The following is a 57,671-nucleotide window of genomic DNA, read 5'->3' as shown; positions in this document are numbered from 1 at the left end:
TGAGGCTTGTGTAACTTCGGCTGTTCATTCATCAGTGTAGCTCCTATCTCTATGTATGATGGGCAGCATAACACTGCCCTCAAATCAGATCTAACTTATGGTATAGCACAACTATTATTTAATCGGAATCATTGTCATGATCGTTATCATCATCTTCAATCTCAGGAACAGGATAAATACGTACACGCATAATGCGCAGACGTTCTGCTTCAGCCACTTCGAATGTGACGCCATCCAGTTCTACTTTACCGCCTGTTTCCGGTACACCTTCAAGCTCTTTAAACATCCAACCACCGATTGAATCGACTTCATCATCATCGATCTCAACACCACTTAACTCATTGACATCTTCGATCAACATCCGTCCATCGACTGAAATGGTATCGCCATCTCGTTCCAAATCAGGTCGTTCATCTTCAAATTCATCATACAATTCGCCTACGATTTCTTCCAAAATCTCTTCTGCGGTTAAAATCCCTGCGGTTCCACCATATTCATCGACAACCAATGTCAATTGAGAATGATTCTTCTGCATCATCTGTAAAACATGACTAATTTCCATTGATTCAGGCACATTCAAAATAGGTCGTGCCAGCGCCACTAAATCATACGGTTGGTTTACAGGAGATAATAATACATCTGTAATATGCACAAAACCGATAATTCGGTCTTTATCTTCTACGGCTACAGGGTAACGTGAATGTTTGGTTTCATTGATAATCGCCAAATTTTCTTCTTTGGACAAATTCGTATACAAACAAGTCATATCGGTACGTGGCAACATGACTTCACGAGCAAGTAAATCAGAGAACTCAAAAATATTGTTCATCAGTTCCATTTCGCCTTCATCAATCACACCGCTTTTGGCACTTTGATTCATCAAAATCCGGATTTCTTCTTCCGAATGAGCAGCTTCAGCTTCATTAGCAGGTTCAATACCTACTGTACGCAATACAGCGTTAGCAGCTGCATTTAATACCCAGATAAACGGGAAAAATACACGGTAAAAGAATAATAATGGTGCTGAAAGCAATAACGACACGCCTTCTGTACGCTGAATCGCTAATGATTTTGGAGCCAATTCCCCTATAACGATATGTAGAAATGTAATTACAGCAAAACCAATAATAACGGAAATCGTCGTAACTAATGGAGATTCACCGAATCCTAACTTATACATAATTGGTTCGACAAGTAATTCCGAGATCGCAGGCTCACCAATCCAACCGAGTCCAAGAGATGCCAGCGTAATCCCAAATTGGGTAGCTGATAAGTAAGCATCCAGCTTCTTGTTGACCTTAAGCGCGTATCCTGCAAGCTTGTTGCCTTCACTCTCTAATTGAGTCAAGCGAGAATGGCGTACTTTCACAAGTGAAAATTCAGCAGCTACAAAAAAGCCATTTAAAAATACGAGCAGTAAAACCAAAGCCAAATTCAATACTAAAGTTCCTATCTCAAACTCCGAATGGCCCAACCAGAACGCCCCATTTCTTCCATAGTTAATCAGCATTCTGCGTTATTCTGTTGTTGTCTCTATTTTACTTCAGTGGATAACGCAAAATGCTTATTGAATTACAAAATAGCTTGTCTTGATTTAAAATCTGTATCTTTGTAATACATATCTGCAACTAATAGATTCGGTCCACAGCAAGATGCAATATCACAATGGCAATTGACAGTCTGATTTAACGGATGATTGTTACTCCATTCGCTAAATACATCGTCAAGCTGACTATGAGACACATTCCCAAACGCTGGAATCGCTGCAAAATCGGTTACAAATACATCACCTGTAAACATATTCACATTGACCCGATTACGTCCATCTGGATCATTACGGACGGTAACATTAGGTTCACGACGCAGACGCTGAATCAATTGACGATCTTCCACTTCTGAATTACAAGCAAAAAACGGCAATGTTCCAAATAACATCCACATGTCTTGATCCCGATGATCCAACAGATCATGAATCGCTGTGCGGAATTCAGCCAGTGAAACTACAGGTAGATTAGCTGCAAAGTCAGCCGCATACATTGGGTGAACTTCATGACGACGACAACCCATTTCTTTGATCAATCGATGAATCTCAGGCAACTTGTGATGAGTACGATAATTGATCATCGTCTCTGCCGAAATAAACATACCGGCTTTGCTTAATATTTGAGAATTTTCAATCATTTTATCATACATTTTGACAGCGACTTCACGAGGAACAGGATGTCCGCTATTCGCAAAACCCACCTCATGAAAATCATCTACCGATGTATAGTTAAATGAAATATGCATCACATCTAAGTACGGCAATAATTTCTCATACCGACCAATATCCAATGTTAAATTAGAATTGATCTGTGAACGAATACCACGCTCACGCGCATATTTAAGCAAAGGCACGATGACTTCATCCACCGTTTTTTTGCGGAAAGTCGGTTCACCACCTGTAATACTGATCGTCTGAAGATGTTCTACTTCATCTAATCGTTTGAGCATCAAAGGCAAAGGAATCATATCAGGTTCACGCATGACCAGTGAATCTCCAACCGCACAATGTTCACAACGCATATTGCACAGATTCGTCACCGTCATCTCGACACTGGTTAACGTATTACGTCCAAACTTGCGAAGTGATAGCAACGGGTCCCACGGATCATAACTTGGGGATAACTCTTTGAGTGGCCATTCACTTCTTTGTATTACTGTCATTTGCTTTCACCTTATTTCATGTATTAACCTTAAATCATGTATTGCATAACGTTCTTTGACTCATTAAATATGCAAAATATGACGCAAGATCTCATTTATCATACCATAAACCATCGTTTTTCGGCAGACGCTAACGCTGCTCCTGGTGTCTGTAACTGCATCCGTAATAGATCGCGGATAAATTCAGGCAATATATATTTGACCTCGTTACTTTCACTAAGCGACATATATCCAATCCCAAATGTAAACATATCCAGACAACCTACACTGTATTCTTTCTCAGCTTCGAGTGGTTGATCCCCTAACTGAATATGAGTAATACGATCATAAGCTGGTCGTGATAGATCATACGAGATATCAATGCCATCTACACAGAGACAACCTAATACTTTACCTCGAAAACCAAATCCCATAATCGTTTTGTGTGTAAATTCAGGCAACAATGATTGCTCTAACGCTAATTTGATATTTTTCCCTTGAAGCAAGGTTACACATGGATTAACAGGCGATGGACACAGACGATGTAGCAGACCTTCTGTCACTTCTCCTGCGGGCAGATCAGCCAGTAGTTGACCTGCATTCACGATCGACAACTCTGCCCCTGTAAATTGACGTACAGCCTGTGCAAGCAAATTACCAAATGGAGACTCTGTTTCGTAATTAATTTCAATAGGCGCTTCTAACATGGCGACTGTACGATTCATACGTTCTTCTGCACGTTGTCGATGAAGAACAATCGCATTTTCAATAGAGACATCTCGTTCCATATTTTCGGTGATTGGAATTAATCCACCATCCAGTAGATGAGCACGAGCGCCTTGTGTATCTTTTTTCCAGACCATTTCTCCGATATACTGACCGAATTTGCCTGCGGCTCCAAGTACCGTTGTCCCGATCCATAGCGGACGATCTAGCACATGGTGACTATGTCCTCCCAAAATCACATCGATCTCAGGTAACTGCTCAGCAAGCTTCTGATCGGTCGGTAATCCCAAATGAGACAACACAACCAATAAATCTACCTCGCCCCGTAGCTTGGCTACCCATGGCGCTAGACTAGATATAGGATCACTAACATTCCAACCTAAGAGTTCATAATAATCGCTATATTGCGCTGTTGCTCCGATAAGACCTATTTTCCATGTTCCTTTGTGAATAATCCGATGTGTCTCCATCCATACAGGCGGAACACCACTCTCTATCTCTTCTACATTACTACAAATAATCGGGCAGCTAATACCCGCATACGCTTGATTCAATAATTCTGGTGTATACGTCAGACCTTCGTTATTACCGATCGTTATCGCATCATAACCGGTCATATTGATAATATCGATATTGGCTCCACCTGACGATCCTTCTGTCTCGATAGACATCCGATCCATATGATCTCCAATATCCAGTACCAATAGTTGATCTTCACCACATTTTTGCTTACGATCGGCTACTATCGCTGCAATCGCACCCATATTTTCAAAATGACTATGGATATCATTCGTGTGTAATAGTGTTAATGTATCTTCAACTTCATTCATGTCCATCATTTGTATATCCTCCTGCATCCGATCCCTTGAATTAGGGTTATAATAGCTATATGAACTTATGATATATTAAAGAGATCCAAAAAGCACATGGAGGCGTTTAATACTATGCAACAATATACTATCCGATTATTTGCAGGTCTTGCTGAACGTGTTGGCAAATCGCAAGTTATTATAGAAATTCCGCAATCTCAGGACATATCAGTCGCCCAAATGAAAGAACTTTTGTCTAGGCAATATCCTGAAGCAAAAATAATGATTCAAGGAGCCTTCGCAGCTGTTAATCAAGAGTATGCTTTAGCCGATAATATCATTAAGCCTGTGGATGAAATTGCTTTGATTCCTCCTGTATCCGGTGGCTCAGGAATAGAACCTAGCACTTCACAGACACCGGACGGTTTATACCTCATTACCAGTGAGCCCTTACAAGCTGAAGAAGTGATCGCTAAAGTGATTGATCCCAATCACGGGGCAACACTCACGTTTATCGGAACCACTCGTGAAATGACAGGTGCTATGCAAACTGTTCATTTAGAATATGAAGCTTATATACCTATGGCACTTCATCAGTTACAGAAGATTGGAGATCATATTGCATCCACATGGACAGGAACACGTTGTGCGATCAGTCATCGTATAGGAACTGTTGGCATAGCGGAGACCAGCGTGATTATTGCTGTCTCTTCTGCTCACCGCAATGATGCGTATGAAGCCAGTCGATTTGCTATAGAACGTCTCAAAGAAACCGTACCAATTTGGAAAAAAGAGATCTGGGCAGATGGTTCAGAGTGGAAAGGGGTTCAAACAGGTCCTTGGAACCCTACTCAGCCAAAATCTTGAGCTATAGGAACTGATTTTAACCATTGATCCTGCTTTTTTTTCCTGATATGATACATTTACAATTTGTTTAATAAACGGGGTGCCCACTATTGAGAGTGCATGTTACCGATTTGAAGCCGGGAGATACGCTTCTTAGAGATACATTCAATACATTCGGCATTCATATTATGCAAAAGGGCCATACTCTTCAGCGGGAAGATATTGCCAAGCTGCTACAGCATGGTGTGGATGATGTCGACATTGAAGAAGTTTTCTCAGAACCTGCCGATATTAGCCAATCTTTATCTAGCCATCCCCTTCAAGATGCTAAAGTTCAATTTAATAGCGCTTTAGAAGGATTTGAAGATTTATTTTTGAATGCTGCGGCGCGCGGAGAATTCGATGGCAGTCAGGTAGATGACAAGCTAGAACCTTTACTTACAGAATTACAAGAACAAAAAGATGTCGTATCTGTTTTACTTTTTCTCAACGATGATAATAATTATACCTATACTCATTCTCTTCAAGTAGGGATGTTATCTTATTATTTAGCGACATGGATGGGATATACAGAACAAGAAGCATATCAAGCAGGCAAAGCCGGTTATCTACACGATGTAGGTAAATCCAAAATACCGAGTCATATTTTAAATAAACCCGGTCGGCTAACTACAGAAGAATTCGAAGAAATGAAGCGTCATACGATTTATGGTCATGATATCATTATGCAATCTACAGGAGATAAGATCAGTGCAATGGTTGCTTTGCAACATCATGAACGTATGGATGGCAAAGGATACCCTCACGGACTTAGCCTTGATGAAATACACCCTTTATCACGTATTACAGCTGTAGCGGATGTATACAGCGCTATGACGACAGCACGAGTGTATCAGACCAAACAAGAATTGTTACGTGTATTGAAAGAACTGCACAAAATGAGCTTTGGTCAATTGCACGCCGAAACCGCGCAAACGTTTATCCGAAATATGTTGCCCAATTTTATAGGCAAACAAGTATTGCTCAGTTCTGGAGAAGTTGGTCAGATTATTATGACTAACCCATCTGACTTCTTCCGTCCATTGATCAAAACGGATAAAGGATTCACAGACTTGGCGATGCAATCGAATTTGGATATTGAAGAAATTTTTATGTAAAGATATGACCGCAAGAACAGGAATAAGCTGAGAACGATGTTTGCGTTCTCAGCTATTTTTTGTCTACACCATAGAATAGATAGGAGCTTAAAATAGTATGGATTTTGTTACTGTTGACTTTGAAACTGCCAATTCCAGTCGATCTAGCGCCTGCTCGATTGGAATCGTAGAAGTAGCCCAAGGCAAAATTGTATTTGAACAAGAATGGTTGATCAATCCAGATCAACATTTTGATCCGATGAATATTAGTATTCATAAGATTACCCCTCATATGGTGAAAGGACAACCGACTTTTCAAGAGTTATGGCCAACCCTATTGCCTTTTTTTGAAAATAAATCGATTGTGGCGCACAATGCTTCATTCGATATGAGTGTGTTACGTTATTGTCTGGATCGTGCATCACTGAACTATCCGGCTTTTAACTATTATTGTACGTATCTATTGAGTAAAAAAATACTGGCACATATGCCTTCTCATAAATTAAATATCATTTCTAATCATTATGGGATTACATTTAATCATCATGATGCATTAGAAGATGCACGAGCCACCGCTAACGTGTTATTGAAATTGTTAGAACAAGAACAACATAACAGTCCCGCAGAACTCGCCAAAGCACATGGGTATCAGATCGGGCAGATGTATGCAGGTGGGTATACTTCTTTCTCCGCTTCTGCTGGGAAGAGCAAAAAGAAATTCGCATTCCGTCCTAACACAAGAAAATAAAGATAGTTTATTTCCCAGATGCGAACCATTTACTTCGCCTTTATAGATAAGGACTGTATAACAGAATATTACTTGGTCATTTCATAACTGGTACTGATTAAGTACTTCATATCTTTTGCCGAAATAGAACCGTCCAATATCAACGAATTCCAATGGTCTTTGTTAAGATGATATGCAGGTATGATAGACTCATATTCTTCGCGCCACTGCTCGATCATACCCGGTTCACATTTCACATTTATCCAGATATGATCTTCTCTTTCAAAAATCCATGCGAACGTTTTTTTGTTGTGCTGGTGTCTGATTAAAGTCCAGTTGTCATCTTTAAACGGATGATCTGCATATACATTATCGTATGCCATACAGTAATCTATCGCTTCTTGCCTGCTTTTCATGTTGGTTCATTCCTTTTTTAGTTGAAATAGAATTTAATAATCGACATTCACTATGCAAAACAATACAAAAAAAGACTTGTCGATATACAAAGTAGTGGAACTTTACCTAGCATAAAGTTCCACTACTTCTATCGTCAAATGATTATGTTAACAATAAATATTCTTTTAGATTTTCAAAAGAATTCTGCCTCTACCTCGTCTACTCTCACTTCTTTGCAAAGCTTCTGAAGCATCTTTCAAATCGAAAATACTATCTATTTCTGTTTTTAACGTTTTGTCGGCTATTAAACGAGTGATGGTCTCCAAATCGGTTGGTGTAGGGTTTTCAGTATTAAATTTGGCGGTGACATGATACAAGTCCGCATTCTGTTGTGAAGGTTGTTTTACTAGAGATACCAATATTCCTTGTTCTTTCAGTAAGCTCCACGATTTATCTTCTGTTTCTCCACCCACCAGATCCACGACTACATCTACTTGATCAATTTCTGTTTCAAACGAAGTAGTTGTATAATCAATCGCCTGATCTACACCTAATTCTTTGATAAATTCAATATTGGAAGTAGATGCTGTTCCGATCACGGTAGCCCCTTTCCATTTCGCCAATTGGACAGCATATTGACCTACACCACCTGCGGCTGCATGAATAAGTACCGTCTGACCTTTTTCTAGATTTCCTTCTGTGAATAAAGCTTTCCAAGCAGAGTCTGCACCACCTTTAATAGTCGCTGCATCTTCAAAGCTCAGATGATCTGGCATTTTCACTAATTGGTTGGTTGCAGCTACACTGTATTCAGCATAGGAACCATTAGCGATTCCAAAGACACGATCTCCAGGTTGGAAGTCTGTCACATCAGCAGCTACAGATACAATTTCTCCTGCCATAGCGTTACCCGGAATATAAGGAAACGAAGTTGGGAATACCACTTGGAGCCAGCCATTACGAATTTTAAAATCTAACGGTATAACAGACGCATATTTGATCTGTACAAGCACTTGTCCGGCTTGAGGAACAGGGATATCTATACTTTTTAATTCCATGACTTCAGGTCCACCGTAATTAGAAATAACAATCGCATTCATTTTTCCCATGTGGTCATCTCCTTGTATCTTGATTGAATTTTTTATTTCTTTGTTATAACGTGTCGTCGATATCTAAAAAGGCTTCTACGTTGGCAGTCATCTGGTTAGAAATGCGTATAAACATTTTCAATTCTTCTTCTGAAATATCTTTTAGAGTAATGTCTTCTAAGGCTTTCCATACTTCGGCAATCTCATTTACAGCCTGTCTACCTTTATCTGTTAACATGACGTTTGTAATTCGTTTATCTTCTTCGGATCGCTTTCTGATAACAAATCCACCATCTTCTAAGCGCTTTACCGATTTTGCGACTGTCGAATGATCCAGTCTTAATGTTCTTCCCAAGCTATTTTGAGATTGCCCATCTTTGTCACCTAGCTGCATCAACATAATTTCTTGTCCCGGATATAATCCGATTTTGCGTAATAACTGCGCCGCCAATCCTCTATGTGATCGTGCCAAAGCAAATATAGAAAAATTAGCTGAATAACTTGAAATGTCAGATGATTGTGTCACGTTATATCACTTCTTTTCTTTTAGTGTAGGATAATCAGTATATCCTTCACGACCCCCTGCGTACAATCCATTTGGGTTAAGTTCATTCAAATCTGTACCTGTTTTCAATCGTTCTACAAAGTCTGGATTAGCGATAGCCCAACGACCTATAGATGCGATATCTGCCAGATCATTTTCGATATCTGTTCCAATATCTTCTAAAGCGCGATCCGGTCGATTAACGAGTAAAACCGATTTCCATGCTTGGCGAACTTCTTTGAGAAATTCATCATTTTGATTGTATACGATATGCAAGTAAGCGAGATTCAATGCATTCAATTGGTTCGTTAGATAAAGGTACAACTCTTTATTAGCATCTTCTTCCACGATTCCTCCAAGAGCCATACCCGGGGAAATCCGAAAACCTACACGATCTGCTCCAATCTCTTCTACAACAGCAGTTACGACTTCTAAAGCAAAACGAACACGATTCTCAATCGTACCTCCATACTGATCTGTTCTCTGATTAGCATTGTTGGCAAAAAACTGATGGAATAAGTAGCCACTTGCTCCATGAATTTCGATACCGTCTGCACCCGCACGAATCGCCGACGCAGCAGCATGACGAAACTCTTGAATCGTACGTTCAATTTCTTTTATAGTCATTTCTTTAGGAATGGGAATATCTTTCATTCCTTCTGCTGTAAACATACCTACTTGAGGAGCAATAGCTGAAGGTGCCAGTGCTTGACGATGATGTGACGTATTATCGGGATGAGACATTCTTCCGACATGCATCAATTGAATATATAGATAACCGTTATTTTCATGCACTTGATCCGCTACATTTTTCCATGCTTTAATATGATCTTCTGTATAAATACCTGGAGTTGTTAAATACCCTTGACCATCATCAGAAGGTTGCGTTCCTTCACTGATTAAAAGTCCAAGTGAAGCTCGCTGAGCGTAATACAGAGCCGCTAAATCGCCTGGTCTTCCATCTGCATGTGCACGACTTCGAGTCATCGGCGCCATGGCTAATCGATGATTAAGTTTCATATGACCTACATTTATAGAGTCCCATATATTTTTCATTTCACATTCCTCCAATATATTTATGTTGCCGGCAACTAAATAATACTATAGATATATGTGGTTGGCAACACATATATCTAAAAAATAAAATGAACTATAACAATTTGTCTTCTTTGCTGGAAGATTATTAATTTTTTCTGCTTCAATACTTTTAGTTCATTTTGAAAATATAAGGAATGATGTATATGCTTTATTACATAATATTAGCTACATCAATCGCATTTTTAATTACTTTATATACCGTAATAATAGATAAAATATAATTTACAAGTAACTGTATCTAATGGATAATAAATAGAAAAGGAGGGATAAGATATGACGCACGGTTTAAGTGGTACTCCAGCTTTTGGGCATGGAGAAGGATCAATTATTATTTTAGGTCATGGATTTGGCACTGCTCCTACTTGGGGTATTGCAGAAAGATCATAATTTAAAGATAGTTGAGAAATGAAACAGAGCCGTATTAGATATTTAGACAGCTAATACGGCTCTGGCTCTGCTCATAAATAAATTATCAATATCATTATTAAATGGATAAGGTTAAAATATTTTTCATGAAGAAGTTACAATTCATTAAATGAAAATATATTTAGAATATATAAATAAGTATTCGAGAAACTCAAACACACAAGTGTTAAAGCAACTGTTGATACATATCTCCATTACTGATAAGATCAAAAATAATTAACTTAGTCCATATAAAAATACATTTATTTAACAAAAAAAGGGACAGAATCGGGGCAATCCCCTTTTCTGTCCCTCTTTTCAATTCAAAATCCTTGCTATAAAAGGAATTAACCGATAGAACCTTCCATCTCAAACTTGATAAGACGGTTCATTTCTACTGCATATTCCATAGGCAATTCTCTTGTAAATGGCTCGATAAAGCCCATAACGATCATTTGGGTTGCTTCATCTTCACTTAGACCACGACTCATCAAGTAGAAGAGTTGATCTTCAGATACTTTAGATACGGTCGCTTCATGCTCAAGAGTGATGTTATCGTTCTTGATCTCATTGTACGGAATCGTATCTGAAGTGGATTGGTTATCCAGAATCAGCGTATCACATTTGATATTGGACTTAGAACCTTCGGAATTACGTCCGAATGATGCTAGACCACGATAGGTTACTTTACCACCATGTTTACTGATCGATTTAGACACAATCGTAGATGTTGTATCTGGTGCAAGGTGAATCATTTTTGCGCCAGCATCTTGATGTTGTGCTTTACCTGCAACAGCGATAGACAATACCATACCTTTAGCACCGCGTCCTTTAAGGATAACCGCAGGGTATTTCATTGTTAATTTAGAACCGATGTTACCATCTACCCATTCCATAGTTGCATTTTCTTCAGCAACAGCACGTTTGGTTACCAAGTTGTAGATGTTTGGAGCCCAGTTCTGAATCGTTGTATAACGTACACGAGCATCTTTTTTACAGATGATCTCAACAACAGCACTATGCAATGAGTTCGTGCTGTAGATCGGCGCTGTACAGCCTTCTACATAGTGAACCATACTGCCTTCGTCTGCGATGATTAACGTACGCTCAAATTGACCCATATTCTCGGAGTTAATACGGAAGTAAGCCTGCAAAGGCACTTCACATTGTACGCCCTTCGGTACATAGATAAAGCTTCCGCCTGACCATACTGCACTGTTCAATGCTGCAAATTTGTTATCGGTTGTAGGGATAACTGTAGCAAAGTATTCGCGCAAAATTTCTGGATGTTCTTTCAAAGCTGTATCAGTATCCATAAAGATAACGCCTTGATCTTCCAATTCTTTTTGCATGCTGTGGTAGACCACTTCAGATTCATACTGAGCGGATACACCAGCCAAGAATTTTTGCTCTGCTTCAGGAATACCTAATTTGTCAAAAGTTTCTTTGATTTCAGTCGGTACTTCTTCCCAAGTCTTACCTTGTCCTTCAGATGCTTTAACATAGTACTGGATATCGTTGAAATCCAAGTCACTAATGTCGCCGCCCCAGTCTGGCATAGGCATTTTTTCAAATTGTTCCAAAGCTTTCAAACGGAATTCTAACATCCATTCAGGCTCATCTTTCATGCGAGAAATTTCCATTACGATCTCTTTATTCAGTCCTTTACCGGATTGAAAAATCGACTTATGCTCATCACGGAAACCATATTTATATTCTTCCATTTCTGGTGCTGTTTTAGCCATTTGTGTAGCCTCCCCATCTAATTTGTGAAGCATTTAGTTGTCTTCTGTAACAATTCCCTTGCGTAGGGCATTCCAGGCCAACGTAGCACACTTGATGCGAGCAGGGAATTTATTTACTCCAGATAGGGCTTCGATCTCTTCGTATTCTTCAAATTCCACATCTTCGCCCTTCATGAGAGCAGAGAAGCGGTCTGCAAGTTCAAGTGCTTCTTCATAAGTTCTGCCTTTTACAGCTTCTGTCATCATTGAAGCGGAAGCCATACTGATTGAACAACCGTCTCCTGAAAATTTGGCATCTTTCACTTTGTTATCTTCCACCAAAAGTTGTAGAGATATTCGGTCACCACAGGTTGGGTTGTTCAGTTCAACCGTCATCGCTCCGTCTTCAAATGAACCGCGGTTACGTTGATTTTTGTAGTGATCCATAATCACACGGCGGTAGAGATCATCAAGTTTCATCGCCAAAATACTCCTTCGTCTGAACCAACGCATCGATCAAGCGATCTACGTCTTGTTCATTATTATACAGGTAAAAGCTTGCGCGTGCCGTCGAACTTGCTTCAAGCCATCTCATTAATGGCTGACAGCAATGATGTCCTGCACGAATCGCTACCCCGAACGTATCCAGTACAGTTGCTAGATCATGAGGATGAACACCATCCAGATTGAACGTCACAATACCGACTTTACGCTTAGCAGGTCCATAAATTTTTAAGCCTTCGATCTGAGACATACGTTCCATCGCATAATTCGCAAGATGCGCTTCATGCTTTTCGATTTCATCCATTCCAATTTCTGTTAGGAAGTCAATCGCTGCTCCCAGTCCAACAGCTCCTGAGATAATCGGCGTACCGCCTTCAAATCTCCACGGAGCGTCTTTCCAGTCGGATTCGTATAATCCCACATCGTTAATCATCTCGCCACCGAACTCGATCGGTTCCATTTGAGCAAGCAATTGACGCTTACCGTATAGAGCTCCGAATCCAGTAGGTCCACACATTTTGTGACTGGAAAGTGCATAGAAATCACAATCCAGATCTTGTACGTCCACTTTCATATGCGGTGTACTTTGTGCGCCGTCTACCACCATAATCGCTCCATGACGGTGTGCGATCTCAGCAATTTGTTTCACTGGATTCACAACGCCAAGCACATTAGATACATACACAACCGAGACAATTTTGGTATTGCTATTAATTACTTTTTCCACATCTGCCAGATCAATATTGCCATCCGGTTGTAATGGAATATATTTAAGTGTTGCTCCTGTCGCCTTGGCTAATTGCTGCCATGGAATCAGATTACTGTGATGTTCCATCGGTGTAACCACGATTTCGTCACCCGGTTGTAACCGAGGACGACCGTAGGACGAAGCCACTAGATTCAGTGCTGTTGTTGTACCGCGTGTGAAAACAATTTCTTCACTACGTCCGGCATTGATAAAGCGAGCAATCTTTTCACGAGCACCTTCGTAAGCGTCAGTCGCCCGTGTTCCCAGTGTATGAACGCCGCGGTGTACATTGGAGTTATCATACTCATAATAATGATTGAGCGCATCCAGGACAACCTGTGGCTTCTGAGAGGTTGCTGCATTGTCTAGATAAACAAGCGGATGTCCGTTTACTTCCTGATGTAAAATCGGAAACTGCTCGCGGATAGCTTGGTTCACTGACCTAGCTTCCTTTCAACCAGTTCCTGCAAACGAGTCTGCAAACGTTCCAAAGGAATATCCGATACGACTGGAGCCAGGAAACCGTAGATAATCAGTCGCTCTGCTTCTGGACGAGTAATACCACGCGACATCAAGTAATGAACTTGCTCAGGGTTAACCTGACCTACAGATGCTGCGTGTCCTGCCATAACATCATCTTCATCAATCAATAAGATTGGATTCGCGTCGCCACGAGCTTTCGGACTTAACATTAATACTTTCTCTGTTTGCTCACCATTCGAACGAGTTGCACCATGTTCGATTTTGGTAATACCGTTAATAATCGCATTTGCAGATTCGCGCATCACTGCACGAGTGATCATTTGGCTAGTTGTATCTTTACCAAAATGAACCGCTTTGGTTGTATAGTTCAAGCGCTGAGAACCTGAACCTACAGCGATGATTTTCGCATCGGAAGTTGATCCATTTCCTTTAAGCACTGTTGCTGTATCTGTAACGGTATTGCCATCGTTCATTTCACCGATGATCCATTCAATCGAAGCATCATTTTCAGTGATTGCACGACGGTAACTCATATCTGTAGTGCTACCACCGAATTGGTGAACTGTTGCATAACGAACTTTAGCGCCCGCTTTTGCTACAATTTCAACCACTCCGTTATGCACACGAACATCGTCGCCTGATGAAATGTAGTTATCTACATAAGTTACAGAACTGTTCGTATCTGCTACTACTAGAATACGAGGTGCAAATGTAGCACCTGCATTTTCAGTCAAAAAGATCGCTTGAACAGGGATATTTACTTCTACGTTTTTAGGAACGTATAAGAATGCTCCACCATTCCACATCGCTGCATTTAGAGCTGTTAGTTGATGCTCATCAGGTGCAACGACTGTTGTTAGATAGGGCTTCACCAACTCTTCGTGTTCACGAGCAGCTGTTTCCAAATCTGTAAAAATCACACCTTGAGCTTTCAATTCGTCAGATAAACTGGAGAAAATAGCGCCTGAATCTTTTTGCACAATCAGGTTATCGGATTCGTTACCTTCCACCAATGCACTGATCAATGGAGGTAATTCGTCTAATGTTGCTACTTTTACAGGTGCCTGATAAGTTCCGTAATCCGAAAGATCCCATTTGTCGATCTTGGTTTTTTCCGGTTTAGGAAGTTCTAATTTGGAAGCAAGTTCAAGTGCTTTCAAACGGTTCTCAGTCAACCATGCAGGTTCATTCTTTTGTTGAGATAATGATTTAAGAGCTTCCAGATTTAATGGAAGTATCGTTTGCAATGTCATGTTATTAGCTCCTCCTTCCGTGCAGTGTTTTACGCTTCTTGACCTACAGTTTCGTCTGTAATACCAAGTTCTTCTTTAACCCAATCGTAACCTTCTGCTTCAAGACGAGCAGCCAATTCAGGTCCACCGGATTTCACGATACGACCTTGCATCATTACGTGTACATAGTCAGGAGTAATATAATCAAGTAGACGTTGGTAGTGAGTAATGATTAAGAATCCACGATCTTCATTACGCATTTTGTTTACGCCGTTTGCTACGATTTTAAGAGCATCAATATCAAGACCAGAGTCAATTTCATCTAGAATAACTAATTTTGGCTCAAGCAATAACATTTGCAAGATTTCGTTACGTTTTTTCTCACCACCGGAGAAACCTTCGTTCAAGTAACGGTGTGCGAATTCAGCATTCATGTCTAGCTCTTTCATGCTTCCTTCCATTTGACGGATAAATTTGATCAATGAAATTTCTTTACCTTCTTCACGACGTGCGTTGATTGCACTACGCAAGAAGTCAGAGTTTGTTACCCCTGTAATTTCACTTGGATACTGCATAGCCAAGAATAGACCTGCACGAGCGCGCTCATCCACTTCCATTTCCAAAACGTCTTCGCCGTCTAAAGTTACAGTTCCTTCAGTTACTTCATATTTAGGATGTCCCATCAAAGCAGATGCTAGTGTACTTTTACCAGTACCGTTAGGTCCCATGATTGCGTGGATTTCTCCACCTTTCATTGAAAGGTTAATCCCTTTAAGGATTTCCTTATTGTCAATTGTTGCTTTCAAACCTTCAATGACGAAATTCGTTGCCATAATAGTTTTGACCTCCAGTGAAATAAGTAGTTTGGTTGTAGCTTATATATCTGTCAACAGAGAGTATAGTACACAAATCCCTGATGTACGAAAAACGAAAATACATTTAGATAAAGTCTAAGAATAAATCTCTCTTAGAACCATTCTAAACTGATTCTCAACGATTCTCAAGTTATTTTATAATAAATTTGAAGTACTCGCAATGAAACCGATAATCTTATGCCATGCAAAAAAGACCTGACCGATCACTCAGTCAAGCCTTGTAGAATGTCCCGTCTTGTTGCAAAGCTTGCAAAATGACAGTTCTCATTCGCTCAAACTCCGCAGCGTCCAGCACCGGCGTCAATTCGCTCGTCACCAGACCACTTGGTATAGAAATCCATGATTTGCAGCCCAGGTACTGGTCCTGCACAGGGATCTCTATCGGTCGTTCAAGTATATATACCCGCACAATCAGTAAATGAAGCGGACTTTTTCTTTTCCAATGCAAACGTTCTTCGGCAAACGTATCTGTCCAGATATGCTGGTCCAGTAAAGCATCTAGCTGGTCTTGCTCGAATATCTCTAAATCATCTGTTACTTCCGCATACAGACGAATACCAGCTGATCTCGTATCAGGAGACCAGCCGTTAAGTGATTCGTCTACCAAATGATTGTATTCGGATTTGAGCAATTCGCGACGTTGGTGCTCGTAAGTTGGATACAAGTAAAAGGCATGATCTTTCAGCTCAAAGTGACGTGTCTCTTCGACAATGCCGCCTTTGCGCATCAATAAGATCTGGTGTCCCTTTTCCAACGCCTCAATAACCGAAGCCCATTCTTTCAAAGCCAATACTGATTCCGCCATCAATCGTCGCCCTCACTTTCTGTAACGGTTTGTTATCACCTATTATATCGCAGATGTGAAGGACTTCAATGTAGCAGGGTAACGCTTATGCAGTACATCTGAGATGGGGATTAGTTACCCAAGAATGAACGAAGCATCCACATGTGTTTTTCAAGATCTGCTTTGAACGCAATCAACATATCTGCTGTTGGTTGGTCATCCGCTTCATCAGCCAATTCGATTGTTTCTTGGAATTGCTCATTAACTGTAGCGAAGTCTTCGATCAATGTTTGTACCATTGTACGCGCATCTTCTGTTCCGTTCGCTTCTTGAATCGTTGCTAGTTCCAAATATTCTTTCAACGTTGCAGCAGGTGAACCTTTAAGAGTCAATAGACGCTCAGCGATTTCATCCATTTTCAATGTTACTTCGTTGTACAATTCTTCGAATTTGATATGCAATGTATAGAAGTTTTCACCTTTTACATACCAGTGGAAATTATGAATTTTTACATATAATACATTCAGGTTAGCAACCTGTAGATTTAGAAGTTCTTCAACTTTTTTAGTTTGACCTTTATTAGTTGTATTCGTCATGATTAGATCTCCCTCTTTCTTCTTTTCAAATTGGATGTTGGAGACTTTCAATCCTCAGCCTCGTCTGTTTACAAATTACCCTTGTATTTCATTTACGAAACAAATAGATATTGAAAAAAGACTGTGCAAATTCCTTCTTTTCCGATATCCTATATTTTAACGTTTACTATTTAAGTGTTAGTTATGAACAAGCGTAAGCTATTCAAATCATAGTAGAGATTGCGATTATAAAATCTTCTATTATATGATTTTGGTTTGACGATATATAGGACAGGGAGTGTTTCTTTAGATGAATCCATCATTTTCAACATCGGATGAGAATCCAGTTAAAGCGCCATTTGAACCTTTGTTATCATTACGTTGGGACGACGATAAATTGTTGATGCTTGATCAACGTTTATTACCAGATGAAATTGTAATGCTTGAATTATTTACGTCAGAGCAAGTATTTGAATCGATTCGTTCGATGAAAGTACGTGGAGCACCTGCTATCGGTATCTCTGCTGCCTACGGCGTTGTTCTAGGCTCCTGGGAATATGAAGGCGAAGATGCAGACCACTGGCTCAAACATGTGCTTAAAACAGCTGCTTATCTGGCTGAATCTCGTCCAACCGCTGTGAATTTGTTCTGGGCATTGGATCGTATGAATAAGAAAGCTCATCAATTGGCAGAACAAGCAGGAACAACTGCTGATCGTAATGCGGGTCTGTTGGCTGAAGCGATTGCAATTCATGTCGAAGATGAAGAAGTATGTCGTATGATCGGTGAACATGCACTGCCTTTATTTACAGATGGTATGGGTGTATTGACTCACTGTAATGCAGGCGGACTCGCAACAGCTAAGTATGGTACAGCACTGGCTCCTATGTACCTTGCTCATGAAAAAGGTATTCATCTTAAAGTCTATGCTGATGAGACACGTCCTGTGCTTCAAGGTGCTCGCTTAACAGCATTTGAATTGCAACAAGCCGGTATTGATGTTACGCTTCTCTGTGACAATATGGCTGGTATGGTAATGTCCAAAGGGTGGATTCAAGCTGTTATCGTAGGTGCAGACCGCGTAGCTGCTAATGGTGATGTAGCAAACAAGATTGGAACGTATAGTGTAGCGGTACTTGCCAAAGCACATAATATTCCTTTCTATGTGGCATGCCCGTTATCGACCATTGATCTATCCACTGCTAATGGAACTGAAATTCCGATTGAAGAACGTTCTGCGGAAGAAGTAACAGAAGGCTTTGGCAAACGTACCGCACCACAAGATATTAAAGTGTTTAACCCGGCATTTGATGTAACACCTAACGAATACGTAACTGCAATTATCACTGAAAAAGGTATTGTTTATCCTTCGTATGAAGAAGGTCTAAGAAATATATTTGAAGTGTAATCTATACTCATATTATGTTCGTATAATATGATATCTGCTTTGCATCACGTATGAATTTGTTGAGCTGACCGGGTCCGATAGGATACCGGTCTTTTTGCCCCTAAATGCAATATATTTTTGTAACATATTTCGACAGCCCATCCGATAAAAGTATATAGATAAGGCTTACATTTCGTGTTTATCTAATTTTGCTTATTGAGGCAATTGTAAACGATTTAAAAGCATATGTACTTGAAATGATTTATTTTAAAAACGGTAGGTTATAATGAATTGTGAAAATTTTTAACATTCTGATAGGATAAGTGAGATGGGAGAATCATGGATAAAAAGCCAACTAACGACGAAGCCGAATTTTTATTTAATGTTGACCTGATGATCTCTGGTCGAAACAACGCTGTTGCTCTTCAAAAACTGCTTGAAATTCTAAATAATCATGAAGAATTAGCAGATTTTAGAGTCGTTTCTGGCATCAAACTTGGACAAAAGATAGAGAAATCTTTGAAAGATACAAGTAAACAGCAAGTGCCTATAGATATATCAAGTATATCTGAAAGTAAAAAATCAATTACTGCACAAACCGCGTCACTGGTCAAAAAATTAGAAAAGCACAAACAAGAAGCTAAATCAGCAGCGATCTTACATGAAAAGATCGAAAATGATATGAATAGCTGGTTAGCCCTTTACATCAAAGATAATACATTGGTACGTCTAACGATCAACAATCGAGGAGATCGCTTTTCTATTCCGTGTCGTATCTTAAATTTTGATAATGAAAATCAAACGATTAGTGTATATCATGTGGACGAAAAACAAGTGTATACGTTCAAACTCAATGAGATTGATGATTTTCAACATACTTAAATCGTTATCTTATTGACGATCCGCTTCTTCTAACGATGAATATCAAAATAGCGTCTATCCCGGTCAATGAGATAGACGCTATTATTATGTTATATATGATAATAAGATTGGTTTAATTCCGTTTACCATATTTGGCTCCAACAAGTGCTAACATGATCCAGCCTGCTATAAAGCATACTCCACCAATAGGAGTAATTGCACCTAGGACTTTGATTCCCGTTATGCTTAATACATACAGACTACCTGAGAAAATGATAACTCCAATAGTAAATAATCGACCTGCCCAGCGCAACAGACTGGATTCACCAATCACTCCTGCGAGCACAGCGACAATCAAAATAGCCAGTGTATGTACAAAGTGATATTCCACACCTGTTTTGAACGTTTGTAACAGTTGAGGCCCGATAATAGGTTCTAATAGATGAGCACCGAAAGCGCCAATGCCGACTCCAATCATACCCAGAATAGAACCGATAATTAAATATGTGCGTTGCATGAATATGCCTCCTGCTAATTGTTTTATTTTTAATTATACCTTACTCCAATGCTTGCATTTGTGAGGAAATTATGAAAAAGTAACGGTACATACATATATTGTAAAGGAGATTAGATTCATGGACCCTTATGATCCCAAACGAAATTCATCTTTTCCTAATTTAAAAAAAGATACGGATGCACCTCAAGACAATGATTTTAGAGATCCTTTAGCAACATCAGAGCCTTATGATTATCGCTCTTCTACCTTTGTACCACCATCTAATGATAACTATTACAATCCTAATGATCCATACGCTCCTCTACCCGGGCAACGCTGGCCTCATTCTAAGTTAGGTGTCGCTTCTTTTATTATTGGAATATCTACGCTTATTGTTAATATTATTGTAGGTGTGATTGCTGTTATTATGATGGTAGCCGCTGTTGAAAATTCAGATATTTCTTTTAATTTGTTAGATGAACAGAGTATCGAAGCAGGGCTGGCTGCAATATTAGGTGGATTACTGGTCCTTGTGTTGATATGGGGATTATTAATCCTTGCTAATTGTACCGGTCTAGTCTTAGGTATTGTTGGTTGTTGTGTCAAGCAACGTCGTAAAGTGTTTGCAATTATCGGTATTGTTTTAAATGCTTTTCCAGCCGCTTTTATTTTATTCTTTTTTATTATCGGTATTTTCTCAGACAGCAGTTATTAATTACTCTCAATTGCTTATTTCTATTTTGTCATATGAATCTTATTTGTTGCAGGTTGCCTTTTCTATTCATTCTTAGAGAAGAAGCAATCTGCTTTTTTGTGTACTGTAAATCGTGATATACTAATACAATCTATTCTTATCAGCATTTAGATATAGATAATTGGACTTGATGGAAAGACAGGAGATTATTATGACATCTATTCGTATTTTTGTAGATAGTACTTGCGATTTACCAAAGGCATGGTTAGAAGAAAATCAAATCGGTGTTGTGCCTTTATATGTGAATTTTAATCATGAAGTATACCGGGATGGTGTGGATATGACACCTGCCGAATTGTATGAAAAAGTAAAACAAACCGGACAAACACCCAAAACGTCTGCACCTTCACCTGCTGATTTTATTCATGCTTTTCAGCCTGTGGTTGACAATGGGCATACGATTATTTATATCAGTCTTTCTTCCGCTCTTTCTTCCACGTATGCTAATGCACATCTAGCAGCCAATACATTTCCTGAAGGCGCAGTAACGATCGTAGATTCATTGAACTTATCCAGTTCGATTGGCTTGTTAGTGATGAAAGCGGTACAAGCGATCGATCAACAACAATCGGTTGCAGAAATTGTGTTATTGCTTGAATCCATGCGCTCACAGATCGAGACCGAGTTCGCTATTGATTCGTTAGAATTTTTATACAAAGGTGGACGCTGTTCAGGTATGCAGAATCTGATCGGTAGCCTGCTCAAAATTCGTCCAGTCATTCAGGTCACTACACACGGAACACTGGTTCCTGCTTATAAAATACGAGGTAAACGTGAAAAAGCTGTCGAACAACTGCTTAGAAATACACTTGCTCATCGACATGCGATTGATCAAGATATTATTTTTGTAGTTCATTCTTTTGCTGAAGCAGAAGCTCGTCACATGCAAGCTGTACTTCGAGAGCAGACCGATGCGCGTCAGGTAATGATTACAGAAGCAGGATGCGTTATATCCAGTCATTGTGGTCCACAGACGATTGCCATTATGTATGCCAAAAACAACCATTAATTTCTTCATACAACTACTTCATTTAAATACAAAAAACCTGTTAAGAGACATCTTTGATAACATGTCTCTTAACAGGTTTTTTTATTAAGCTAACTGTAATGGAATACTGAAATAAAACGTAGAACCTTGATGTTCCTGACTGTTGACACCAATCGTTCCATTCATTAATTCGATAAGATTTTTGCAAATAAACAATCCTAGCCCTGTACCACCATAGCGACGATTCATCACCGGATGTACTTGGGAGAATGAATGAAATAGCTCACTTAGCTTATCTGCGGGTATGCCAATCCCTGTATCTGTAATCTGGAAATTCAGCATCATGCCTTGATCTTGAGACAAATACGAGACGCCTGCGCTAAGATGAATATTTCCTTTTTCCGTAAACTTAATCGCATTGCCTATAATATTGACCAGTACTTGCTTGATTCGAGGCATATCCCCTCTGGCTAACTTCGGAACTTCTTGTTCGATATGCTTATCAAATACCAAATACTTACTTTGCGCTGTCGGCAAGAACCATTGATAGACATCATCTATTAATTCACGAAGATCGAATAACTCTTCTTCCAGTTCGACATTTCCATTTTCCAGACGATGCACATCCATAATATCATTAATAATCTGCATCAACTCATTGCCGCTTTGACGAATAATATGAATATAACTGGCTTGTTCTTCATTCAGATCAAGATCAAGCATCAATTCTGCCATACCGACAATTCCATTCATCGGTGTACGAATCTCATGACTCATCATCGAGATAAATTGAGACTTCGCGTAAGCAGCTCGCTCTGCGGATTCTTTGGCTTCTATAATCGCTTTCTCATTGGTTCGATCACTGAATACAACCACAACACCGACAATCTTTTCCCGATCTCGTAATGCATTAGTCTGATAAGAAGCGAAAAAGCTAGATCCATCACGGCGAAAGAATACATCTTCCGTTACACGTCTTGAAATGCTATCTTGCATCGTTAGCTCTACTGGATGATGGGTAGCCGCATAAGGCTCTCCATCTGATCGCGTATGCATTAACAAGTCACGCACAGGTGATCCTATAAATTCTTCTTTGGTCACGCCTAGCATCGAAGAAGCTGCCGCATTCAAAAAGATACCATTACCGTCTGCATCTACTCCATAAATGCCTTCGGATACCGAACTCAATATCAAATTGTATTCATCACTGATTTTTTTAATCTGTTCTACATATTTTTTGCTTTCTGTAATATCTGTCGCAATTCCGAATACACCGGTGATTTCTCCGCTGACGATAATCGGCACATTGGTAATATTCACTTCAATTTGATGACCGGTATGATGCACCAGCACCGTTTCGTAGTTTTGTGGCATGCCCATTTTGGCTCTATTAAAACGATTCAAAGCTTCTTCACGCAGATCAGGATGGATCAGCTCAGCAAAGTATGTGTTTTTTAATCGTGTTCGATCATAACCACTTTGAATTTCAGCAACAGGATTGAGATTAAATAATCGACCTTGTAGATCAAATGAATATACACCTGATGGATTATACTCCACAAGTGACTTGTAACGCTGTTCGCTCTCGTGTAATCGTTGTTCTGCTAATTTACGATCTGTGACATCTCTGGAGACTGCAATCACTGTACCGGCAATTCCTTCGATCTGACTAGGTGTATACGTCGCTGTACTTTCTAACCAGACATAATGACCTGCTTTATGTTGAAAACGATAATGTACTGTCTTTGACTTACTATGCTCAGGCATCTCAGTAATCCATTTAATATAATCTCGGACAGCTTGATAATCTTCAGGATGATAAAAAGAGAATGCACTTTTACCGATCAATTCTTCTCCTTCATACCCAATAAGCTTTTTCACAGAAGCTGACGTATATATAAAACTAAGTTCTTCATCTGCGGTATGAGAAGAAATCAGATCTAATGTATTGTTAGAAAGCATCCGGTATTGACGTTCACTTTCACGAATTAAGTCTTCCATCAGACGACTTTCTGTTATATCTTGAATCGTACCTACAATCTGGCGGGTACCATCATTGTCATCTGCCACCAGTGTGCCTTGAATATGCACAGTTTTGATCTGATGATGTTGATCAACTAGACGACATTCAATATTCACATGTTCCTGAGCAACCGATTGCCGAAAAGCATACCGTACTTTATCCCGATCTTCATGATGAACCATCGTCAAAAAATGACGATACAATAGCTTAGCTGAAGGTGATTCTACGCCAAGAATTTCGAGAAACTTATCCGAGCACACTAATTCTTGCGTATCTAAATTCCAATCCCAACATCCAAACCCAGCAATACTTTGTGCCAGAGCTAGACGTTCTTCACTTTTGCGAAGTTGCTCTTCTGATTCTTTACGAGCAGTAATATCTCGCCCTATTCCCATATATTGAACCGTTACTCCATTTTCATCTTTGATCGCTTTAACCGTCAATTCAATCCACTTGTACGTTTTGTTTTTGCATACACAACGAATTTGAACCGCTTTGCGTGATTGAAATGGAGGTTCTAATTGCAAAATATCTTCGGCATAAATCAAATCAGTAGACAACGTCTGCATTAATTCAGAAGGTAGAAATCCTAGAATTTTTTCAACAGAAGGTGAAATATAGGTAATCATTCCGTCTGCATCGGAACAAGTGATCAGATCATCGGCATTTTCAGAAATCAGTCTATACATACGTTCAGCTTCTACAAGTTTTTGTTCAACATCATTGCGTGCTGTAATATCTTTGGCGATACCATAAATGCCTACAATTTCTTCGTCAATAACGATGGGTGTATATGTAACATCTAGGTCAATCAAATGTCCTTGTCGATGATAAATGTGAGTCTGAAATTGTACAGATTTACCTTGTAACACCTCTGCCAGATAAGGAGAACGCATTTCTATGCGCTCTGCTCCAAAAATTTTACTTCTATCGACATGTTCTAATGTATCTATAGTATAACCAGAAATCTTTTCGACACCTGGATTGGTATAAATGTAATTCCCCTTTTTGTCCATAACATATATCGCATCAGGGTGATATTCAAAAAGAGATCGGTACGACCCACTTTCAGATATCAGGTTTTGAAGAATTTCATGTTCATGATTGTCCAATGGTCTATCCCTCTCAATCTTTCGTATGCCCTTAATGTAAAAGCACATTATGAACTGTTTAGACTCTTGATAAGCAGCCTACTCTACTATTAACCTATATTGGTCATGATCCTTTCAAATGTCGCGCAAAAAATTCACTAACAATTTCTAAAACATCATTTCGGGTCATAAATGTGGTCGACGAATGACCTACACCTTCTAAAATATACAATGTAACTTCCGCCGATATCGCTGCTAAAGCATCATACAAAAACTGGCTCTGACGCGCAGGTACCACCTGATCTTGATCGCCATGCATAATTAAAAAAGGTGGCACATGAGCAGGAATATGAGAAGCAAGATGATGAATAGGATTCGATTGATCGGCTGTGTCTATTTTATGTCGTAACGGCCCGCCCATCAGTAAAGAAATCACCGGTAATTCATATTCACTTTGAAAATCAGCCTGAATATCAATCGGTCCTGCAAAATCAACTACCGCTTTGACACTACTGGAATGTCCTTGCCATTGTCCTTGTTGATCCCATTCTGCTTGCTCTCCAGTCACACCAACTAATGCAGATAAATGTGCACCTGCGGAGTGTCCCCAGATTCCGACATGTTCAGGATCAATATGATAATCCAGTGCATGAGCACGTAAAAAGCGAATCGCTGTTTTGATATCTTCTAACTGTGCAGGAAAAGGTGCTTTGTTCACAGTGCGGTATTCCACACAAGCAATCACATACCCTTGACGAGCTAATTTGGACAGTGCCGGGATATGTTTGTAAGGATCAATATCGACCCATGCTCCGCCGACGACCCAGACTATTAACGGTAATGGCAAATCAGAAACAGGACGCAAAATATTCATTTTTAACGATTGACCATTGGCAAAACGAGCAAATTGAACATCTGGAATTAATTGCACAAAGTATCCATCCTCGGTTTGATGCGCTAAACGTTTGATTTCTGACATTATATTTCCTCCTCGAAAATGGTATTGTATAATTTAGACAATAAAGTCATTTCTTTTATAACTATAAATCGATATAGGAAAGTGGGGAGACTAGAGATTGATTACAGTAACAGCAATACATTTGCCGGATTTATTATCGTTAGAAGATATGGAGGTATTACGTCGTAATGTATCACCTGCACGAAAAGAAGCTTCTTTGAAATTTGTTCGACAGCAAGATGCTCAACGTGGCTTAATAGGAGAATTGCTTGTTTTGCATCGATTACGTACTCACTATCAGTTGCAAGATCACCAGATTCAATTTGAGCAAAATAAATACGGGAAACCGTACCTACACAATTACCCTGATATTCATTTTAATGTATCCCATGCAGGTGACTGGATCGTATGTGCTGATGGGAATGTTCCAGTCGGTATTGATATCGAACAAATACGTCCTATCGACTTTGGGATCGCTCAACGCTTTTATACAGAACCAGAATATCAATTATTAATGAATGCACCGGAAAGTGAACAGCTAACCACCTTTTATGCATTGTGGACGTTAAAAGAAAGTTATATCAAATTTGTAGGTAAAGGGCTTTCTTTACCCTTAGACTCATTCTCTGTTCTACAAAATGATAACCACGAATATCAAGTAATTTCAGCCAAACCTATCGATATGGCAAGCTTTTTCCGTCATCTGCCGATCGATTCAAAGTATCAATTAGCAGTCTGTGCAGGAGAACCGTTGAGTCTTCTTCCACTTATTATGCTGGATTGGACCGAACTGATTCCGTGATTTTATACATATGGAAACATTTAGTTAAAATTTAAAGTTATTTTTATGCAATTTGTATAACTATGTATTATACACTCTATAATCATAACATCTAACTCCTACGATTTAAAAGAATCTCTGTGATAGTTGCTTCTATATATAGTTAAAACGTTCATTAATAATCCAACAATACTTTGACATCATCACATTCATTTAGGGTGGCTTTCACAAAATAAGCCTTTCGATTCTCTGATCTGCTAGAGAACCAAAAGGCTTATTTGTTATGCATTCAAATCATAATCATCAGATATCATTCATTACTTATTGAGAACGAATTGCAGTCATCGTTGTATACCAGTAATCTAACTGTGCTCTCACTTGTTGATCTTGAACAACCGTCTGCATCCGCTCAATCACATTACGCAATGTATCGTATTGACTGGCTACCCATGGCTTACGTGTAAGCAATTCGCACCAGAATGCAATCAAGCGATCTGTACGTAGAGGGTCTGTCTGAGATAATAAATCCCATATCTGCTGATCCATAATCATAACAATTTCGATCCACTCATTAGGATGATCTAATTGTTCCAATTGATCTAATATTATTAATCGATCTGCTGATGTTTGGCGCAATTGACGATCCATCACACGGCGCTTGAGCTCACGGGATTGCTCTAATACCGATACTGCTGGAATATGTTGTCGAAGTGCAGTCAGTACCGTCTGCAATACCTGTTCTTCTTGCCCGCGCATCGTATACAGCAATTGCGAAGCACGCTCAAGACTTGCGGTATTGTGACTTCGATTGTATTTGAGCAATAGATTACGAATAATCGTCGACTGCCTTGTAAGTTCTTGAAGCTCTGACATCATCGTCGGATACCGATCGAAGATCGCTTGTAATCCTTCTACTGTCTGTGTCAGATACATTAATCGTTGTTCCATCGCTGCTTTGTGCTCATAGAAGATGTGAAAAGCTCGAATATCTGCTTTGCTGTTATTTTCGATAAATGTCTGAATACTATTTTGCAAAATATCATAGATTTCCATCCCATAAAAATGAGCATTGGCTTGCTGAATATCATTCCGTCTCCATGATGAAGGACGCGAATCCACATAATCTTGTAACTGCTCGATCAGACCTTCTAACGAAACCACCACTGCGATAACTTTGGGAGAATGTACAGGTGCTTGTTGATACCGAATCGTAATCAAGCGTTTATTTGCTTCTTGAAATGAAAAATGAGCAGCCAACACTTCTTCGATCGGGATACTGTACTCTCCATACTGAAAATCACGATTGTACCCGCTTGCCCAAAAAACCTGCTGTTCGAGATCATAACCGTGCAACATAATATCATGAGAATAATGTTCTTCTTGGTAAAATGCCGTATGAGACAAATAGTATTCATCAATAAACATGACTAGATATTTGTCTTGATTCATCATATCCACCCATGTCGCAATTAACTGCTCGGCATTGAGATCTGCACAATCAGTCTCATTCGTTTCTAGCCAGGGGTAATCACTAAATTCATGGGGATGATAAAAGTCGACCCACTGGTAATTAGGCGAACTTAACTGGATAAATTGATGATACACCCATGGTAAACATTCCTCGTGTGTCATCACCACAGAAAGAGCATACCCCAGATACTGATATCCTTTAACAAGTGGCTTGGCTAAAGGAAGTATTTTTTGCGAAGACGATTGCACAGGGTAACGAGTTAATGACTGTGTAAGTTGAGCTGTGGTATTCATCTCTGACTTCATCATAGAACCGCCGTCCATTCTGTGGTAGGTACTATATGTTGTTGCCGTAATAATAAATCTTCAGGATCACCTTGTTCTCGAATCAAATACGATTTGCCTTTATAAGAAAGAACTTCAGCAGGTGTAGCATGACCCAAAAACTGAGTAGGACTATACGTTAATCCATACGCACCGGATTGTAGAATACATATGTAATCGCCCGCATGGATCACAGGTAATTCTACATTTTTGAATAAACAATCATCCGGTGTACATAACGGCCCTACAATACTGGTGATCTGCGTCTGTTCTCCATCGGTTATATGATGCCTTGGAATAATTTCCAGTGGATAATTGTTACGTGGTCTTCTACCTCTAAAGGTAGCGCCTGCATGATGGTGCATACCTCCATCTACAATAACAAAATGCTCGCCTTTGGATACTTTGGTATATAGTGCCTGACAGACATAGATCCCTGATGCTGCGAGTAAATAGCGACCACTTTCTACAATAAATGTACTGTGTGGCAGATGAACAACATACTCATCAATTAATTCGGTGAGTTGTTGCATAACCGATTCGATGTCCAGTGGATGTTCATGGGAAAAGTAAGGCACTCCAAACCCACCACCCAGATTGACTATTTCCAGTTGAACCGGATATCTGGCTTGAATTTGCGCGGCTAAAGACAATGTATATCTAAAATTACTGAGTAGCACTTTTTCATCCATAATCTGTGTACCTGCATAGACTTGAATACCGATCACTTGAATATAAGGCATCTCCACTACACGCTCGAATACACCTGCTAATTGAGACTCATCAATCCCGAATGGACGAGCCACTCCTGCCATCTGAATAGAAGCTCCACTGATCCCTTCTCCATCCGGATTTACCCGAATACCGACACGCACTTTACACTCATATTCAGTCGCAATCTGATGGATCATTTCTAATTCAGCGAGCGATTCGACATTAATACAATGAATCTGATGAGCCATCGCTGTCCGCAATTCTTTTTCACTTTTACCAGGACCTGTATAGATGATCTCTTCCGGCAAATACCCTGCTGCTTCAGCCAGACGCAACTCCCCTAATGAAGCAATCTCTATATGACAACCCCATTCACGCAGTAGGTTAGCAATGGTAATATTATTGTTTGCTTTTAAGGCGTAATGTAATTGAACTTTGGGGTGTAGTAATTGTTGAAACGATTGAATATGTTCAGCTAATTGATCTCCATTGTAATAATAAAAAGGAGTCGGATACTGTCCTAAAGCTTCATATAAAGGATTGTTTTCTGATAAATGGCTCATCCATGTTCATCTCCTAAGCATTTGGCATTATACATGCGACAACATTCCATGAGAAAAAGATTTTTGCAACGCAAAATATCTGTACTTATGACTCAAGATATAACACTTTTGGCTTTGGCCGTAGCATGAATATGAGATAACAATTGAATACGCTCTACCGATTCAGCAAACAAATGATGGTGCTGATGATGATTGATCGTATCCCGAAAAAAACGTAATTGATTGACATAATAATTCATCGGTTCAAACGTATGATAACGAACTTCTCCTGTTTCTTGTCCATTTTCTATCAGCGCTATTTTGAGCTTCAGCTTATAAAACCCTAGATTACAGCGAAAAAAATCGTTGATCGTAATCTTCGCTTTTTCCAGATAGATCACATGTCTGCTACTATACGGCTTTTCAAAAGAAAAAAGAGCTTCTGCTGTCACGCCATCGGCTAACTGAGCTTGCGCTTCAAATGTCCAATCACAACCGTTAGGCCCATCAAAAGAAGAACGTCCTTCAAATTCACTATGTTGTATTCCGATCACCTGTTGTAAAAATTGAAGCCAATAACAACCCAGATCCCAAAAACAGCCGCCACCTTGTTCTGGATGACTACGATAATTATCATGATGATCTTCTTTGGCTGGAATGGTCAGTTGAGTGACTGTACGGACTAAGGCTCCATATTCACCGGATGAAATGCATTCACGTAACGTATGTTGCCACGGATGATGAGCTACCATTACCCCTTCGATCACCTGTAATCCATGATGCTGTGCCGCCGCTCCAATCATGGGCAGTTCTTGCGGATGCAGACAAAGCGGTTTTTCAACCAGTACATGCTTGCCCGCAGACAATGCTTTGCGAATCCATGTGGCATGCAGTTCGTTACTTAGCCCGATATACACTGCATCTAACTGAGGATCTGCTAACAATTCTTCCAGATCCCCGTAGATTGTAGCGATGCCATAATGTTCTGCTAACGATTCTGCTTTGGACAACGTACGATTAGCAACACCTACAATGTCCAGTCCATCGACATAGGGTGCAGGATCAAGAACAGCACGTGGCACAATACCCGAACACCCGAGAATCCCTAATTTGACAGTAGCTTCTGAATTATGCCCTACTTGGGCTGAAAGAATATGTTCGTCCGTCTGTGTAGAAGAATGGCGTACACTCATTTCGGAAGATTTCATCATGGTGTACCTTTAGCCATCGTCGGGTGAAGCAGTTGCATATGACGTTGAATGTACTCATCGGCATACGCTGGAAATTGCTGACGAGCTTGTACCAATTGCTGATGCATCTGTTCCAAAATATCTGTGCCTCCACCATACTCACTCATCCAGCGTTCATACGATAATCCAAATCCATATTTTTCCCACTGACTGGCATTGCGAGCTTCATGTTCTCCAAAAGGTTCTAGAAAAATAATCGGCGTACTTAGTGCAAATGAATCGGCTAATGTTCCTCCGCCCGGCTTACTGACAATCGCCTGTACATTGCGTTCAATCTCACATAATATGTGATATTCTGCTCGTGATTCATACTGTACGGCTTGATCAACTTGCACTTCTCCAAGTGGTGGAAAAGTATGCTTACCCTCTTCATTTTGTTGCCATGTGCGCCACTCTGGATTCATCCGATAATACCGTTGTCCTTGATCCGAACTTCCCCGTTCATCTTGATCGTACAAAATAATATCCAATCCATAACCCACTTGTTCTAACTCGGCGATCCGTTCACGATAGGTGCCCATTCCCCAACCACCCCCATGCACCAACAGTCGATGTTGTCGCTGACTATACGGAATCACTGGATCAGATAAAGGAATATCAATATACGTATACATTTCTTGTTGGTCATGACCAAATAGCCAGACTTCATGATAACTCTCATGTAGCTGACCTAAGCGCTTACGTACACTTTTCCAAGAAGGAGAATCGATCACATCCAGATACAATAAGTCTATATGGAGATTGGCTTCACCGATCTGCTCCCGATAGCGATCTAGAATGTATATCCAATGACCGGATAAGCAAATAAAATGTTTTCTTCCTTCGGCTTCCCACTGTTGTAACAACGCTACAATCTGCTCATCATCCATACTTTTGCGAATATCTTGCGGAATCCGTTGCGACATCAATGCTACCGAAAAGTCAGCATGATACGCTTGACGACTTTTATCTACTTTTTGCAATTGATCTGATTGCATCACATTTTCAAACACAAGCACTTCGGTTGGAATACCCATACGATTCAAGCTTGCTTCTACAAGTAAACCCGGCGTATAAAATCCAAGTCCAAACCCAGAGCATAATATCGTTACGGTCATGATGATCCAATCCTTTCATTTGAGGGTGGTGAAGAAAAGAATAATACTTTTAGAGTGGGATATATTGTTCTTGGGTGGATGTATCGCTACGGGCATCTATTATTCTTGGCGTCGCTGGTAAGACTTGGATATCTTGAATGGACCGCTGGGCGGTCGATATCCTAGTCTTAAAGGCGACTTTCAGAATAATAGATTTCCTTCGCTGGTGGTGGGAGAACAATATGGTATTTTATTTTAAGAAATAAGAGCATATGATTCTTGCTTCCCCAGTGGTGGAGGTAGCAGGGTAAGGCAGAGAAATTAGTGAAATAAGAATAATGTTTGGTGTTGATTCGAATATGTGATGGTGAAGATTCTTTGTTTATAGATGAAATAGATCAATGATTATATGGTTTATTAGTTTAATATGCTGAATTGGTTGGTTTCTAGAAGTTGTTCGAATTGGGTTAGTAATTGTTGTTTGATATGGTCATGGCTGGCTACGACTGAGAGATAGATTCTACCTTTGTGTTTTTTGTTATCGTTACGGAAACGATGGTTGATGTGTAAGGCTGATGATGTTAATGGGATGATGCCTTGTTGACGATTCGGTAAATAGAGCAAGTTGGCTTGATCTAACAAATGAAGTAGTTGTTCGTGCGAGACTTCGCCTGTGTGTGAGACGTTATAGTTGGTCATATTGCCGACCTGTCCGTAGGTACGCAGGTATTGATCCATTTGGTGCTTGATCAGGCTCATCGATTTGCGAGCATTGATCTCGACCATCGGTTCAAGGCTTCCATCTTGTAATACCATAGAGTCAATACAGACATGTCCAAAGTATCCATCCTGATATAATTGCTTACCGATCTGTTCCATTAATGCAAAATAACCTTCTTGTTCGAGTCGCATCATAAAGGCTGGATCAGGAGATAATGACTCACGATACGCAAATTGAGAGTTTGCCAACCACTGAACAGACAGCATTTCAATCTGACCTTGTGGATCAATATGAAATTGGCAAGAAAAATCCCGTTCTTTTTGCAAATACTTTTCGATCAGAAATTGGACTTTCTTCCCTTTTTCTTCTTGTTTGTGTAGACCGTGACCGATACGAACAAGCAGTTCAGGAGAATCGATCAACATATTCCCTTTACCGGACACACCATAATTATCTTTAATCAGAAAAGAACCTTCTTTTAGCCACTCGCTTCCTTTTTCAACCAATTCCTCACTGCTCTCTACTAATACACCGACACCACTCAAGTTCAATGTCTGCTTCATCTGTGCAGAGTAATGTTTGGTATTGACCCTTTTGACGACTTCAAGTTCAGGAGCATGATAGCCAATACCGAAGCGTTGATTCAACTCTTCAATATGAGGAATCCATGCAAAAGGAGACAAACTCATCGTGGATAATGGAAATTGCTCGGCTAATTGTTCATCTTGTTGTTCCATCCATTGGAAAACAGATACAGGGCGTGCAGACATTCCTGCTTGCTTGCCTGTACTCAACCGATTGATCGCCGCCATCGTCTGATCTTGTCCCGCAAGAATCTGATCTTTGATTTTCGAAGCATCCATTTCTAGATCTTGCGTATTGCCATATACGCTAAATCCCAATTGATGAACATATTGACGTTGCGCAGGTTCCATCGCATAACGAGTAAATAACAGGTCACCCGGCTGACAAAAAGTAAACAATAATTCATCCATAGCTGTGACAATCTTTTCAGCTTCTTTATCAGGTAGTGCAGGTAGTGTAGCAAGATCATCTTCACGCCAGTATAATTCAGCTTCAAAAGCGCCCATGTGCAGCAATGGCTGACTGCTGATCCGTTCATTCATATGTATATTCCTCCTTTTTAAAATGGATGTTTATTGACTAGCACTGGAATAATGACGTAATGCATAACGCCAGATCACACGAATAATGATCAGCAACCAGATCGGTGCAAGTACTGCCCACCAGACCATGCCTGCACTGAGTCCACCCATAACAAACATTGGTGGAAAGTTACAAATAACGAACACCGGTAATAAAAATGTACCTAAGCGCTGAATAATCCGATCATAGACTGCCATAGGAACATAATTCGTTTCAAACACACTATTTGACATATCGGTTACCCCTGTAGTCTGTACCGTCCAGAACGCCAGCAATTGTGGTAACAAAAAGACAGAATAAGCAACCAAGACACCAATCGCGATAAAAAAGATAAAACCGCCAATATGATAAAAATCTACAGGTAATCCCATTCGACTCCAGCCAATCGCTACCATTACACTGCCACCGAGTACATTGGGGATCGTATAACCCAATTCAAATTGACGTAACGTGACAGCGAATTGCAAAGAAATGGGCTTCGTAATCAGCACATCCAGCGAACCGGTACGTACTTTATCTGGTAACTGAGTAAAATTGGTAAAAAACAATCCACTATATAATCCGCTCATAATGGTAAATACGCCTACATATAACAAAATCGCATCCGGCGACCAGCCATTAATATCGGTTCCTACCTGATACGGCAGAATCGCATATAATAGTTTGATCAGTAGATACGCTGTTTCAATCAGAAAAGCTGTAATAAAATTGGTTCGATACTCCATTTGCGACATCACAGAGAATTTCATAAATCGTCCATAAATACGAGAATAGCGCTTTGCTTCTTTCCAGATCATCTGCATATTATTATCCTCCCACCGCTACATAACGGCGTACCCCTGAACTCCATACCCATCTAGCGACCACTAAAATAACAGCGATCCATAACCACTGCATGCCTATACCTGTAATTGCTTCTGTTGTGGTTAATTTACCAGTAATCATATTGACTGGAAAAAAGACAATATACGAAAAAGGTAACATCCCTAATATCTTGGCAATCGTCACTCCAAAAATGGTTAACGGAAAAACACTACCACTCGCGATATAAATAATGAGCGATAAGGTATAAAATAATCCGGTCGATTCGGTTAACCAGAACGCTATTCCGCTTAATGCATAATAGATCACAAAGTTGAGTAACAATGCACCCGGTAAAGCAATCAGATAACGTAATGCACTATCCCAACCTACAGGAACGTGTAGACCGATCCGCAACCAGATCAAGACTACAGCGGCAAAAATAATGACCAATACCGACTGGACTGCTTTGGCACCTAGAAATTTTAAGATACGATAAGCAAAATAGTTCAGCGGTTGGACTAGAAATTTACCCAGTCCGCCTTCTTTGATATCGCCTGCAATTTCATATTCAAATCCCGCGGCAACAAGCTTACCAGTGACTGCTGCCATAATAATGTAGATCAACATTTCTTGAAATGTATAACCTACAATCGTTCCCTGACCGGATGAACGAAAAATCGCTAACCAGAGAAAAAATTGAGTCATCATCGGTACAAAAAAGCTAACTAGCTGTATCCAATAATTGGTTCGATATTCCATTTCATTTTGAATCCCCATATGTAAAATTTTGCGATAGACTTTATTGGGCATGGGGCAACCCACCTTTTTCGTACAGGATCGCAATCCCTTCTTCCAAAGGAATATCTTCAATTGTAAAATCAATAACAGGTAAATGATCCAGTATTTCTTTCGATTTACGTAGTACATCTTGCTTGCTAAGTTCGAATACGACTTCCAATTCAGAACGAGAACGAATTTTACCATAACCATTCAAAGACAGTTCCGATACCGGCGCTGACAATTGGATTTTGAGTAATTTCCAAGAACCAATCACATCGTTTACACTTTTGAGATCACCATCATAGACCAGTTGCCCGTGATTAATAATCATCGTTCGAGAACACAAATCTTCAATATCGCGCATATAGTGACTGGTCAGCAAGATCGTTGTATTGTACGTTTTGTTGTATGTTTTAAAAAATTGTCTGATTTTACTTTGTGAAATAATATCCAAACCAATCGTCGGCTCATCGAGCAATATCACTTTCGGACGATGAAGAAGTGAAGCAATCAATTCCATTTTCATGCGTTCACCTAAAGACAATCGGCGTACTTGCACATGTAGCTGCTCACTGACACCAAGCAGTTCAACCAATTCGTCTAATGTACGCTTATATTCAGTATCGTCCAGATCATAGATTAGTTTGTTGAGTTCAAATGAATCACTAGCAGGCAAGTCCCACCATAGTTGATTTTTTTGACCCATCACAATCGAGAACTGACGTTTAAATTCTTTTTTACGTTCCCACGGCGTATACCCGAGTACAGAAGCTTGACCATCACTAGGATGCAAAATACCGGATAACATTTTGAGTGTGGTCGTTTTGCCTGCTCCATTAGGTCCTAGAAAACCAACAATTTCACCTTCTTCAATATCAAAGCTAAGATCAATTACAGCTTCTTTCTGCAATTTTTCCCGTTTAAATAAATTCGAAAATGATTTGCGTAATCCAGGTTCTTTTTTGTAATATTCAAATGTTTTGGATAGTTGAGTTAACGTTATCGCTGACAGATGACACGACCTCCTTCATGTTGCACACTGCTATAGACGGATCTGATATACCGTCATTCTCATCCGCTCTAACAATGTTTTTAATTCGGCTAACAAACGCAAACTGTGCTGAATATAATCAGATACTTTATCTCGGTTAACCCGCAATCCTATTTTATACAGTTGAAGCAGATGCCTTTTCCATGTCTGGCGAAGTTCATGAATATCTTCTCGCAATTGATAAGCACCATGCTCACTCCCCATTAATCCTTCATAACGACTCATAAATTGCTCGGTATACTGTAGTAGATGCATCAGACTTTCGATCCGTAGCTGGTAATAAAGAGTATCGCAACTCTGACGGAATGATTCATCTTCCATCTCTAACAGACGATCCAGATCACAGAATAAGACGGCATACGCTGACCAGCTTTCTTGTAAAAACTGTTCTAAATGACGATCACACGCCTGAATCACTTGTTGGACACTAAGCTCTTCCGCAGGATCACTATTGAGATACGCATATTCAGTAATACCTTCTAGCAACAAAGTAAGATTTGTCTTGCCATTGTAACTAAGCACATGACCGGATTCTTCTAATAAAAAGTGATCGGATACATAGGCTTCATCCTGCTTCATATCTAACCCGTATAGCTGAATCACATGTCCTTTGCTCGGGTTATTCTGATATACCGGATGGAAATTCAGGCAATGACTTTGTAAATGAAGAAGTATACTTTTTCCATTTTCCAATGCGTTAGACCAATCTTGTAAGATCAAAAAATCATTTCGCTTGGATAATGCTGGGTCGATCGTGACATGTTTGACTTCAACCTGTGTATTTGCTGACCACTGAGATAACAAATCCGCCATCGGACGCAGACCAAATGAGTCAAAATTTCCTTTATACGAGATCGACAACCCGTTACATAGAAAATATAGATCGGCTTCATCGGTATAGACACCCTGACGTAGTAGTAAAGCGTGCAGGCTAGCATAAAAGCAATGCTGTCCTGGCGCTCCTACTGTTTCCGGTAACACTTGTTTAGATAATGATCGTTTAAACATAATGAGCTAACATGTTTTCGATACGGCGTAATGTCGATAATTCTTCCAGCAATAAATTATCATCGTCGATCATGATATTGAGATGATTTTCAAGTTCTACAATCAATTCAACCGCAGATAGTGAATTGAGACCATACTCTCGTAGATCATCATCTGGTTGTAGATTTTCCAGATCGGCTGGAGCCATTTTTAACACTTGAGCAAGTAAAGGTACGACTTGTTGTTCACTAACTTCCATCGTTTGACCTCCTTTGACATCTAACTAACCTAAGCTATTTACAGTTCAGCAATCACTCGCTCCAACTGTTCTTCAAGTCGCTGTGCTTCTTCTGTGCTATCGGCAATGACAATAGCAAAAATACGGTTATTGTATCCGTTCGTTGTTTTGCTTGCAGACAATGTACCTGCTGTATACACCCACACGCCAAAAGGATGTGCAGAAGTATACAAAAGATTATGTTGCTCTAACTTTTGACAAAGGGTCTGATACGTTAAACGTTCTTTGGTAATATGCCGGAAATAACGAGAACGGAATATGCGCAGCCCGAACATTTGCGGTAATAATGAGATATAGGTCGATAACGTGAACCGCCCATTAATCTCAATCACCGGAATCAATTCTCCACTTTCATCAATAAATGCATCAATTGAAGCAATACCACGATACTGCTTTTCGTACAAATAATGTCCTAATTCCATCGCATACTGACGAGATTGTTGGCGAATCTCTTCGGTTACCCCTGAAGGCATATAGGAACCAATATAGACGGTTCCATCCACCACCTGACGTTTCAAAGAAAAAACTTCAACATCACCATCAGGATGAATATAAATTTGGTAATTTAGATCCATTTGCTTTTTGTGCCAGCGTTCGACTAACCATGCCTGATCTGGATTGTTTTGCTTACGTGCAAAACGACTCATCACACTCAGCGTAGCATCGAGCTTTTGTGTTCCTTGTAATAAATACAGCCCTTTGCCAGAAGCTCCATAAGGTTCTTTGATAATAATTTGAGCTTCGGCATCGGCTGTACCTATAGCTAAACATTCACGCCGAATCTCTTCGACGGTTGAGCATACGGTTCCGCTACTGACTGGAAAACCCAACTCGATCGCTGCTTGGCGACTAAAGATTTTGTCATTCACCATTTTACAAATCTCCGAAGGGGCTCCAATATAAGGAACTTCACACGTATGAGCAATTTCTTCTTCCCATTGCGTGACTGCATAAGGAACAAGATAGGTTGCTCCATACAGGGCACGACCTTGCACCCCATACATCTGCAACCGTTCTAACAAGGCTTCATCTTGCAAAATCAGTTGTGAAATCGATACAAACGGATCATCACTTTCTCCTTGCGGAATCTCGATTCGTGGTAACTCAAAACCCAGATTTTCCAACATATCTAGATAATCCGGGTCAGGTTGTTTACGCAAAATCATAATATCCTGCTTACGACAGAGTAAAAGATTCATCTCTTCGATTCGATTCACAACTTCTTGTTCCTGAGGATCGCTCACTCCTTTGCTGATATTGTGCCAGACCGATTCAGCGCCGATATTAAAAATCCATATAAAGCGACCTTGATCACGATGATCGGTCAATGCATCCATTAGCGATAACTGCTGTCTCATGAACTCCCTCCGCTCTTAAATATAGTCGAGCGAATTGACTGTACCTGCACCATGTAGATACAATACACTGCACTTCGAGCACGCAGGCGTTAGCCCTTCTTTATTGATAATATGTCTTACATTTTCATATTCTTCGGAATCCCAGATTTCTTTCAGGCTCTTCTCTTTCAGATTACCAACCGTAAACTCGGAAAAGAATTTGCAAGGCATAACGCTACCATCTGGAACAATATCGGTACGAGAAGTCAATGCTAGACAGTGATTAGAACAACGGCTTGTCATTTCATCCCCATGAATAAATTTGTCGATCTCATCATAATCCAGACCCGGTTGGTAACGAACACGGATTTTCCATACACGATCATTGATCTTGTGTAGATCTTCCATCAACGCATCCATACGATCAGGATTGATTTTGTATTTAAATGCATGCCAGCTACTGATATGACGCTCATCTAACTGACGCAACCATTGGAATTTTTCAGAGAAATACGTATCCATTTTGAGCGATGTTTCGCGGGAAATGTACCACGGGAAGCACAACATCACCAAGTCCAATTTTTTCGATTCAAAAAACTCTAGCAATTCAGTCATACGACCGATCATATTATCGTTGATAACGGCATGAACCGAAATTCTACCTTTGTACAATCCTTGATCACGCAATTCCACTAAGCGATCAATTTGTGCCATCGTTTTTTGAAATGTACCTTTACCACGGATTAAATTATGCTCGTATTCAAATCCTTCTACAGCAATTAGCAGTTCCAGATTTTCAGATAAATCTAGAATAGGATCAATAAATTTATCTATTAATAGTCCATTCGTACAGATCGTCATCTCACGGCGATCATTCTGAATGTATTCCAGAATTTCTCCAAATTGACGGTGAAACATCGGTTCTCCGCCCCATAGATATAGACGAGACTTCGCTTCTTTGGTATCGTCCAATAATTGTTTGAAAATCAATGGATCAAGATCCATATTTTGCTCTGCTTTGTCCATTTGATGATGATAGCCATCTTCATTCCACTGAAAACAGTGTGTACAGCGCAGATTACAACGGTTTGTTAATTTAATCCCTAATGATTGCGGGATTGGCGTTTTGTACGTCGGATCTTTGATCTGGTTACGGTAAGAGACAGTGGCGTTGCGAATGGTTCGTTTAATCAGCTGAAATTCTTTGCGGTCAATGGTTACTTCGCTTCTTGGTTGCAAAAAAAACACCTCTTCCTTTGAATTCAATGTTCAAAGCAGACTGTCCTTTAACGACACATCGCATCATAAGCCCAATAAGTGACAAGCAAAATTTCTGATATAAAAAACGTATTTATTGCAAATAATGTTCATGATACTGTTGTATATACACAACAAGTGTTAGCGCTTTAATTTTTATGTAAGCGCTTATACCGTTTTCACCTGTTCTTCTACAGCCTGACCTTGATTGGCTTCAAGACTAACAAAGTTACAGAACGCTTGAATAGAACCTAAATGTTCCATATCAAATTCTTCAAAATCAATTTCAACATTAAAATCATCTTCTACTCGTAAAATAAAATGAATCAATTGGATAGAATCAAGCCCGGCATCATGAATAATATCAGAATCGCGGTCCAGACGTGTCAAACAGGAAGGGTCTTGTTTTACCTCACTAATCATGGTAATAATTTGCTCTACAGTGACTGGGGATTGCTGCATTCTAATTCCTCCTTCTAGATATAGATCAGGTAGTGAGAATCAGGTCAAGCACGCATACATACGAAGAAAATACCGACTAAAAATAGCGACATCTAGCGGATAATTCCGTCCACCAATTAATGGAATTATATGCATATATATTCATCTATATTCCAGAAATAGTCAATCCTTATAATAAGAAACTGGTCAAAAGACCCAACCTGCATAATTACAACGAAAAAAAACACTACCCTATGTAAAAACCACATGAGTAGTGTTTGTTCAATCGTTTTACAAGACTTTTTGGTCTTTGTTTTACAGAAAGCAAGTACACCGTATTGGAAATATTTTGTCGAATAAGTGTATGAATCTGACTACATTTTGTCTTTTTATTGACAAATTAAGATGCTTTTTCAGTCACAACTTCGTCACTTTTTACTAGAGCATTATTTTGATCCAATGAATGATTTAAGATATCAATCAATTGTTTCAATTCATCAATACTATTTGCAATACGACTCACGCGTGTAGATTGCTCTTGTAAGCTTGATGTCATTTGTTCTATAGACGCACTCGATTGTTCTGTTACTGCCGAGATCGTTCCTGTTTCGAGTACTGAATGACGAATACCTTCAATTAATTCTTTAAGCATACTGCCAATTTCTACCGAACGATCTGATACTGTATTCGCTTCTGTCATGATATCTCCAAACGAAGATTCGGTCTGTTCCGCAGAAAGTTGGATCACATCAATCGCTTCTTTACCTTGTTGAATACGACCGGATACGACTTCTGTCTGATCATGAATACGATGCAAGATATCTGTAATCAAGACTGTAGACTGTTGCGCTTCACTCGCTAGATCACGAATCTCGGTAGCAATAACTGCAAATCCACGTCCATGCTCTCCTGCACGAGATGCTTCAATACCTGCATTAAAGGAAAGCATATTGGTCTGACGAGCGATATTTTCAATCGCTTGAGATACAGAAGAGATTTCTTGTGCATAGTTGCGTAATGTATTCATCGCTGCATGGGTATTGTCTATCGTTTGACCGACTTCAAGTACACCTTCACGCAAACGAATAACTTGTTCATTTCCTGAGCGAGTTAATGATGCTGTTCGTTCAGCTAGCTCTGTCATATCATTTGCAGTATTGCCAATATTACGAATAAACGTTTCTGAATTTTGCATCGATGTATTAATTTCACCGATACTGCCTGCTTGTGAATCAATTCCTTTTGCAATTTCATTAAAGCCTGTTGTTAACTCTTTACCAATCCGATCGGTATCTTCTGCATTACGTTGCAATTGTCCACCAAACTGTGTCAATTCTTGTGCAGAACGTTCTACTTCTTGTAGCAAATTATCAATTTGTTCTTTTTGTTGATGTAAATTACTCATCATTTTCTGACCCAAAATACAGATCGCTACCCCAGCAGAACCGACCATCGTCGTAACAGCAAATAATACAATCATATCCAATACAGGAAGCGCTGTTACCAATGGATCAAATACAAGTAGAATTACTTCTAACACGACTGCATATATGGTAGCTACAATACTGACACGCATATTCAAGTACACTACAGAAAGAGTGATATAGATTAAAAATGCTGACCATGAAGCTTGTGAAGGCAATACCCAGATAACACAAGTACATGCGATAAAAGATAACGGAGTTAATAAGTATTTACCTATGGATAAATGATTTGTTTTTTTAAATATAAAGAAAGCCGCTGGAACCAAAATACATACACAAACGATTAGATATAACCATGTATACAAATCGACCAGATGAAAAAAGTACATTGCTCCATAAATAGGAATACAACTGATCAAAATAATAGCTAACGTGTATAGCAAAAGTTTGGATGCTAATCTTTCATAAGCAGTTGCTTGTTTCTCTTCGTTGTTTGCTAATACGCTCTTCATAAGCGCCTCCTTAGTTGTCTGAGATCATAAAGTAACAAATAGTTCTATTTTACTATTTCGTCAAAATTCAGCAAAAAGTTTACAGCTAGTTCACTAAATTTTTTAGTTATTTTTCTGCATAAATAACCACGTAAAAAAGCAGTAACTCTGAAGTCAGAATTACTGCTTTTATTTATAGAATAAACGACTTATAACATAGGTCTTCTGCGTGCAGGTACGGTATGTTCAAAAGCATACGCGATTCGAATCAATTCTGGCTCTTTGTACGCTGTACTCATAAAGCTGATACCGAAAGGCATACCGTCTCGGCGGTAACCTGCCGGTACAATGATTGCCGGATAACCACCTACTGCGGGTGCATCAGTATGATTCGGGGAAAAGATCGCATCTAATTGATGCTCTCGAAGCAGACGATCTATACCTTCTTCTCGTGCTTGATTCCAATCGCTTAGACGAGCCTGAATATATTTAGCTTCAGTTAATTTACCTGACGTTTCATATTGCGCTTTGATCAAGATTTCTTGACCGTATTTGAGTGCATCTTGATGATGAAGATGATTATAATCGATCATATCTTTAAGTGTTCGAATTGATGATTGTGGCCCTAGTGTCGATAAATAATGATTAAGTGCCGACTTGAACTCATACAATAAAACAGTCATGTCTTCTGAAGCAATATGATCCAGATCGGTATGGTCTATAATAACGGCACCTGCATGATACATCGCTTCGATAGAAGCTTCCATAATCGACTTTTCTTCGTCGCTTAACTCATGCACATAAGCTCGATTAATACCGATTCGTGCTCCACGTAAGCCTTCTGCATCTAAATAAGACGTATAATCGGGTATCGGAACAGGTGAAGTCTGGGTTGGCGCATCTTGTTCATCTTTTCCAGCTAATACCTGTAATAGAATAGCAGCATCTTCTACATTTCTAGCCATTGGACCTGCTGTATCTTGTGTATAAGCTATCGGAATCACGCCTGTCCGACTAATCAAACCCAGTGTAGGCTTGATGCCTACCAGACTGTTTTTAGCTGCCGGATTCAAAATCGAACCTGATGTCTCTGTTCCTACTGCTACAGCACATAGATTGGCAGCTACCGCAGCTCCTGAACCTGCGCTTGAACCGCCTACATCCAATCGTCCGGGGCCATACGGATTAAGCGTCTGTCCTCCGCGGGCACTGTACCCATTTTGCATATTGAAAGACATAAAGTTCGCCATCTCGGTCAGATTGGTTTTGCCTAAAATAACAGCTCCAGCTTTCCGTAATTGTCGTACTAAAAAAGCGTCTTCTGGAGCAAAAGAGTCTGATAACGCTAATGATCCAGCACTGGTATGCATATGGTCACCTGTATTAATATTGTCTTTGATCAAGATGGGTATCCCATGCAGTTCACTACGAACTTGTCCTTGAGCGCGTTCTTGATCCATTTGAGCAGCAATATAGATCGCATCTGGATTCAATTCAATCACAGATCGTAATAAAGGGCCATCTTGATCTATTTCAGCTATACGCTGCATATATAAAGACGTTAACGATACAGAAGTCTGCTCTCCTTCTTCCATCCATTGTTGTAACTCTCGAATACGTACCTCTTGTAAAGGAAAATCGATCATTTGGACACTCCTTCCACTTCACTTACAAACCTTGTATCGATTCTATAATTGATTGATGCGTTGTGCAAATGTTAATTATCACTAGATACAGACTATAATCAATAAAAAAGAATCTGAATTATACTGACTGCAATTAAATAGCGCGGTTTACATTTACATTCATTTCGTTAAAATAGAAAGACGGTCTATTCCTTCTTCAAAGAATATCTATTTATATAGAAGGTATTAGATGTAACTCATATAGAAAATCATAAACTAAAGGATGGAGCATACACATGGAACTATTGATAAAACAAGTTGAGAATGAATATGAATTGGATCATTGTCTGTTTATCCGCAAAGCGGTTTTTGTGAATGAACAAGGTGTGCCTTTGGACGAAGAATACGATGAGTGGGATAATGCCAATACTATCATTCCACATATTATTGTGTACAATGGTGAGACTCCTGTTGCCACTTCGCGCCTGCGTGTGGTTGAAGGTGTTGCCAAATTAGAACGTATTTGCGTAATGAAAGACTATCGTAAATACGGTGTTGGCAAAATGCTGGTTGAACATATGGAGCAATTGGCGCGAGAACAAGGTCTGACTCAAGCCAAATTAAATGGACAGACACAAGCCGCTTCTTTCTATGAGCGCTTAGGATATGTACAATCTTCTGAGATATTTTTAGAATCCAATATTCCTCATGTCTTGTTCACCAAATCATTATAATCTTTAGCAAAGTATCGATCTCTCTAGCACACACTATCTAGAACAATAAGGAGTTGTTATTATGTCTAAGCTGTCTTTATCTTCCCATCAACAACTCCTTATTGTTCAGGAGTTGTGTAGTCTTGTTAAAGCGCATACGATTATTATTTTTGGCTCTGTTGCTAAAGGCACTGCAAGAGCTGAAAGCGATATTGATATTGCTTATTTATCTCAAGTTCGTAGATCGACTTATCAACGATTTCGAATCGGACAGCAATTAGCCGACCAGTTAGATCGTGATGTTGATTTGATCGATTTTGAAGAAGCAAGTACAGTATTCCAAGTACAGATTGCCAGTACAGGGATCGTATTATATGAAGAAAAGCCAATGATCAGGCAACTGTCATATATTCAAGCTTTCCGTGAGTATGTACAACTGAATGACAAGCGCCAACCGATATTAGATCACTTTATGAAGAAAAGAGGCACGCTATGAATCAAGATATTTTACTCAACAAAACGGCTACGATTCGTCGCTGTGTTGCACGTATTCATGAAGAATATGCTGGAGATGAAGACAACTTATTTAACTATACCAAGCAAGATTCGATTATTTTGAATCTTCAACGGGCTTGTGAGGCTTGTCTTGATCTAGCGATACATATCATTTCTGAGCGCAATCTAGGCGTTCCACAGAGCAGTCGAGATGCTTTTGATCTTCTATTCCGCAATGGATTATTGTCTAAAGAATTGAATCAAAGTATCAAAGCAATGGTCGGCTTCCGGAATATCGCTATTCATGATTACCAAGGGGTACAAGTTGAAATTATTCAAGGCATTATCGAAGAACAATTGGATGATTTTGAACAATTTATTACAGCGATCAGCGCTTGAAAATAGGAAAATGATGCTACACTCTCCTTTCTACTATACTAACTTAGAAAAAAAGCCGAACTCTTCTGATCTCATAACGATCAATAAGGTTCGGCTTTTATTATTGTTTATTGTTTATTTAAACTGTTTAACGACTATATTTTCAAAAACAGCTTTGCCACCGTCTGCAAATAAAGTAATCCCTTGATCTTCTTTATTCGGGAAAATCAAGCTAGAGTAAGCTACTGTACCATCATCTACAAAGACTTCGATACTGTTCTTATCGACTAATATTTTCAGATGGACTTTTTTCTTATCGGTATTGAAGGTTGCCTGACTTTCTAGACTTTTGCCTTGAGTATCAGGATGACCGGTGTACGCTCTATTCACATACGTATATTTTCCTTCTACAAAGACACCTACATCGACATGACGACTTTGATCTTTAGACTCTCGAAGTCGCAATCCTACATTTTTAAGTTGTGACCACGAAATGTCTGTATCCAGCTGGAAAGAAGATCCACGGATATTAAGCGGCTCAGAACCTTCTACTTCCATCCGTTGTATTTTTTGGGTAGATGCAGGTAGTAAGCTAATCGCTCCAATCGGTTGAGAAGATAGATCATAAGATTGACCATTGAATTGAAGTCTTATTTTACGAACGATCGAATCCATACCGTTGAATCCCTCTTGTAATGTCGGTGTGTTATTAACATAATCCCAGTTGTTCATCCATCCAAAAGCATAACGTTGCGCATAAGGATTAGAAGCTCCTGCGATATCAAAAGTAACAGCAGCATACCAATCAAATCCATGATCCAACCATTTGGGTTCTTGACGGTCAGCTATAAATTTCTTGCCATTGAAGCTTCCTGTCCAGTATGCATACGTATTTGGATTGCCTGCTCCACGTCCGTTTGCGCTAGCACCGAGTACCCATTTGTAAGCTCCATTTGCCGCTTGCATCAAGTATAGATCAGGGCATTCCAGTATGCCTACATTTTCAGTAAGGAATCCGCTGGTGTACGTCCACTTTTTCAAGTTAGTGGATGTGTAAAATCCAATCTTATTGCCTTCTGCCATCAACATAATCCAGTGTTTGGAATTGGCATCCCATATTATTTTGGGATCACGAAAATCGGTGTTACCGGGATTCGACAGAATCGGTTTTTTTCCATAGGCAGTGAAGGTATTCCCTCCATTTTTGCTATACCACAAATACTGTTCTTGCGCTCCACCGTTAGCAGAAGGTTGAGTCACAATTGCGATAAACGCATTTTTACCAAATCCGGCTGTGTTGTTGGTATCGACGACAACCGAACCTGACCATGGATCACCGTTTTTATTTGTATATTTAGGAATAGCTACTCCGTGATCTGTCCAATGGATCAGATCGGTAGAAGTAGCATGGCGCCATTCGGTACCATTGCCATCCGGATAATCTTTATTATAGAGATAATAGTAATGATATTTCCCTTTGAAATAGATAGGACGTTGTGGATCATTTTTCCACTTGTCCGGCACTGTAAAATGATAATCAGGACGTTCGCTACTGACGGATGTTCCATGAGAAGCACTATTATGAGGAAGACTGTTTTGAGTACTTCCTTTTGCGCTAGTCTGTGTGAAAAAGTAGAGTAAGGCACCTAATATAATACATCCGAACACACTGAGAACAACGAGTGTCCGCCGATATTTAGATACGTGGTTGCTGTTGTTCAAGTGAGCACCTCCATATATTAGTGTTTCCTTTTTGGCGTCTACATTTCGTTCTACGGATAAAAGCAATAAAGGAAAAGAAAATGCCGCTGTGTGGCAGACATTTTCTTTCCCGGTTGATCTATTGAATCCTCAGAAATGATAGATTAAAAACTTATTCATTAAACTTATTGATTAGAAGTAATCTGACCTTGTTCCAAAATGCTATTAGGAACAACTTTGGTTTCACTACCATCGATTTCTACTTCAAAGCTTGGTGCAAATGTAGAATGATGATCAGTATAGAATCCTCTGTTGGTCATGTAGCTTGTGATTACAACTTTATTACCTTTTACTTGTGGAATCGCAAAGTGAGCATAGTTCCATGTAATATCGCGTTTGTTCAGATCTTGATGCAATACAAGCCCACTACCGTTAAGCGGTTTGTAAGGTCCATCAATTGAATCCGCTACATATCCAAGCATGTAGATATCTTCGGAATCCACACCATCGACAAACATTTTAGCACCGCGTGTATCTGTGAATAGATACCATTTGCCATTCATTTCAAAAATATTGGCACGTTCAATCTCATCGGTCACTGTGTTGGACGCAATAAGTGGCTTCATCACTTTTTTCAATGAATAGTCGTTGTTCAATTCAATAATACCCAATGCCCCATTCGCAATTGTCATATAATTACGACTCGGGTTGTTCATTACTTTCTGGTATTCAGATTTGAAGAAATCGTCATCTCCACCATAATACGCTTTGTTGGAGAACATCGATTGACCTTGATAACCAGTCTCAGAACCTGTATTGGCTTCAAATACTAGATATTTGCGTCCATGATCTTCTACATAATGCGGATCTCTTAATGTATGGTTATCGGAGTAATCACCTGCACGGAATGCTTGATCCACCGTTTGATACATTTTACCATCACCATCAAAAATAGATTTGAGGTCTTCGACACCGTTGACTTGAAGTGTTCCATTAGAAGGTTCAGACACATTAATTTGAGCTGTTGTTAGTGTTTGTTTACCGAAAAATCCTTTATCGACATCCCATGGCTGACGGTTCGTATAGAATAAGCGAACTTTGCCGTCTTTAGTCATTGTTGCTGAACCTGACCATTCTTCGGATTGATTATTTAAAATTGTATCGTTAGGTACCATTTTGTCGCTATCTTTAAATACACGACCTGCATTTTTCCAAGCATCTAATGATTGATCGCCTGCTTTTTTATAGAACAGATAGATAAAAGTATCTGAGGATACTTTAGGATCACCTGCAAGTCCAAAAACAACTTCATATCCATTATAGTTGGCTACTGTACCGTCTGCATTTTGTAATGGCCAAGTATCCCATACATCGAGATCAATCGTATTGCCATTTGCATCTTTTCCTACAGCAGAAGGAATATTGCGAATTTTGGATACATCAAATTGTGGAACTTTATAGCGAGACTCTGTTTGCTGATTAGCTATTTTCAATGCATCAAAGCGCGTAAGATGTGTAAATCCGTAAGTATCGTTAAAAACAGATGCAGGTGTTTCTACAACAGGTGTTGGTGGAGTTGGCTGTGTCCCATTACCGTAATCGGATTCTGATCCACTTGCAAAAACAGAAGTTCCTCCTGTTAACATCGTTGCTGCCATCATCATAACAGCTGTTTTTCTTGAGAAATTCTTGATTTTCATTGTGTTCTTCCTCTCTAATTTCAAATTGTGGCTGTTTTGGCGCACAAAAAAGACCTAAAAATTCCTCTGAAGAACGAACGACACCTGTCGCCCGGATTCCTCACGGAGTTTTTAGGTCTTGCCTGCTTTACCAGTAACACACCCGAATATGCTGTTGCTGACATTTATTCTATAGGGCAAATCGTAAAGACACTATAGACTGAACGAATCAATTTGGAAAAGCGACACAAAAGGATAATTCTGTAATTTTTCATTCATTTTCATAAATTTTAGTCTTATTTTCACTGTTTCAAAGTTTACATTTTTGTAATATGTCATTCGATATACATACTTTATACCTAGATCTAATTTGATTTTGAATAAATATCATAACCTATCGAATCAGGTATATAGACTTGAACCAGCTTTATTTTTCTTGTTATTCTCTATTAAAATCGCATGATTGATCTACTTTATCATTATATTCGATACGGATTAAGCTGGATTAACGGGAATGATGACCCAGTCTTTCGAGCAAGCGATTCACTTCGATAGTAATTAACACGCATTGACTCTCTGTAAATAGATAACCATATTCATCTTCCATATTCGCTGCCATCTCTTCTACCTGTTCATATACTGTTTTATATTTCTCTACAGCAATCTGAATAAGCTCTTGATTCAGTTCGCTTCCGGGCTGATCTTTTTGATATTCTTGAAGAATACTTTTGAGTTGGCTCATTAATCGTTCATAGTCTGCTGACTTGCGATCTAAAGATTGATTTAACATATATTCAATATCTTTGACCATGTCTTTCATAATTGCCGCCATACCTGCTGCTGTGTCTTGAGCTCCTACGTTCATCCGTGCAGTATGAATATGCATCGCAATATATCCTACTTCATCTTCAGGAATGTCAATCTGCAAGCGCTCGGTAATCAATTGCTTGGCATGAAGACCGATCTGGAACTCGGCAGGATACAATAAGCGAATCTCTTCCAAAAGCGTATTGTGGATAATCAGCCCACTCCGTAGACGCTCAAGAGCAAATGACAAATGATCGGTTAGTGCAATATGAATATGTTCATTAAAAGAAATCTGTAACTCTTGTTCAGCATAAGAAATAATACTTTCAGATACAGCGATCTCTTCTTCCGGTAACGTCTGAAGCATCTCTTGTAGATAACCATACCGTTCCTGATCTTCTAGAATAAATAACTTCTCAATACGCTGTTTATCTACAATATCATTTTTGCCTTTTTCAAAAGAAATCCCACCGCCCATAGCGATCTTTTCCTGCCCGTGATCATCCACGACCACCGCATTATTATTGAGAATCTTTTTAATTTTCATAACGTCCTCCTGTGAATTTACGAACAATGTTTGAAATATGATATCGAAAAGCTGGCTTTTCTGCACCGAGCAATAGAGTCGTCATAAAAGCTATACCAGCTGAGAGTAGAAATCCAATCATATAATGGATAAAGTTCATTTCGCCAAACGGAATAATATAGACAAGCATCGGTATTCCTGTTAAGCCAAATGAGCTAGCGATCACATGATGAAAGCCGACATAAGCTCCGCCTACTGCCCCACCAATGGCTGCACTCAAAAAAGGACGACCTAACTTGAGGTTAACCCCGAGAGCAATCGGTTCTGTTATTCCTAAAAAAGCAGTAATCGATCCTGAAAGAGCTACTTTTCGTAATTCGTTATTGCGAGTAGTCAAATAGACGGCTAGACCTGCCCCACCCTGCGCCATATTTGCCATCGACCAGATCGGTAGTAAGAAATTAACGCCTACACGAGGGTCAGCGATCAAAGCAACCTCAAGCGCTTGTATCCCTTGATGCAGTCCTGTTAATACAATCGTGCTATAGATGCCGCCCAGAATAAATCCAAAAAATGTACCTCCATAGATAAAGAGATATTCTAACTCTTGACCTATCCATTCTCCCAGCCATATCGCGACCGGACTAATCAAAAGAATAGCCAGCGTCCCACCGATAATCAGACTGATGGCTGGAGCAAGAAGTGTAGATGCTGATGCCGGTAGTATACGGCGTATTCCTTTTTCTATCCAAGCCATAATCAGTGCTGCCAGAATAATCGGCATCATTGCACCTTGATAGCTGAATTGAGGGGTAACCATCGTATCTATATTTTGTACCGTCGTATCATAAGAACCTATTAGTATCGCTAGATCAGGTTGAGACATTGCAATCCCAAGTACAGCCCCGATCGCAGGTGTACCTCCAAATCGTCTTACTGCATGATAACCGAACAGTACGCTAATAATTTGAAAAGCAGAACTTGTTAATAACTGAAGCAATCGGAACCAGACTGCACCCTCTGTCACCCAGTCAGAAGATTGCAGAATCGTGACCAGACCTAATAAGATACCGGCTGCAATAAAGAGCGGTAAGATCGGGATTAGAATATCTGAAAAGATAGTCGCTACCTGTATAATACGCTGCATAATGCCTGACCTTTGATCCTGATCTGGTGATGGCATTGATGGTTCAGCTTGCAGTTCAGATTCTTTAGACTCTAAAATAGAAGGTTTTAATGCTGTTTGTTCATGCTGTTGAAGCCATAGATTGATTTTGCGATGTAACTTATAGACAAGCTCAGGACCTACAATAATCTGTAGTTGTCCGGGCAGTTTGTTTATATTTTGCACTTCTTTGATCTGGCGAAGTCCTGCTTCATCGATTTGATCGTAATTTTTTAATTTGAGCCGAATACGAGTCGTACAGTGAATGACTTCTACCATATTATCAGGACCACCGGATAGATCGATAAGACGGCGGGCAAGCTCTTCTGTCGAATGATCTTTTGCACGTCTATGACGAGAAGAAGGTAGGTCTATTTTATCCGACAACACTATTCCTCCTTTATCGGGTTGAATCCAGTATGATTTGACTGTGTACACTTATTATAAAGTAACAACTTTGTAGTATAGGATAGTTTAGGGGTTATGACAATCTTTAGATGAACAGAATATGTTTTTAACTATGTACAAAAAGTGCTGTTCACTATCTGACTTGAGCAGTCAAAAGATAGCAAACAGCACTTGGTATAGGTAGATCTTAAGATTGATTCATAACGATACGTCGAATATCTTCTAGTGGCACCTTGGGCTTACGATCATACGTAACCAGACCGTTAATCTCCTGTTCGACATCGGTCAACTGGGTATAACAGAATCCTTGAACAATCGGAGAACGATGTAGCGGACGAATCACTGCGGCTAAGCGCTGTAGATAATCTTCATCATTGTCTGCGCCCGAGTATCCCCAGCCTTCCCATTCACTTTTTTTATAAGCGATTCCGCCGAACTCTGTAATCAGAATCGGTTGCCCTTGATAAGTCGCTCCCCCTACAAAAATCTCTCGATTCCCTGGCAGACTATGTACAGCCTTTTCAATCGAAGCATAACGTTCATTCAACACTTCTTCTTGCCATGCATAATCATGAATCGCTACCAGATCGGTGTCCATCATTTCCCAGCCATCATTATAAATAACAGGACGTGTATCATCCAGTGACTTGGTGAGATGATAGAGAGCCAGTCCATGCTGTTGTTGACGCTGATCATTTTTGACATTAGGAATGCCCCAACTTTCATTCATAGGAACCCAGACGACAATGGATGGATGATTGTAATCCCGTTCAATCACTTCTTGCCATTCTTGCGTGAATCGGCGTACATATTCTTCTGAATAATTGTAAGCATTTGCCGCTTCTCCCCATACCAGTAATCCTTTGCGATCACACCAGTATAAGAATCGTGGATCTTCCATTTTCTGATGCTTACGTACCCCATTGAAGCCCATCGCTTGCGTCAACTCAATATCTTGAATAAAAGCTTCATCCGATGGTGCGGTTAAAATGCCATCCGGGAAATATCCTTGATCCAGTACCAGACGTAGAAAATAAGGTCGATTATTCAGATGTAACTTTCCATTTTCAATCGAAATCTTACGCATCCCAAAGTATGATTCTACCGCATCTACTACGTTATCCTGCTCCATCAATTCTAATCGAATATCGTATAAATGTGGCTTTTCTGGTGACCACCAACGCCCTAATTCATGATCGTTAAAATCATGCAGACCGATCGAGCGGGTATGTTCATGATGAGTCACTACAAATTCATCCTGTGCTACCAATTCGCCTTCAAAAGAAATGGTTAATCGTGTACGCATTCCTTTTTGAACTGTAGATGGAGAATAAAATAAGCGTACTCTGACTTCATTTCGATCAATATCGGCTGTAAATTTAGCTTTGCTAATATGAGCAGGGTCTACTGCTTCTAACCATACCGTCTGCCAGATGCCTGTCGTACGGGTATAGAAAATACTTGCTGAATCTTCTTTCCAGTATTGCTTCCCCCGTGGCAATGTCACATCTTGACTAAAATCTTCTACCCGCAAAATAATCTGATTGTGCTCTTCTTCTAGCAATTCTGTAATATCCGCTTGAAAAGGAGTATGCCCCCCTTCATGAAAAGCTGCCCATTTGCCATTTACCCAGACTGTAGCTGTATAATCGACCGCTCCAAAATGTAAAATCGTACGTTTATTTTGCCAATCGGACGGGATCTGAATCGATTTACGATACCAGACCAGATCATGAAATCCAGTATCTCCTATTCCACTCAACTCACTTTGAAAAGTAAACGGAACTTGAATCTTCTGATCGAATACCGCTTGCTGATCAAGATGCCATTTCTCCTGATCGCCTACACGTTTATCGTCAAAAGCAAATTCCCATGTTCCATTGAGATTGATCCAGTCTGCTCGCTGGAATTGAGGTCTAGGATATTCAGAACGAGTTATTGTATTCACCATCATAATTCCTCCTTTAAAAGTATACATGTCTGTATGATTGATCCGGCTATTGATGTTCAGCTTAGTGGTTATAATTCTTTCCCGCCTGTAAATGCAATCCCTTTAATAATCTGTTTCTGGAAAATAAGAAATACAATCAAGACTGGAACAGCGGCTAACGCATTAGCTGTCATAGGAAGCGCATATTGCTGGACATACGAACTCTGGAACATCGGTAATCCTAATGTAATCGTCATATAGGCTTTGTCCGAGATCGAGATCAGTGGCCATACATAATCGTTCCATGCTCCAATAAAGCTAAAAATACCTAATGCGGCTAACGCAGGACGAGACAAAGGTAAAAAGATGCTATACCAGACTTTGAAAAAACCTGCTCCATCAATTCGTGCGGCTTCTTCAAGGTCTTTCGGTAATCCATCAAAAAACTGCTTCAGAATAAAAATCCCCATCGGCCCTGCCACTGCTGGTAAAATCAACGAAGTTCGTGTTCCCAGTAGACCCCAATCACGCATAAACAGATACAATGGAATCAATGTCGCTTCTGCTGGAATCATGAGTCCAGATAAAAACAACAGAAACATAAATTTGCTACCTGGAAATTGAATACGAGAAAATGCGTATGCCGCCATCGACGATAAGATCAGTACCAGTACTGTAGTAATCACAGACACCATCAGACTGTTACCCATCCACCCGAAGATCGGAGCCTGACTCAGTACTTTCTGATAATTGACAAATGAAAGCTGAAAACCATTAGCAAATACACTTTGCCCTTCTGGCGTAAACGATAAAGCCAACATCCAGATCACAGGAATAAGAAAAAAGATCGCTAACGCTACAGCTACAATGCGAATAAAATAATAATAGATCCGATCCATCATTCTACATTCGCTCCTTTCTAAGATTCCAATCTACGTAAAACAAAAGTCTGTATTAAAGAGATCACTAGAATCACCAGCATAAGTACAAATGCAATCGCAGACGCATATCCCATCTGGAACGTCTGAAATCCATTTTCATAAATCGAAAACACGACGGTTTTGGTGGCTCCTGCGGGTCCTCCGCCTGTGATCAATTTGGATTGACCGAATATTTTGAACGAAGCAATCGTCTGAAGCACAATCACAAGTATCGTAATCCGTGATAATGATGGTAATGTGATATACCAGAATGTCTGCCAGCGATTCGCTCCTTCGATCTGCCCTGCTTCATAAAAGGATGCTGGAATATCTTGAAGCCCTGCTAGAAATAAAATAAAAACAAATCCTACTGTCCACCATACAGTAGACATAATAATAGCCGCCCATGCTAAAGTCGGTTCCGATAACCAGAAAATCTCTTCATGGATTAAACCTAATCCACGTAAAATCTGATTAAATAAGCCGGTGTACGGCTGTAAAAAAATCACCCAAATGCTAGAAATAACAGAAACAGATAACACATACGGCATAAAAACAGAGATCCGAAAAAAAGACTGCCCCCGACGTATACTGTGAACAAGAATCGCTAATAATAAGCCAATTCCGCTAACCAACGGCACACTAATCAATGTAAATACGATCGTATGCAATAGGTTGCTACGAAATTCTTCGTCTTGGATAAGGTTGGTATAATTCTCAAAGCCTACAAAAACTTTATCTCCTAGCAAAGACCAGTCATAAAAACTGATGCGCAGACCGTACAAAATCGGAAATAAAGAAAAAAGAGCAAAGAAAATCGTATATGGCAAAATCATCAATATGCCTGTGATCCACCCTTGGTGTGATAAGGATTTGGTGCCCATAGATGAGACTCCTTTCTTCAGCTAGATCAGACAAAAGAAGCGGTTTGATGTCTATGTCGCTCCGCTTCTTTTGTGATGATCCTATCTTTATTTTCCAGTAATCTTGTTGGTAGAAGCATCTGCTTTTTCTAAAGTGGTCGCTGGATCTTGTTGACCTGCTAACATTTTTTCGAACTCTTTGACAATATTGTCGTTAACCTGTCCTTGTTTTTCATTACGAGGCCAGTATTTGACAAAGTCAGCCGATTGCGCATAATCACTACGATATGGCATGTCTTTGAACTCTTGAGAATCCAATACTTTGGTCACACTTGGAATATGCCCTGCTTTTGCCCACATGTCCCCATGTTCTGCAAGCCAATTGGCAAACGTCAATGCAGCTTGCTGTTTCGCTGGATCTTCTTGACTGTGCTTCGGCAAAGCTAATGTATGCGAATCGCCCCATGTTGCCGGTTGATCGTAGATTTGTGGCATCGGTACTACCGCAAAGTCCAAATCTTTAATATTTTCAAATGATCCGGTACTCCATACCCCTGTGATGAGTACGGCTGCTCGCTGATCTTGAAATAATTTAACCGCATCATTTACATTCGGTGGAATTAATTTGGATGTATACAAGCTATTCACGTATTCTAATGCTTGTTTGGCTTGTGGATTGTTAAGTTCTGCTTTGCCATTTGCATCATAGAACTTCCCTCCACCAGTTAACTGATTATAGAAGCCCCAGAACATCCAGTACGCATCTATACGCACGCTTGGTTGTGCAAGTGGAGCCACATCTGCTGGAACTGCATCTTTAATTTTAGTTAAAAATGCGGTAAATCCTTCTGGTGATGGATCGAATACAGGTTTGCCGTCTTTCAGTACCCCTGCTTTTTCCAGATATGTCTTGTTGTAATACATGACGATCGCATGAGTATCCAGTGGAATCGAATAATGTTTACCATCGTAAATCGTCGATTCTAAAATCGTAGGATTGAATGCATCCCAGTCCACTTTGGAACCTGCTGCTAGATCATCTAGTGGGGTCACATAACCCGCTGGTACAAATTGTGGCATACGTGAGGAATGCAATACCGCTAGATCAGGCGCTTGATCCGAAGCTAACGATGTCTGTAGCTTGGTATAGTAATCTTCCGAGCGATTACTTAGCTGTTCCACTTGAATATCTGGGTTCTCCTCATTAAACTTGGCTACCATTGCCGCCATAAATTCTCCATCTCCACCACTAAATGGTGTCCAGAATGAGATTTGTGTTTTACCACCTGTTTTGCCACTTTCAGTACTACTAGCAGGTGCACTACCTCCAGCACAAGCCGACAGAATAAACATAGCAACCAGTAGTATAGAACCGGCTTGCAACCATTTTGTTTTTCTCATCAATAGAACCCCCTTGTCGAATAATGAAAAATGTGCGTTTTTAGATAACGCTTACATTTCAAATCTTAATGTATTCTTCAAGAAGGAACCATGACGCTTTTTTCGATGGTATAGACATATATTTAGGTCTGTTGCCTGTATGCGCATATTGCGTTCAAGCGATGATGAGATAGTGGCTACTTCATTACACCGGATGTTGATA

53 protein-coding genes (2 of these 53 cut by a window edge) are annotated in these 57,671 nt (G+C 39.8%); 11 read left to right on the top strand and 42 right to left on the bottom strand.

The window, feature by feature from the left end:
* The 4 genes from PTI45_RS07680 to PTI45_RS07665 all read right to left on the bottom strand — a co-directional run.
* On the bottom strand, positions 1 to 32 hold the beginning of the coding sequence (locus tag PTI45_RS07680; RefSeq protein ID WP_069326975.1) for an HAD family hydrolase. The gene continues 655 nt to the left of window position 1, outside the view; 32 of the gene's 687 nt are visible here — the first part of the coding sequence; the start codon lies at positions 30 to 32; the stop codon falls past the left edge of the window.
* A gap of 86 nt (positions 33 to 118) precedes the next feature.
* Positions 119 to 1,510: a hemolysin family protein gene (locus PTI45_RS07675; RefSeq protein WP_069326974.1), complete on the bottom strand. Its 1,392-nt coding sequence runs from the start codon at positions 1,508 to 1,510 to the stop codon at positions 119 to 121.
* A 62-nt stretch (positions 1,511 to 1,572) separates the two neighbouring features.
* Complete coding sequence (yfkAB, locus tag PTI45_RS07670; protein ID WP_069326973.1) at positions 1,573 to 2,706, bottom strand: radical SAM/CxCxxxxC motif protein YfkAB; 1,134 nt, start codon at positions 2,704 to 2,706, stop codon at positions 1,573 to 1,575.
* Positions 2,707 to 2,804: 98 nt separating this feature from the next.
* A complete protein-coding gene (locus tag PTI45_RS07665; protein ID WP_069327102.1) occupies positions 2,805 to 4,247 on the bottom strand; it encodes a bifunctional metallophosphatase/5'-nucleotidase in 1,443 nt (480 codons plus the stop codon).
* 108 nt (positions 4,248 to 4,355) lie between these two features.
* On the opposite strand from PTI45_RS07665, the gene PTI45_RS07660 reads away from it, so the two are divergent.
* The 3 genes from PTI45_RS07660 to PTI45_RS07650 all read left to right on the top strand — a co-directional run bounded on the left by PTI45_RS07660 (position 4,356) and on the right by PTI45_RS07650 (position 6,950).
* Complete coding sequence (locus tag PTI45_RS07660; RefSeq protein ID WP_069326972.1) at positions 4,356 to 5,087, top strand: molybdenum cofactor biosynthesis protein; 732 nt, start codon at positions 4,356 to 4,358, stop codon at positions 5,085 to 5,087.
* A gap of 89 nt (positions 5,088 to 5,176) precedes the next feature.
* Positions 5,177 to 6,223, top strand: coding sequence for an HD-GYP domain-containing protein (locus PTI45_RS07655; RefSeq protein WP_069326971.1), 1,047 nt, complete (start codon positions 5,177 to 5,179; stop codon positions 6,221 to 6,223).
* A gap of 97 nt (positions 6,224 to 6,320) precedes the next feature.
* Positions 6,321 to 6,950: a 3'-5' exonuclease gene (locus tag PTI45_RS07650; protein ID WP_069326970.1), complete on the top strand. Its 630-nt coding sequence runs from the start codon at positions 6,321 to 6,323 to the stop codon at positions 6,948 to 6,950.
* A gap of 68 nt (positions 6,951 to 7,018) precedes the next feature.
* Here the strand turns inward: PTI45_RS07650 and PTI45_RS07645 are convergent, their stop codons facing one another.
* The 11 genes from PTI45_RS07645 to PTI45_RS07595 all read right to left on the bottom strand — a co-directional run bounded on the left by PTI45_RS07645 (position 7,019) and on the right by PTI45_RS07595 (position 17,406).
* Entirely contained in the window at positions 7,019 to 7,345 is a 327-nt protein-coding gene (locus tag PTI45_RS07645; RefSeq protein WP_069326969.1) for an MmcQ/YjbR family DNA-binding protein, read from the bottom strand.
* A gap of 165 nt (positions 7,346 to 7,510) precedes the next feature.
* A complete protein-coding gene (locus PTI45_RS07640; protein ID WP_069326968.1) occupies positions 7,511 to 8,434 on the bottom strand; it encodes an NADP-dependent oxidoreductase in 924 nt (307 codons plus the stop codon).
* A 43-nt stretch (positions 8,435 to 8,477) separates the two neighbouring features.
* Positions 8,478 to 8,939 (bottom strand): MarR family winged helix-turn-helix transcriptional regulator, encoded by a 462-nt coding sequence (locus tag PTI45_RS07635; RefSeq protein ID WP_069326967.1) that lies wholly within the window; start codon positions 8,937 to 8,939, stop codon positions 8,478 to 8,480.
* A gap of 6 nt (positions 8,940 to 8,945) precedes the next feature.
* Positions 8,946 to 10,013: an alkene reductase gene (locus tag PTI45_RS07630; protein WP_069326966.1), complete on the bottom strand. Its 1,068-nt coding sequence runs from the start codon at positions 10,011 to 10,013 to the stop codon at positions 8,946 to 8,948.
* 794 nt (positions 10,014 to 10,807) lie between these two features.
* Positions 10,808 to 12,205 carry a Fe-S cluster assembly protein SufB gene (sufB, locus tag PTI45_RS07625; RefSeq protein ID WP_069327101.1) on the bottom strand — a complete coding sequence of 466 codons (1,398 nt, stop codon included), beginning with the start codon at positions 12,203 to 12,205 and terminating at the stop codon, positions 10,808 to 10,810.
* A 33-nt stretch (positions 12,206 to 12,238) separates the two neighbouring features.
* Positions 12,239 to 12,664: a Fe-S cluster assembly sulfur transfer protein SufU gene (gene sufU, locus PTI45_RS07620; protein WP_069326965.1), complete on the bottom strand. Its 426-nt coding sequence runs from the start codon at positions 12,662 to 12,664 to the stop codon at positions 12,239 to 12,241.
* Positions 12,654 to 13,874 carry a cysteine desulfurase gene (locus PTI45_RS07615; protein WP_069326964.1) on the bottom strand — a complete coding sequence of 407 codons (1,221 nt, stop codon included), beginning with the start codon at positions 13,872 to 13,874 and terminating at the stop codon, positions 12,654 to 12,656. The genes sufU and PTI45_RS07615 overlap by 11 nt, the downstream gene beginning before the upstream one ends.
* The gene (sufD, locus tag PTI45_RS07610) at positions 13,871 to 15,172 is read right to left on the bottom strand and encodes a Fe-S cluster assembly protein SufD (protein WP_069326963.1); all 1,302 of its coding nucleotides are present in this window, start codon (positions 15,170 to 15,172) and stop codon (positions 13,871 to 13,873) included. Before sufD ends, PTI45_RS07615 begins: the two co-directional genes overlap by 4 nt.
* Positions 15,173 to 15,201: 29 nt before the next feature.
* Positions 15,202 to 15,984 carry a Fe-S cluster assembly ATPase SufC gene (gene sufC, locus PTI45_RS07605; protein ID WP_069326962.1) on the bottom strand — a complete coding sequence of 261 codons (783 nt, stop codon included), beginning with the start codon at positions 15,982 to 15,984 and terminating at the stop codon, positions 15,202 to 15,204.
* 253 nt (positions 15,985 to 16,237) lie between these two features.
* Positions 16,238 to 16,831 (bottom strand): DUF1802 family protein, encoded by a 594-nt coding sequence (locus PTI45_RS07600; RefSeq protein ID WP_069326961.1) that lies wholly within the window; start codon positions 16,829 to 16,831, stop codon positions 16,238 to 16,240.
* A gap of 110 nt (positions 16,832 to 16,941) precedes the next feature.
* A complete protein-coding gene (locus PTI45_RS07595) occupies positions 16,942 to 17,406 on the bottom strand; it encodes a Dps family protein (RefSeq protein WP_069326960.1) in 465 nt (154 codons plus the stop codon).
* 289 nt (positions 17,407 to 17,695) lie between these two features.
* On the opposite strand from PTI45_RS07595, the gene mtnA reads away from it, so the two are divergent.
* Positions 17,696 to 18,793 (top strand): S-methyl-5-thioribose-1-phosphate isomerase, encoded by a 1,098-nt coding sequence (gene mtnA / locus PTI45_RS07590; protein ID WP_069326959.1) that lies wholly within the window; start codon positions 17,696 to 17,698, stop codon positions 18,791 to 18,793.
* Between the two features lie 318 nt (positions 18,794 to 19,111).
* Positions 19,112 to 19,654 (top strand): hypothetical protein, encoded by a 543-nt coding sequence (locus PTI45_RS07585; protein ID WP_069326958.1) that lies wholly within the window; start codon positions 19,112 to 19,114, stop codon positions 19,652 to 19,654.
* 112 nt (positions 19,655 to 19,766) lie between these two features.
* Here PTI45_RS07585 and PTI45_RS07580 read toward each other — a convergent pair whose 3' ends face one another.
* Positions 19,767 to 20,150, bottom strand: coding sequence for a DUF423 domain-containing protein (locus PTI45_RS07580; protein ID WP_069326957.1), 384 nt, complete (start codon positions 20,148 to 20,150; stop codon positions 19,767 to 19,769).
* Positions 20,151 to 20,268: 118 nt separating this feature from the next.
* Here PTI45_RS07580 and PTI45_RS07575 point away from each other — a divergent pair, with 118 nt between their 5' ends.
* Together PTI45_RS07575 and PTI45_RS07570 are read left to right on the top strand one after the other, a co-directional pair.
* Entirely contained in the window at positions 20,269 to 20,844 is a 576-nt protein-coding gene (locus tag PTI45_RS07575) for a hypothetical protein (RefSeq protein WP_069326956.1), read from the top strand.
* Between the two features lie 190 nt (positions 20,845 to 21,034).
* Complete coding sequence (locus PTI45_RS07570; RefSeq protein WP_069326955.1) at positions 21,035 to 21,892, top strand: DegV family protein; 858 nt, start codon at positions 21,035 to 21,037, stop codon at positions 21,890 to 21,892.
* Between the two features lie 84 nt (positions 21,893 to 21,976).
* Here the strand turns inward: PTI45_RS07570 and PTI45_RS07565 are convergent, their stop codons facing one another.
* Positions 21,977 to 25,054: a PAS domain S-box protein gene (locus PTI45_RS07565; protein WP_083243406.1), complete on the bottom strand. Its 3,078-nt coding sequence runs from the start codon at positions 25,052 to 25,054 to the stop codon at positions 21,977 to 21,979.
* A 55-nt stretch (positions 25,055 to 25,109) separates the two neighbouring features.
* Complete coding sequence (locus tag PTI45_RS07560) at positions 25,110 to 25,964, bottom strand: alpha/beta hydrolase (protein WP_069326953.1); 855 nt, start codon at positions 25,962 to 25,964, stop codon at positions 25,110 to 25,112.
* A gap of 97 nt (positions 25,965 to 26,061) precedes the next feature.
* Between PTI45_RS07560 and PTI45_RS07555 the strand changes: the two genes are divergently transcribed.
* Complete coding sequence (locus PTI45_RS07555; RefSeq protein WP_069326952.1) at positions 26,062 to 26,745, top strand: 4'-phosphopantetheinyl transferase family protein; 684 nt, start codon at positions 26,062 to 26,064, stop codon at positions 26,743 to 26,745.
* Positions 26,746 to 27,045: 300 nt separating this feature from the next.
* On the opposite strand, the gene PTI45_RS07550 is transcribed toward PTI45_RS07555, so the two are convergent.
* From PTI45_RS07550 to PTI45_RS07480, 15 genes are all read right to left on the bottom strand, one after another.
* Entirely contained in the window at positions 27,046 to 28,503 is a 1,458-nt protein-coding gene (locus PTI45_RS07550; protein ID WP_069326951.1) for a hypothetical protein, read from the bottom strand.
* Complete coding sequence (locus PTI45_RS07545) at positions 28,500 to 29,795, bottom strand: alanine racemase (protein ID WP_069326950.1); 1,296 nt, start codon at positions 29,793 to 29,795, stop codon at positions 28,500 to 28,502. Before PTI45_RS07545 ends, PTI45_RS07550 begins: the two co-directional genes overlap by 4 nt.
* A gap of 92 nt (positions 29,796 to 29,887) precedes the next feature.
* Positions 29,888 to 30,982, bottom strand: a complete 1,095-nt coding sequence (locus tag PTI45_RS07540; protein ID WP_245703452.1) for a Gfo/Idh/MocA family protein — start codon at positions 30,980 to 30,982, stop codon at positions 29,888 to 29,890.
* Positions 30,982 to 32,121 carry a UDP-glucuronosyltransferase gene (locus PTI45_RS07535; RefSeq protein ID WP_069326949.1) on the bottom strand — a complete coding sequence of 380 codons (1,140 nt, stop codon included), beginning with the start codon at positions 32,119 to 32,121 and terminating at the stop codon, positions 30,982 to 30,984. The genes PTI45_RS07540 and PTI45_RS07535 overlap by 1 nt, the downstream gene beginning before the upstream one ends.
* Positions 32,122 to 32,517: 396 nt before the next feature.
* Positions 32,518 to 33,948 carry an ATP-grasp domain-containing protein gene (locus PTI45_RS07530; RefSeq protein ID WP_069326948.1) on the bottom strand — a complete coding sequence of 477 codons (1,431 nt, stop codon included), beginning with the start codon at positions 33,946 to 33,948 and terminating at the stop codon, positions 32,518 to 32,520.
* A gap of 30 nt (positions 33,949 to 33,978) precedes the next feature.
* Entirely contained in the window at positions 33,979 to 34,791 is an 813-nt protein-coding gene (locus PTI45_RS07525; protein WP_069326947.1) for an ABC transporter permease, read from the bottom strand.
* A gap of 4 nt (positions 34,792 to 34,795) precedes the next feature.
* Positions 34,796 to 35,602 carry an ABC transporter permease gene (locus tag PTI45_RS07520; RefSeq protein WP_069326946.1) on the bottom strand — a complete coding sequence of 269 codons (807 nt, stop codon included), beginning with the start codon at positions 35,600 to 35,602 and terminating at the stop codon, positions 34,796 to 34,798.
* Positions 35,592 to 36,584 carry an ABC transporter ATP-binding protein gene (locus PTI45_RS07515; protein WP_069326945.1) on the bottom strand — a complete coding sequence of 331 codons (993 nt, stop codon included), beginning with the start codon at positions 36,582 to 36,584 and terminating at the stop codon, positions 35,592 to 35,594. The genes PTI45_RS07520 and PTI45_RS07515 overlap by 11 nt, the downstream gene beginning before the upstream one ends.
* A gap of 30 nt (positions 36,585 to 36,614) precedes the next feature.
* Positions 36,615 to 37,631 (bottom strand): BtrH N-terminal domain-containing protein, encoded by a 1,017-nt coding sequence (locus PTI45_RS07510; RefSeq protein ID WP_069326944.1) that lies wholly within the window; start codon positions 37,629 to 37,631, stop codon positions 36,615 to 36,617.
* The gene (locus tag PTI45_RS07505) at positions 37,624 to 37,869 is read right to left on the bottom strand and encodes an acyl carrier protein (RefSeq protein ID WP_069326943.1); all 246 of its coding nucleotides are present in this window, start codon (positions 37,867 to 37,869) and stop codon (positions 37,624 to 37,626) included. The genes PTI45_RS07510 and PTI45_RS07505 overlap by 8 nt, the downstream gene beginning before the upstream one ends.
* Positions 37,870 to 37,907: 38 nt before the next feature.
* Positions 37,908 to 39,266, bottom strand: coding sequence for a preATP grasp domain-containing protein (locus tag PTI45_RS07500; RefSeq protein ID WP_069326942.1), 1,359 nt, complete (start codon positions 39,264 to 39,266; stop codon positions 37,908 to 37,910).
* Between the two features lie 15 nt (positions 39,267 to 39,281).
* Positions 39,282 to 40,484, bottom strand: a complete 1,203-nt coding sequence (locus PTI45_RS07495) for a radical SAM/SPASM domain-containing protein (RefSeq protein ID WP_069326941.1) — start codon at positions 40,482 to 40,484, stop codon at positions 39,282 to 39,284.
* 186 nt (positions 40,485 to 40,670) lie between these two features.
* Positions 40,671 to 40,964 carry an acyl carrier protein gene (locus PTI45_RS07490; RefSeq protein ID WP_069326940.1) on the bottom strand — a complete coding sequence of 98 codons (294 nt, stop codon included), beginning with the start codon at positions 40,962 to 40,964 and terminating at the stop codon, positions 40,671 to 40,673.
* A gap of 379 nt (positions 40,965 to 41,343) precedes the next feature.
* Entirely contained in the window at positions 41,344 to 42,879 is a 1,536-nt protein-coding gene (locus PTI45_RS07485) for a methyl-accepting chemotaxis protein (protein WP_069326939.1), read from the bottom strand.
* A 188-nt stretch (positions 42,880 to 43,067) separates the two neighbouring features.
* Positions 43,068 to 44,504, bottom strand: a complete 1,437-nt coding sequence (locus PTI45_RS07480) for an amidase family protein (RefSeq protein ID WP_069326938.1) — start codon at positions 44,502 to 44,504, stop codon at positions 43,068 to 43,070.
* 275 nt (positions 44,505 to 44,779) lie between these two features.
* Here PTI45_RS07480 and PTI45_RS07475 point away from each other — a divergent pair, with 275 nt between their 5' ends.
* From PTI45_RS07475 to hepT, 3 genes are all read left to right on the top strand, one after another.
* On the top strand, positions 44,780 to 45,217 hold the full coding sequence (locus PTI45_RS07475; RefSeq protein ID WP_069326937.1) for a GNAT family N-acetyltransferase: 438 nt from the start codon (positions 44,780 to 44,782) through the stop codon (positions 45,215 to 45,217).
* A gap of 61 nt (positions 45,218 to 45,278) precedes the next feature.
* The gene (mntA, locus tag PTI45_RS07470) at positions 45,279 to 45,692 is read left to right on the top strand and encodes a type VII toxin-antitoxin system MntA family adenylyltransferase antitoxin (protein WP_069326936.1); all 414 of its coding nucleotides are present in this window, start codon (positions 45,279 to 45,281) and stop codon (positions 45,690 to 45,692) included.
* Positions 45,689 to 46,090, top strand: a complete 402-nt coding sequence (gene hepT / locus PTI45_RS07465) for a type VII toxin-antitoxin system HepT family RNase toxin (RefSeq protein WP_069326935.1) — start codon at positions 45,689 to 45,691, stop codon at positions 46,088 to 46,090. The genes mntA and hepT overlap by 4 nt, the downstream gene beginning before the upstream one ends.
* A gap of 114 nt (positions 46,091 to 46,204) precedes the next feature.
* Here hepT and PTI45_RS07460 read toward each other — a convergent pair whose 3' ends face one another.
* From PTI45_RS07460 to PTI45_RS07420, 9 genes are all read right to left on the bottom strand, one after another.
* A complete protein-coding gene (locus tag PTI45_RS07460; protein WP_083243417.1) occupies positions 46,205 to 47,737 on the bottom strand; it encodes a glycoside hydrolase family 32 protein in 1,533 nt (510 codons plus the stop codon).
* 218 nt (positions 47,738 to 47,955) lie between these two features.
* Positions 47,956 to 49,470, bottom strand: coding sequence for a glycoside hydrolase family 68 protein (locus tag PTI45_RS07455; protein WP_069326933.1), 1,515 nt, complete (start codon positions 49,468 to 49,470; stop codon positions 47,956 to 47,958).
* A 484-nt stretch (positions 49,471 to 49,954) separates the two neighbouring features.
* Positions 49,955 to 50,803 (bottom strand): PRD domain-containing protein, encoded by an 849-nt coding sequence (locus tag PTI45_RS07450; RefSeq protein WP_069326932.1) that lies wholly within the window; start codon positions 50,801 to 50,803, stop codon positions 49,955 to 49,957.
* Positions 50,793 to 52,334, bottom strand: a complete 1,542-nt coding sequence (locus PTI45_RS07445) for a PTS transporter subunit EIIC (protein WP_083243405.1) — start codon at positions 52,332 to 52,334, stop codon at positions 50,793 to 50,795. Before PTI45_RS07445 ends, PTI45_RS07450 begins: the two co-directional genes overlap by 11 nt.
* Positions 52,335 to 52,542: 208 nt before the next feature.
* Positions 52,543 to 54,306, bottom strand: a complete 1,764-nt coding sequence (locus tag PTI45_RS07440; RefSeq protein WP_139129225.1) for a glycoside hydrolase family 2 protein — start codon at positions 54,304 to 54,306, stop codon at positions 52,543 to 52,545.
* A gap of 68 nt (positions 54,307 to 54,374) precedes the next feature.
* A complete protein-coding gene (locus PTI45_RS07435; RefSeq protein ID WP_069326930.1) occupies positions 54,375 to 55,187 on the bottom strand; it encodes a carbohydrate ABC transporter permease in 813 nt (270 codons plus the stop codon).
* 17 nt (positions 55,188 to 55,204) lie between these two features.
* Entirely contained in the window at positions 55,205 to 56,089 is an 885-nt protein-coding gene (locus tag PTI45_RS07430) for a carbohydrate ABC transporter permease (RefSeq protein WP_069326929.1), read from the bottom strand.
* A gap of 87 nt (positions 56,090 to 56,176) precedes the next feature.
* Positions 56,177 to 57,469 carry an ABC transporter substrate-binding protein gene (locus PTI45_RS07425; protein WP_069326928.1) on the bottom strand — a complete coding sequence of 431 codons (1,293 nt, stop codon included), beginning with the start codon at positions 57,467 to 57,469 and terminating at the stop codon, positions 56,177 to 56,179.
* A 184-nt stretch (positions 57,470 to 57,653) separates the two neighbouring features.
* A protein-coding gene (locus tag PTI45_RS07420; protein WP_069326927.1) for a response regulator crosses the window boundary here: on the bottom strand, positions 57,654 to 57,671 show its end. It continues 1,587 nt past the right edge of the window; only the last 18 of its 1,605 coding nucleotides appear in the window; the start codon falls outside the window, past its right edge; the stop codon is at positions 57,654 to 57,656.

It is taken from the genome of Paenibacillus nuruki, assembly GCF_001721045.1.
GTDB classification, from domain to species: Bacteria; Bacillota; Bacilli; order Paenibacillales; family Paenibacillaceae; genus Saccharibacillus; species Saccharibacillus nuruki.
Note: the sequence above shows the minus strand (reverse complement) of the source record. Positions and strands in the feature narration are given on the sequence as shown.

Excerpts from the sequence above, each read along its gene's own strand:
- PTI45_RS07455 (WP_069326933.1), bottom strand. The coding sequence starts at position 49,470 with ATGAAAATCAAGAATTTCTCAAGAAAAACAGCTGTTATGATGATGGCA.
- PTI45_RS07540 (WP_245703452.1), bottom strand. The coding sequence starts at position 30,982 with ATGAAATCTTCCGAAATGAGTGTACGCCATTCTTCTACACAGACGGAC.
- PTI45_RS07505 (WP_069326943.1), bottom strand. The coding sequence starts at position 37,869 with ATGGAAGTTAGTGAACAACAAGTCGTACCTTTACTTGCTCAAGTGTTA.
- PTI45_RS07490 (WP_069326940.1), bottom strand. The coding sequence starts at position 40,964 with ATGCAGCAATCCCCAGTCACTGTAGAGCAAATTATTACCATGATTAGT.
- PTI45_RS07565 (WP_083243406.1), bottom strand. The coding sequence starts at position 25,054 with ATGTGCTTTTACATTAAGGGCATACGAAAGATTGAGAGGGATAGACCA.
- PTI45_RS07430 (WP_069326929.1), bottom strand. The coding sequence starts at position 56,089 with ATGGGCACCAAATCCTTATCACACCAAGGGTGGATCACAGGCATATTG.
- hepT (WP_069326935.1), top strand. The coding sequence starts at position 45,689 with ATGAATCAAGATATTTTACTCAACAAAACGGCTACGATTCGTCGCTGT.
- PTI45_RS07535 (WP_069326949.1), bottom strand. The coding sequence starts at position 32,121 with ATGACCGTAACGATATTATGCTCTGGGTTTGGACTTGGATTTTATACG.
- PTI45_RS07650 (WP_069326970.1), top strand. The coding sequence starts at position 6,321 with ATGGATTTTGTTACTGTTGACTTTGAAACTGCCAATTCCAGTCGATCT.
- sufD (WP_069326963.1), bottom strand. The coding sequence starts at position 15,172 with ATGACATTGCAAACGATACTTCCATTAAATCTGGAAGCTCTTAAATCA.
- PTI45_RS07520 (WP_069326946.1), bottom strand. The coding sequence starts at position 35,602 with ATGCCCAATAAAGTCTATCGCAAAATTTTACATATGGGGATTCAAAAT.
- sufC (WP_069326962.1), bottom strand. The coding sequence starts at position 15,984 with ATGGCAACGAATTTCGTCATTGAAGGTTTGAAAGCAACAATTGACAAT.
- PTI45_RS07585 (WP_069326958.1), top strand. The coding sequence starts at position 19,112 with ATGGATAAAAAGCCAACTAACGACGAAGCCGAATTTTTATTTAATGTT.
- PTI45_RS07440 (WP_139129225.1), bottom strand. The coding sequence starts at position 54,306 with ATGGTGAATACAATAACTCGTTCTGAATATCCTAGACCTCAATTCCAG.
- PTI45_RS07645 (WP_069326969.1), bottom strand. The coding sequence starts at position 7,345 with ATGAAAAGCAGGCAAGAAGCGATAGATTACTGTATGGCATACGATAAT.
- PTI45_RS07480 (WP_069326938.1), bottom strand. The coding sequence starts at position 44,504 with ATGATCGATTTTCCTTTACAAGAGGTACGTATTCGAGAGTTACAACAA.
- PTI45_RS07675 (WP_069326974.1), bottom strand. The coding sequence starts at position 1,510 with ATGCTGATTAACTATGGAAGAAATGGGGCGTTCTGGTTGGGCCATTCG.
- PTI45_RS07660 (WP_069326972.1), top strand. The coding sequence starts at position 4,356 with ATGCAACAATATACTATCCGATTATTTGCAGGTCTTGCTGAACGTGTT.
- mntA (WP_069326936.1), top strand. The coding sequence starts at position 45,279 with ATGTCTAAGCTGTCTTTATCTTCCCATCAACAACTCCTTATTGTTCAG.
- PTI45_RS07600 (WP_069326961.1), bottom strand. The coding sequence starts at position 16,831 with ATGGCGGAATCAGTATTGGCTTTGAAAGAATGGGCTTCGGTTATTGAG.
- PTI45_RS07485 (WP_069326939.1), bottom strand. The coding sequence starts at position 42,879 with ATGAAGAGCGTATTAGCAAACAACGAAGAGAAACAAGCAACTGCTTAT.
- yfkAB (WP_069326973.1), bottom strand. The coding sequence starts at position 2,706 with ATGACAGTAATACAAAGAAGTGAATGGCCACTCAAAGAGTTATCCCCA.
- sufB (WP_069327101.1), bottom strand. The coding sequence starts at position 12,205 with ATGGCTAAAACAGCACCAGAAATGGAAGAATATAAATATGGTTTCCGT.
- PTI45_RS07570 (WP_069326955.1), top strand. The coding sequence starts at position 21,035 with ATGACATCTATTCGTATTTTTGTAGATAGTACTTGCGATTTACCAAAG.
- PTI45_RS07595 (WP_069326960.1), bottom strand. The coding sequence starts at position 17,406 with ATGACGAATACAACTAATAAAGGTCAAACTAAAAAAGTTGAAGAACTT.
- PTI45_RS07575 (WP_069326956.1), top strand. The coding sequence starts at position 20,269 with ATGGACCCTTATGATCCCAAACGAAATTCATCTTTTCCTAATTTAAAA.
- PTI45_RS07530 (WP_069326948.1), bottom strand. The coding sequence starts at position 33,948 with ATGAATGAACGGATCAGCAGTCAGCCATTGCTGCACATGGGCGCTTTT.
- PTI45_RS07545 (WP_069326950.1), bottom strand. The coding sequence starts at position 29,795 with ATGAGCCATTTATCAGAAAACAATCCTTTATATGAAGCTTTAGGACAG.
- PTI45_RS07475 (WP_069326937.1), top strand. The coding sequence starts at position 44,780 with ATGGAACTATTGATAAAACAAGTTGAGAATGAATATGAATTGGATCAT.
- PTI45_RS07580 (WP_069326957.1), bottom strand. The coding sequence starts at position 20,150 with ATGCAACGCACATATTTAATTATCGGTTCTATTCTGGGTATGATTGGA.
- sufU (WP_069326965.1), bottom strand. The coding sequence starts at position 12,664 with ATGAAACTTGATGATCTCTACCGCCGTGTGATTATGGATCACTACAAA.
- PTI45_RS07450 (WP_069326932.1), bottom strand. The coding sequence starts at position 50,803 with ATGAAAATTAAAAAGATTCTCAATAATAATGCGGTGGTCGTGGATGAT.
- mtnA (WP_069326959.1), top strand. The coding sequence starts at position 17,696 with ATGAATCCATCATTTTCAACATCGGATGAGAATCCAGTTAAAGCGCCA.
- PTI45_RS07640 (WP_069326968.1), bottom strand. The coding sequence starts at position 8,434 with ATGGGAAAAATGAATGCGATTGTTATTTCTAATTACGGTGGACCTGAA.
- PTI45_RS07510 (WP_069326944.1), bottom strand. The coding sequence starts at position 37,631 with ATGTTTAAACGATCATTATCTAAACAAGTGTTACCGGAAACAGTAGGA.
- PTI45_RS07500 (WP_069326942.1), bottom strand. The coding sequence starts at position 39,266 with ATGAGACAGCAGTTATCGCTAATGGATGCATTGACCGATCATCGTGAT.
- PTI45_RS07665 (WP_069327102.1), bottom strand. The coding sequence starts at position 4,247 with ATGGACATGAATGAAGTTGAAGATACATTAACACTATTACACACGAAT.
- PTI45_RS07435 (WP_069326930.1), bottom strand. The coding sequence starts at position 55,187 with ATGATGGATCGGATCTATTATTATTTTATTCGCATTGTAGCTGTAGCG.
- PTI45_RS07560 (WP_069326953.1), bottom strand. The coding sequence starts at position 25,964 with ATGTCAGAAATCAAACGTTTAGCGCATCAAACCGAGGATGGATACTTT.
- PTI45_RS07630 (WP_069326966.1), bottom strand. The coding sequence starts at position 10,013 with ATGAAAAATATATGGGACTCTATAAATGTAGGTCATATGAAACTTAAT.
- PTI45_RS07525 (WP_069326947.1), bottom strand. The coding sequence starts at position 34,791 with ATGCAGATGATCTGGAAAGAAGCAAAGCGCTATTCTCGTATTTATGGA.
- PTI45_RS07425 (WP_069326928.1), bottom strand. The coding sequence starts at position 57,469 with ATGAGAAAAACAAAATGGTTGCAAGCCGGTTCTATACTACTGGTTGCT.
- PTI45_RS07550 (WP_069326951.1), bottom strand. The coding sequence starts at position 28,503 with ATGATGAAGTCAGAGATGAATACCACAGCTCAACTTACACAGTCATTA.